Annotated in this window: 56 protein-coding genes, 1 tRNA gene and 1 pseudogene (2 of these 58 running past the window's edge); 38 read left to right on the forward strand and 20 right to left on the reverse strand. The window is 66.3% G+C overall.

What is annotated here, in order from left to right; genetic code table 11:
* The 3 genes from ACV095_RS20325 to ACV095_RS20335 all read left to right on the forward strand — a co-directional run.
* On the forward strand, positions 1–118 hold the end of the coding sequence (locus ACV095_RS20325; RefSeq protein ID WP_018770356.1) for a VOC family protein. 302 nt of this gene lie to the left of the window's left edge; only the last 118 of its 420 coding nucleotides appear in the window; its start codon lies off the left edge, out of view; its stop codon occupies positions 116–118.
* Positions 119–210: 92 nt separating this feature from the next.
* Positions 211–2,610 carry an ATP-binding cassette domain-containing protein gene (locus ACV095_RS20330; RefSeq protein ID WP_478222604.1) on the forward strand — a complete coding sequence of 800 codons (2,400 nt, stop codon included), beginning with the start codon at positions 211–213 and terminating at the stop codon, positions 2,608–2,610.
* A gap of 21 nt (positions 2,611–2,631) precedes the next feature.
* Positions 2,632–3,204, forward strand: coding sequence for an MOSC domain-containing protein (locus ACV095_RS20335; protein ID WP_478222605.1), 573 nt, complete (start codon positions 2,632–2,634; stop codon positions 3,202–3,204).
* A gap of 136 nt (positions 3,205–3,340) precedes the next feature.
* On the opposite strand, the gene ACV095_RS20340 is transcribed toward ACV095_RS20335, so the two are convergent.
* Together ACV095_RS20340 and ACV095_RS20345 are read right to left on the reverse strand one after the other, a co-directional pair.
* Positions 3,341–4,717, reverse strand: a complete 1,377-nt coding sequence (locus ACV095_RS20340; protein ID WP_056389566.1) for an MFS transporter — start codon at positions 4,715–4,717, stop codon at positions 3,341–3,343.
* Positions 4,718–4,924: 207 nt separating this feature from the next.
* Positions 4,925–5,797, reverse strand: a complete 873-nt coding sequence (locus ACV095_RS20345; protein WP_018770372.1) for an NAD(P)-dependent oxidoreductase — start codon at positions 5,795–5,797, stop codon at positions 4,925–4,927.
* Positions 5,798–6,001: 204 nt separating this feature from the next.
* On the opposite strand from ACV095_RS20345, the gene ACV095_RS20350 reads away from it, so the two are divergent.
* Positions 6,002–7,060: a TerC family protein gene (locus tag ACV095_RS20350; RefSeq protein WP_478222606.1), complete on the forward strand. Its 1,059-nt coding sequence runs from the start codon at positions 6,002–6,004 to the stop codon at positions 7,058–7,060.
* 87 nt (positions 7,061–7,147) lie between these two features.
* On the opposite strand, the gene ACV095_RS20355 is transcribed toward ACV095_RS20350, so the two are convergent.
* The gene (locus ACV095_RS20355) at positions 7,148–7,351 is read right to left on the reverse strand and encodes a hypothetical protein (protein ID WP_018770374.1); all 204 of its coding nucleotides are present in this window, start codon (positions 7,349–7,351) and stop codon (positions 7,148–7,150) included.
* Positions 7,352–7,735: 384 nt separating this feature from the next.
* On the opposite strand from ACV095_RS20355, the gene ACV095_RS20360 reads away from it, so the two are divergent.
* Together ACV095_RS20360 and ACV095_RS20365 are read left to right on the forward strand one after the other, a co-directional pair.
* Entirely contained in the window at positions 7,736–9,004 is a 1,269-nt protein-coding gene (locus tag ACV095_RS20360) for a glycosyltransferase 87 family protein (RefSeq protein WP_478223487.1), read from the forward strand.
* 28 nt (positions 9,005–9,032) lie between these two features.
* Entirely contained in the window at positions 9,033–10,289 is a 1,257-nt protein-coding gene (locus tag ACV095_RS20365) for a glycosyltransferase 87 family protein (RefSeq protein WP_478222607.1), read from the forward strand.
* Here ACV095_RS20365 and mptB read toward each other — a convergent pair.
* Positions 10,286–11,905, reverse strand: a complete 1,620-nt coding sequence (mptB, locus tag ACV095_RS20370) for a polyprenol phosphomannose-dependent alpha 1,6 mannosyltransferase MptB (RefSeq protein WP_478222608.1) — start codon at positions 11,903–11,905, stop codon at positions 10,286–10,288. The genes ACV095_RS20365 and mptB overlap by 4 nt on opposite strands.
* A 337-nt stretch (positions 11,906–12,242) precedes the next feature.
* Between mptB and ACV095_RS20375 the strand changes: the two genes are divergently transcribed.
* Positions 12,243–13,742: a SulP family inorganic anion transporter gene (locus tag ACV095_RS20375; protein ID WP_026265943.1), complete on the forward strand. Its 1,500-nt coding sequence runs from the start codon at positions 12,243–12,245 to the stop codon at positions 13,740–13,742.
* Between the two features lie 82 nt (positions 13,743–13,824).
* On the opposite strand, the gene ACV095_RS20380 is transcribed toward ACV095_RS20375, so the two are convergent.
* The 5 genes from ACV095_RS20380 to ACV095_RS20400 form a co-directional block, all read right to left on the reverse strand.
* Positions 13,825–14,946 (reverse strand): NAD(P)/FAD-dependent oxidoreductase, encoded by a 1,122-nt coding sequence (locus ACV095_RS20380; protein WP_018770379.1) that lies wholly within the window; start codon positions 14,944–14,946, stop codon positions 13,825–13,827.
* A gap of 80 nt (positions 14,947–15,026) precedes the next feature.
* A complete protein-coding gene (locus ACV095_RS20385) occupies positions 15,027–16,070 on the reverse strand; it encodes a Gfo/Idh/MocA family protein (RefSeq protein WP_018770380.1) in 1,044 nt (347 codons plus the stop codon).
* Positions 16,070–16,852 carry an amino acid ABC transporter ATP-binding protein gene (locus ACV095_RS20390; protein ID WP_018770381.1) on the reverse strand — a complete coding sequence of 261 codons (783 nt, stop codon included), beginning with the start codon at positions 16,850–16,852 and terminating at the stop codon, positions 16,070–16,072. Before ACV095_RS20390 ends, ACV095_RS20385 begins: the two co-directional genes overlap by 1 nt.
* Positions 16,849–17,637 (reverse strand): amino acid ABC transporter permease, encoded by a 789-nt coding sequence (locus ACV095_RS20395; RefSeq protein ID WP_478222609.1) that lies wholly within the window; start codon positions 17,635–17,637, stop codon positions 16,849–16,851. The genes ACV095_RS20390 and ACV095_RS20395 overlap by 4 nt, the downstream gene beginning before the upstream one ends.
* A 109-nt stretch (positions 17,638–17,746) precedes the next feature.
* Complete coding sequence (locus ACV095_RS20400) at positions 17,747–18,604, reverse strand: ABC transporter substrate-binding protein (protein WP_018770383.1); 858 nt, start codon at positions 18,602–18,604, stop codon at positions 17,747–17,749.
* 173 nt (positions 18,605–18,777) lie between these two features.
* Here ACV095_RS20400 and ACV095_RS20405 point away from each other — a divergent pair, with 173 nt between their 5' ends.
* Positions 18,778–19,884: a LacI family DNA-binding transcriptional regulator gene (locus tag ACV095_RS20405; protein WP_056389590.1), complete on the forward strand. Its 1,107-nt coding sequence runs from the start codon at positions 18,778–18,780 to the stop codon at positions 19,882–19,884.
* Positions 19,885–20,020: 136 nt separating this feature from the next.
* A pseudogene (locus ACV095_RS20410) lies at positions 20,021–20,234 on the forward strand (phosphogluconate dehydrogenase C-terminal domain-containing protein); the annotation flags it as partial.
* A gap of 76 nt (positions 20,235–20,310) precedes the next feature.
* Here the strand turns inward: ACV095_RS20410 and ACV095_RS20415 are convergent.
* Positions 20,311–21,498, reverse strand: a complete 1,188-nt coding sequence (locus ACV095_RS20415) for a mandelate racemase/muconate lactonizing enzyme family protein (RefSeq protein WP_268002257.1) — start codon at positions 21,496–21,498, stop codon at positions 20,311–20,313.
* A gap of 9 nt (positions 21,499–21,507) precedes the next feature.
* Positions 21,508–22,551: a LacI family DNA-binding transcriptional regulator gene (locus ACV095_RS20420; RefSeq protein WP_018770388.1), complete on the reverse strand. Its 1,044-nt coding sequence runs from the start codon at positions 22,549–22,551 to the stop codon at positions 21,508–21,510.
* 235 nt (positions 22,552–22,786) lie between these two features.
* Here ACV095_RS20420 and ACV095_RS20425 point away from each other — a divergent pair, with 235 nt between their 5' ends.
* From ACV095_RS20425 to ACV095_RS20455, 7 genes are read left to right on the forward strand one after another with little or no spacing between them, the layout of a single operon-like run.
* On the forward strand, positions 22,787–24,115 hold the full coding sequence (locus ACV095_RS20425; protein WP_478222610.1) for an extracellular solute-binding protein: 1,329 nt from the start codon (positions 22,787–22,789) through the stop codon (positions 24,113–24,115).
* Entirely contained in the window at positions 24,112–25,047 is a 936-nt protein-coding gene (locus ACV095_RS20430) for a carbohydrate ABC transporter permease (RefSeq protein ID WP_018770390.1), read from the forward strand. The genes ACV095_RS20425 and ACV095_RS20430 overlap by 4 nt, the downstream gene beginning before the upstream one ends.
* Before the next feature lies 1 nt (position 25,048).
* Positions 25,049–25,954, forward strand: a complete 906-nt coding sequence (locus ACV095_RS20435) for a carbohydrate ABC transporter permease (RefSeq protein WP_056389602.1) — start codon at positions 25,049–25,051, stop codon at positions 25,952–25,954.
* Positions 25,955–25,967: 13 nt separating this feature from the next.
* Entirely contained in the window at positions 25,968–27,158 is a 1,191-nt protein-coding gene (locus ACV095_RS20440; RefSeq protein WP_134164833.1) for a Gfo/Idh/MocA family protein, read from the forward strand.
* Positions 27,159–27,193: 35 nt separating this feature from the next.
* Positions 27,194–28,198 (forward strand): sugar phosphate isomerase/epimerase family protein, encoded by a 1,005-nt coding sequence (locus ACV095_RS20445; protein WP_478222611.1) that lies wholly within the window; start codon positions 27,194–27,196, stop codon positions 28,196–28,198.
* A gap of 51 nt (positions 28,199–28,249) precedes the next feature.
* Complete coding sequence (locus ACV095_RS20450; RefSeq protein ID WP_018770394.1) at positions 28,250–28,948, forward strand: ThuA domain-containing protein; 699 nt, start codon at positions 28,250–28,252, stop codon at positions 28,946–28,948.
* Positions 28,933–30,048 carry a Gfo/Idh/MocA family protein gene (locus ACV095_RS20455; protein WP_018770395.1) on the forward strand — a complete coding sequence of 372 codons (1,116 nt, stop codon included), beginning with the start codon at positions 28,933–28,935 and terminating at the stop codon, positions 30,046–30,048. Before ACV095_RS20450 ends, ACV095_RS20455 begins: the two co-directional genes overlap by 16 nt.
* A 37-nt stretch (positions 30,049–30,085) precedes the next feature.
* On the opposite strand, the gene ACV095_RS20460 is transcribed toward ACV095_RS20455, so the two are convergent.
* Positions 30,086–31,237 carry a GGDEF domain-containing protein gene (locus ACV095_RS20460; protein ID WP_478222612.1) on the reverse strand — a complete coding sequence of 384 codons (1,152 nt, stop codon included), beginning with the start codon at positions 31,235–31,237 and terminating at the stop codon, positions 30,086–30,088.
* 147 nt (positions 31,238–31,384) lie between these two features.
* Between ACV095_RS20460 and ACV095_RS20465 the strand changes: the two genes are divergently transcribed.
* The 10 genes from ACV095_RS20465 to ACV095_RS20510 all read left to right on the forward strand — a co-directional run bounded on the left by ACV095_RS20465 (position 31,385) and on the right by ACV095_RS20510 (position 40,670).
* The gene (locus ACV095_RS20465; protein ID WP_134164837.1) at positions 31,385–31,621 is read left to right on the forward strand and encodes a zinc-ribbon domain-containing protein; all 237 of its coding nucleotides are present in this window, start codon (positions 31,385–31,387) and stop codon (positions 31,619–31,621) included.
* Positions 31,622–31,884: 263 nt separating this feature from the next.
* Entirely contained in the window at positions 31,885–33,066 is a 1,182-nt protein-coding gene (gene rsgA, locus ACV095_RS20470) for a ribosome small subunit-dependent GTPase A (RefSeq protein ID WP_056389614.1), read from the forward strand.
* Positions 33,067–33,110: 44 nt separating this feature from the next.
* The gene (locus ACV095_RS20475; protein WP_134164838.1) at positions 33,111–33,821 is read left to right on the forward strand and encodes an alpha/beta fold hydrolase; all 711 of its coding nucleotides are present in this window, start codon (positions 33,111–33,113) and stop codon (positions 33,819–33,821) included.
* A gap of 47 nt (positions 33,822–33,868) precedes the next feature.
* Positions 33,869–34,972 (forward strand): agmatine deiminase family protein, encoded by a 1,104-nt coding sequence (locus ACV095_RS20480; protein ID WP_056389620.1) that lies wholly within the window; start codon positions 33,869–33,871, stop codon positions 34,970–34,972.
* On the forward strand, positions 34,969–36,765 hold the full coding sequence (locus ACV095_RS20485; protein ID WP_208324265.1) for an amidase: 1,797 nt from the start codon (positions 34,969–34,971) through the stop codon (positions 36,763–36,765). The genes ACV095_RS20480 and ACV095_RS20485 overlap by 4 nt, the downstream gene beginning before the upstream one ends.
* Before the next feature lie 183 nt (positions 36,766–36,948).
* Entirely contained in the window at positions 36,949–37,857 is a 909-nt protein-coding gene (locus ACV095_RS20490; protein ID WP_478222613.1) for a pentapeptide repeat-containing protein, read from the forward strand.
* Positions 37,858–37,916: 59 nt separating this feature from the next.
* Positions 37,917–39,167, forward strand: a complete 1,251-nt coding sequence (locus ACV095_RS20495; RefSeq protein ID WP_478223488.1) for a D-arabinono-1,4-lactone oxidase — start codon at positions 37,917–37,919, stop codon at positions 39,165–39,167.
* 22 nt (positions 39,168–39,189) lie between these two features.
* Positions 39,190–39,534 carry a hypothetical protein gene (locus ACV095_RS20500; protein ID WP_018770404.1) on the forward strand — a complete coding sequence of 115 codons (345 nt, stop codon included), beginning with the start codon at positions 39,190–39,192 and terminating at the stop codon, positions 39,532–39,534.
* 117 nt (positions 39,535–39,651) lie between these two features.
* On the forward strand, positions 39,652–40,101 hold the full coding sequence (locus ACV095_RS20505; RefSeq protein WP_478222614.1) for a hypothetical protein: 450 nt from the start codon (positions 39,652–39,654) through the stop codon (positions 40,099–40,101).
* Positions 40,002–40,670, forward strand: coding sequence for a baeRF2 domain-containing protein (locus ACV095_RS20510; protein ID WP_478223489.1), 669 nt, complete (start codon positions 40,002–40,004; stop codon positions 40,668–40,670). Before ACV095_RS20505 ends, ACV095_RS20510 begins: the two co-directional genes overlap by 100 nt.
* A 118-nt stretch (positions 40,671–40,788) precedes the next feature.
* On the opposite strand, the gene ACV095_RS20515 is transcribed toward ACV095_RS20510, so the two are convergent.
* The gene (locus ACV095_RS20515; protein ID WP_018770406.1) at positions 40,789–41,328 is read right to left on the reverse strand and encodes a MarR family winged helix-turn-helix transcriptional regulator; all 540 of its coding nucleotides are present in this window, start codon (positions 41,326–41,328) and stop codon (positions 40,789–40,791) included.
* 274 nt (positions 41,329–41,602) lie between these two features.
* Between ACV095_RS20515 and ACV095_RS20520 the strand changes: the two genes are divergently transcribed.
* The 3 genes from ACV095_RS20520 to ACV095_RS20530 are packed head-to-tail and all read left to right on the forward strand — an operon-like array spanning position 41,603 to position 43,589.
* Complete coding sequence (locus ACV095_RS20520; RefSeq protein ID WP_478223490.1) at positions 41,603–42,499, forward strand: hypothetical protein; 897 nt, start codon at positions 41,603–41,605, stop codon at positions 42,497–42,499.
* Positions 42,499–42,930, forward strand: coding sequence for a phage holin family protein (locus tag ACV095_RS20525; protein ID WP_478222615.1), 432 nt, complete (start codon positions 42,499–42,501; stop codon positions 42,928–42,930). Before ACV095_RS20520 ends, ACV095_RS20525 begins: the two co-directional genes overlap by 1 nt.
* Positions 42,927–43,589 (forward strand): DUF3618 domain-containing protein, encoded by a 663-nt coding sequence (locus tag ACV095_RS20530; protein ID WP_134164841.1) that lies wholly within the window; start codon positions 42,927–42,929, stop codon positions 43,587–43,589. Before ACV095_RS20525 ends, ACV095_RS20530 begins: the two co-directional genes overlap by 4 nt.
* Before the next feature lie 84 nt (positions 43,590–43,673).
* On the opposite strand, the gene ACV095_RS20535 is transcribed toward ACV095_RS20530, so the two are convergent.
* Entirely contained in the window at positions 43,674–44,507 is an 834-nt protein-coding gene (locus ACV095_RS20535) for a LysR family substrate-binding domain-containing protein (RefSeq protein ID WP_018769914.1), read from the reverse strand.
* Between ACV095_RS20535 and ACV095_RS20540 the strand changes: the two genes are divergently transcribed.
* Entirely contained in the window at positions 44,470–44,874 is a 405-nt protein-coding gene (locus ACV095_RS20540; protein WP_268002251.1) for a DUF5997 family protein, read from the forward strand. The two genes, ACV095_RS20535 and ACV095_RS20540, sit on opposite strands and share 38 nt — an antisense overlap.
* Before the next feature lie 3 nt (positions 44,875–44,877).
* On the opposite strand, the gene ACV095_RS20545 is transcribed toward ACV095_RS20540, so the two are convergent.
* A complete protein-coding gene (locus tag ACV095_RS20545; protein WP_478222616.1) occupies positions 44,878–45,258 on the reverse strand; it encodes a VOC family protein in 381 nt (126 codons plus the stop codon).
* A 16-nt stretch (positions 45,259–45,274) separates the two neighbouring features.
* The gene (locus tag ACV095_RS20550; RefSeq protein WP_478222617.1) at positions 45,275–45,709 is read right to left on the reverse strand and encodes an NADPH-dependent FMN reductase; all 435 of its coding nucleotides are present in this window, start codon (positions 45,707–45,709) and stop codon (positions 45,275–45,277) included.
* 209 nt (positions 45,710–45,918) lie between these two features.
* On the opposite strand from ACV095_RS20550, the gene ACV095_RS20555 reads away from it, so the two are divergent.
* Together ACV095_RS20555 and ACV095_RS20560 are read left to right on the forward strand one after the other, a co-directional pair.
* Entirely contained in the window at positions 45,919–46,575 is a 657-nt protein-coding gene (locus tag ACV095_RS20555) for a hypothetical protein (RefSeq protein ID WP_478222618.1), read from the forward strand.
* Between the two features lie 59 nt (positions 46,576–46,634).
* The gene (locus tag ACV095_RS20560) at positions 46,635–47,243 is read left to right on the forward strand and encodes a DUF6919 domain-containing protein (RefSeq protein WP_018769909.1); all 609 of its coding nucleotides are present in this window, start codon (positions 46,635–46,637) and stop codon (positions 47,241–47,243) included.
* Between the two features lie 38 nt (positions 47,244–47,281).
* On the opposite strand, the gene ACV095_RS20565 is transcribed toward ACV095_RS20560, so the two are convergent.
* Both ACV095_RS20565 and ACV095_RS20570 read right to left on the reverse strand, forming a co-directional pair.
* Positions 47,282–47,764: a pyridoxamine 5'-phosphate oxidase family protein gene (locus ACV095_RS20565; protein WP_018769908.1), complete on the reverse strand. Its 483-nt coding sequence runs from the start codon at positions 47,762–47,764 to the stop codon at positions 47,282–47,284.
* A gap of 66 nt (positions 47,765–47,830) precedes the next feature.
* The gene (locus ACV095_RS20570; RefSeq protein ID WP_478222619.1) at positions 47,831–49,222 is read right to left on the reverse strand and encodes a flavin monoamine oxidase family protein; all 1,392 of its coding nucleotides are present in this window, start codon (positions 49,220–49,222) and stop codon (positions 47,831–47,833) included.
* A gap of 135 nt (positions 49,223–49,357) precedes the next feature.
* Between ACV095_RS20570 and ACV095_RS20575 the strand changes: the two genes are divergently transcribed.
* Positions 49,358–50,071 carry a TetR/AcrR family transcriptional regulator gene (locus ACV095_RS20575; protein WP_026265867.1) on the forward strand — a complete coding sequence of 238 codons (714 nt, stop codon included), beginning with the start codon at positions 49,358–49,360 and terminating at the stop codon, positions 50,069–50,071.
* Between the two features lie 30 nt (positions 50,072–50,101).
* Here ACV095_RS20575 and ACV095_RS20580 read toward each other — a convergent pair whose 3' ends face one another.
* On the reverse strand, positions 50,102–51,031 hold the full coding sequence (locus tag ACV095_RS20580; protein ID WP_478222620.1) for an NADP-dependent oxidoreductase: 930 nt from the start codon (positions 51,029–51,031) through the stop codon (positions 50,102–50,104).
* A 154-nt stretch (positions 51,032–51,185) separates the two neighbouring features.
* Between ACV095_RS20580 and ACV095_RS20585 the strand changes: the two genes are divergently transcribed.
* Positions 51,186–52,313 carry an L-talarate/galactarate dehydratase gene (locus tag ACV095_RS20585; RefSeq protein ID WP_478222621.1) on the forward strand — a complete coding sequence of 376 codons (1,128 nt, stop codon included), beginning with the start codon at positions 51,186–51,188 and terminating at the stop codon, positions 52,311–52,313.
* Positions 52,314–52,322: 9 nt separating this feature from the next.
* On the forward strand, positions 52,323–53,057 hold the full coding sequence (locus ACV095_RS20590) for a FadR/GntR family transcriptional regulator (protein WP_018769903.1): 735 nt from the start codon (positions 52,323–52,325) through the stop codon (positions 53,055–53,057).
* A 125-nt stretch (positions 53,058–53,182) separates the two neighbouring features.
* Here ACV095_RS20590 and ACV095_RS20595 read toward each other — a convergent pair.
* Positions 53,183–53,265, reverse strand: a tRNA-Leu gene (locus ACV095_RS20595).
* 394 nt (positions 53,266–53,659) lie between these two features.
* Here ACV095_RS20595 and ACV095_RS20600 point away from each other — a divergent pair.
* The 3 genes in view from ACV095_RS20600 to ACV095_RS20610 are tightly spaced (at most 2 nt apart) and all read left to right on the forward strand, a layout consistent with a single transcriptional unit that may run on beyond the window.
* Complete coding sequence (locus ACV095_RS20600; protein ID WP_018769902.1) at positions 53,660–54,403, forward strand: FhaA domain-containing protein; 744 nt, start codon at positions 53,660–53,662, stop codon at positions 54,401–54,403.
* The gene (locus tag ACV095_RS20605) at positions 54,400–54,879 is read left to right on the forward strand and encodes an FHA domain-containing protein FhaB/FipA (protein WP_018769901.1); all 480 of its coding nucleotides are present in this window, start codon (positions 54,400–54,402) and stop codon (positions 54,877–54,879) included. The genes ACV095_RS20600 and ACV095_RS20605 overlap by 4 nt, the downstream gene beginning before the upstream one ends.
* A 2-nt stretch (positions 54,880–54,881) precedes the next feature.
* Positions 54,882–55,765: the 5' portion of a PP2C family protein-serine/threonine phosphatase gene (locus ACV095_RS20610; RefSeq protein WP_478223491.1), read on the forward strand. The gene runs 847 nt beyond the window's last position; only the first 884 of its 1,731 coding nucleotides appear in the window; the start codon lies at positions 54,882–54,884; the stop codon falls past the right edge of the window.

Below are 55,765 nucleotides of genomic sequence, written 5' to 3' on the forward strand. Positions count from 1 at the left end.
AGTGGAGGCGACCGGGGCGGACGTCGTCCAGGAGCCCATCGACCAGCCGTACGGCATCCGCGACTGCGCATTCCGCGACCCCGCCGGAAACACGGTCCGGATCAACCAGCAGGCCTAGGCATATAACCAGTCACGTATATAACGGACGACGCCGACGGGAGGCTGCCAGCGCAGCCTCCCTCCGCGCCGCTCCAGGAGAAGGGGGACATTTTGAGCACGGACATCACCACCGATGAGGGCATGGCCACGAAAGCCGGGACCCATATCGCCGACACCCACGACCTGATCCGCGTCCAGGGGGCGCGGGAGAACAACCTCAAGGACATCAGCCTTGAGCTGCCCAAGCGGCGGCTCACGGCATTCACCGGTGTGTCCGGCTCAGGCAAAAGCTCCCTGGTTTTCGCCACCATCGCCGCCGAATCGCAGCGGATGATCAACGAGACCTATAGCGCGTTCGTACAGGGCTTCATGCCCAACCTGGCCCGCCCCGACGTGGACCGGCTGGAGGGACTGACCACCGCCATCATCGTGGACCAGGAACGGATGGGCGCCAACCCGCGCTCCACCGTGGGCACCGCCACCGACGCCAACGCCATGCTGCGCATCCTGTTCAGCCGTTTGGGCAAACCCTACGTCGGCCCGCCCACCGCGTTCTCCTTCAACGTTCCCACCCGCAAGGCCAGCGGCATCATGAGCACCGAAAAGGGCGGCCGGGTGGAAAAGAACGTGGTCCGCCAGGTCACCTACCTGGGCGGCATGTGCCCCCGCTGTGAGGGCATGGGCAACATCAGCGACATTGACCGGACCGCCCTCTACGACGAGTCGAAGTCCCTCGCCGAAGGCGCGCTCACCGTCCCCGGCTACTCCATGGACGGCTGGTACGGGCGCCTGTTCGAAGGCATGGGCCTGCCCATGGACAAGCCCATCGCCACGTTCACCAAGAAGCAGCTGGAGACGATGCTTTACGCCGAGCCCACCAAGATCAAGGTGGAGGGCGTCAACCTCACGTTCGAGGGCATCATCCCCAAAATCCAAAAGTCCATGCTCTCCAAGGACGTGGAGGCCATGCAGCCGCACGTGAAGAGGTTCGTGGAACGCGCCGTCACGTTCGCCACCTGCCCCGACTGCGGCGGGACGCGGCTCACCCCGGAGGTGCTCAACGCACGGATCAAGGGCAAGAACATCGCGGACCTCTGCACCATGCAGATCAGCGACCTGGCGCAGTGGATCCGCGACCTGGACGAGCCCTCCGTCCGTCCCCTGCTCATCGGGCTGCGGGACCTCCTCGATTCCTTTGCCGAAATCGGCCTGGGCTACCTCTCCTTGGACCGCCCGGCCGGCACCCTCTCCGGCGGCGAGGCGCAGCGGACCAAGATGATCCGCCACCTGGGTTCCTCCCTCACCGATGTCACCTACGTCTTCGACGAGCCCAGCATCGGCCTGCACCCGCACGACATCGAGCGGATGAACACCCTCCTGCTGCAGCTTCGGGACAAAGGCAACACCGTCCTGGTGGTGGAGCACAAGCCGGAGATGATCGCCATCGCCGACCACGTCGTCGACCTCGGCCCCAAGGCCGGCACCGGCGGCGGCGAGATTGTCTACGAGGGCGACGTCGACGGGCTGCGTTCCAGCGGCACCATCACCGGGCGCCACCTGGACGACCGGGCCCGGCTGAAGGATTCGTTCCGCGAACGCAGCGGGGCACTCGAAGTCCGCGGGGCCTCGACTAACAACCTGCGCAGCGTGGACGTGGATGTCCCGCTGGGAGTGCTGTGCGTGGTGACGGGCGTGGCCGGGTCCGGGAAGAGCTCGCTGATCCACGGCTCACTGGCCAGGCGCGAGGGCGTGATCGTGATCGACCAGGGCGCCATCAAGGGGTCGCGGCGCAGCAACCCGGCCACCTACACCGGGCTGCTGGAGCCCATCCGCAAGGCGTTCGCCAAGGCCAACGGCGTGAAGCCGGCGCTGTTCAGCTCCAACTCCGAGGGCGCCTGCCCCACCTGCAACGGTGCGGGCGTGATCTTCACCGAGCTGGGCGTCATGGCCACGGTCGAGTCCACCTGCGAGGACTGCGAGGGGCGCCGCTTCCAGCCCGCCGTCCTCGAATACACGCTGGGCGGCCAGAACATTGCCGACGTGCTGGACATGTCCGTGGACGCGGCCCTTGCCTATTTTGCCGGGGGCGAGGCCAAGACCCCGGCCGCCCACAAAGTCCTCGAACGCCTGGCGGACGTCGGCCTGGGCTACATCACCCTCGGCCAGCCGCTGACCACCCTGTCCGGCGGCGAGCGCCAGCGGCTCAAGCTGGCCACGCAGATGGCGGAGACGGGTGACACCTACATCCTGGACGAGCCAACGGTGGGCCTGCACCTGGCCGACGTCGAACAGCTCCTGGGCCTGCTGGACCGGCTGGTGGATTCCGGCAAGTCGGTTCTCGTCATCGAGCACCACCAGGCCGTGATGGCGCATGCTGACTGGATCATCGACATCGGTCCGGGCGCAGGGCACGACGGCGGCAGGATCGTCTTCGAGGGCACGCCGGCCGAGCTGGTGGCCGGGCGGGCGACGCTCACCGGGCAGCACCTGGCCACGTACGTGGGTGGCTGAACGCTGGCCTACGCTGGGCCTATGCCCGAAACCTACTGCTATGACGTCGAGATCCTGCACCTGCTGGTCTCGCCCGCGCACGCCTATTTCGGACGCGCCCGGGACGGCGCGGCGGACGTTCCCACCACTGATGCGCAGACGGCAGAGGTGGTGGCCGGCAAGGGCATCGTGGGCGACAGGTTCTTCGGGAAGGCCGCCCACATGGACGCCGCGGTGACCCTGTTCGCCGTCGAATCCCTTGAGGCCATCGCCGCGGAGCTTGGCGCCGGGCCGTTCAATCCCCTTCTGACCCGGCGGAACGTGGTGCTCCGCGGCGCTCAGCTGGCCCCCCTGCTGGGGCAGGACTTTGCGCTGGAGTCCGGCGGCTCGGCTGTTTCGTTCCATGGCGGCCGGCACGCCCAACCGTGCGCGTGGATGAACGGGATGCTGGCACCGGGGGCGCACCCGGCCATGCGGGGCCGCGGCGGCATCCGCTGCCGTGCCCTGTCCAGCGGATTGCTGCACCGGGGCCCGGCCGTGCTGGTCAGCCCGGTGCCGCTGGACCCGGCCCAGGCGGGCCGGGCGAGCCTGCTGCGGCCGTCACGGCTTCCCTAGGAGGGCGTCCGACGCGGCACGCGGGGCACGTTTTCGGCCAACCTGTGGTGGCCGTGCCCCGGGAACCCGGGGTTCCGCCGTCGTCCGTTCCTCCAAAGCATGCCCCGCGTGTTGCGGGACATGGGCTGCGGCTGGACTACTTGCCGGCGGTACCGGCAGGTGCCACCTTCTGCACCTCGAGGTCCTCGAGTGACTTGCCCTTGGTGTCCGGGGACATCAGGGTGGCCACTGCGGAGATGAGGCAGATGCCCAGCGTGGCCAGTCCGATGGTGAACGGAACGTTGGTGGAGCCCGGAGGGGCAATCGCCGTGAAGATGCTGGGGAAGAACGATGCAATCATGAGCCCGATGTTCTGCGAAACGGCGAACCCGGTCACGCGGATCCGCATGGGGAACTGCTCCTGGAAGAACGTGGCGAAGGTGGCATTCCACATCTGGAAGAAGATGCCCTGCACGATCACAACGCAGACGAAGACCAGCGGCAGGCTCCCCTGTTCAATGGCCCACAGGTATCCGCCCACCAGGAGGCCGCCCGCCACCCCGCCGGCAGCCATGAGCGTCCGCCGGCCAATCCTGTCGGACAGCGCGCCGAACAGCGGGATGGTCATGACGGCGGCAATGTTGGCCACGAGTGTCACCCACAGGAACTCACTGCTGGAGAAGCCGTTGCCGTAGCCCTTTTGGGTGGCAAAGGATACGCCGAAGATCAGGGTGGCCATGCCGATCACGTTGGTGAAGGTCATCGCGATGCAGCGGACCAGGACGCCCGGCCGCGTTCGCAGGAGTTCGACGAGCGGGAAGCGCTTGGTTTCGGGCTTGCCGGACTGTGCTGCGTAGGCGGGCGGTTCCTGGACCCGGCGGCGGATGAAGTAGCCGGCCAGGATCACGACGGCGCTGAGCAGGAAGGGGATGCGCCAGCCCCAGGTGCCGAACTGGTCGGCGGGGAGGACTGCCGCGAGCGGGAGCAGGACGGCGGTGGCCAGGATCGAGCCCACCTGGGTGCCCTGGAGGCTGAAGCTGGCAAAGAATCCGCGCCGGGCATCGGGAGAGTGTTCAACGATCATCGCGCTGGCGCCGCCGAGCTCGCCGGCCACCGCAAAGCCCTGGATCAGGCGAAGGAGCACCAGGAGGGCGGGCGCCAGGAGGCCCACCTGCCCATAGGTGGGCAGGAGCCCGACGGCGAAGGTGGCAAAGCCCATGAGCAGCATCGCGAAGACGAGTACCTTCTTGCGGCCGTGCCGGTCACCGTACGCCCCCAGGACAACCGCGCCTACCGGACGGGAGACATAGCCCACGGCATACGTTGCCAGGGAGGCGATAATGCCGACTGTGGGGTTCTCCGAGGGAAAGAAGATGGTGGGGAAGATCAGGGTCGCGGCCAGCGAGTACAGCGCGAAGTCGTAGTACTCCAGGGCGCTTCCGATCCAGCCGCTCATCGCCGCTTTCCTGGGGTCCCGCGAACCGGTGCCGGCACCCTGGCTGGGGAGGGCCACGCGGGTTGGGGTGGTGCTCATGTGCTTATGTCCTTCGTCTTCATTGGCAAGGAACCGGAACCGCTGGAATTCAGCCGATGTTCGTGGTGGTGTCTGCGCCGCCGCAGTCCGTCATGGACTGGAGCGGCAGCTCTTTGAATCGATTCATCCAATATAGGAGGTGATGCCGGTTACGTCAATGGGCAAGCGCTATCCCGGACGGTCCGCGCCAGGATGAGCGGGGTCCTGCTACCGGCTGGCGTAGTAGGCCGCGGCCATATCCTGCCTGCCGCGGCCCTGGCCGGCCACCCGGTCCAGCCGGGCTGTGGAGGCAACGGCGCCGTCAAGCGTCAGGCCATGCTCGACGGCGGCATCCACAATGAGGTGGGCATCCTTGCGCGCGGTGTCCACGGCGAAGGAGGCAGGCTCCAGCTGGTCGTTGAGGATGAGGTCCATCTTCAGGCGGAGATAGGGCAGGTCAAGCGGGCCGCCGTCGAGCACGTCGAGGAACTGCTGCGGATCGACGCCCAGCGCCTGGGCAAGGGCAACCACTTCGCCGGCGGCGTTGGACGCCGCGATGACCCAGCTGTTGACCACCAGCTTGAGGCGGGCCGCGGAACCCTTGGACGGGTCGTCGCCTGTCCAGATGGTGCGGGCGCCAATGGCATCGAGGACCGGCCCCACGCGTTGGCGCACTGCTTCGGGAGCGGCGGCGAGGACCAGAAGCTGGCCGGCTTCTGCGGGGGCGCGCGTTCCGGAAACGGGCGCCTCCACCAGGTCCAGGCCAAGTTCGCCGGCCAGTGCGGCCAAAGCGGCCGCGTCCTGCACCCCAACCGTTGTGGACTGGACCCACGTTGTGCCCGGCCGGACGCCGGGTGCGGCACTCCGGATGACCTGCTCCACCGCGGCAACGTCGTGGAGCATGGTCAGGACCACGTCGGCTGCCTCGACAGCTTCGGCGGGGGCAGCGGCATGCCGGGCACCGTCCGCGGCCAGCCGTTCCGCTTTGGCCGCGTCCCGGTTCCACACCGAGACCTCATGACCGGCGCGCAGGAGGTTGCGCGCCATGGCCGCTCCCATGATTCCCGTCCCCAGCACAGCCACCTTGGGTTTCGTATCCATCGAATCCGCCTTCCGGTCCAGGTTTGGTGTTCTCCATACCTACCCAACGTCTCCAGGATTCTGTAAATTATTCATACGGAGGGGAGTATCCCCACTTCACAGTCCATCGTCAGTACGGAGGCCCCTGAGCCTTCCGGTGGGCGGGCCGCATGACGGCCGGGAGAGACCTCCAGTTGGTTGTCACTGACTGGAAGCAGGTGCCCCATGAACGTTCCCCTCTGGATGTGGTTCGCCGTCATCGGATTCATCCTCCTCATGCTTGTCGTCGACCTCGTGGCCCACCGCCACGCCCATGTCATCAGCGTCCGCGAGGCCGCAGCCTGGTCCGGGATCTGGGTGCTGTTCGGCGTTGCATTCGGCGCACTGGTGTGGTTCCTGTACGGCGCGGAGTTCGGCCAGCAGTACTTCGCCGGATACCTCATCGAGAAGTCGCTCGCCGTGGACAACGTCTTTGTCTGGGCAATCATCTTTACGTTCTTCGCCGTTCCCCGCGAGTACCAGCACCGCGTGCTCTTCTTCGGTGTCCTGGGGGCGCTGGTGTTTCGCGGCCTGTTCATCGCCGCGGGCTCGGCGATCATCGCCAGCGCCGGGTGGGTCCTCTACCTGTTCGCGGCATTCCTGCTCTTCACCGGCTACCGGATGCTCAGGCAGCGTGACGAGCACATCGACCCCGGGAAGTCGCAGGCATTGAAGCTGTTCCGCCGGCACGTGCCCATGACGGACGCCTTCCATGGCCAGCGCTTCCTCATCCGGAAGGGCGGTGCACTGCTTGCCACTCCCCTGCTGGCGGTCCTGGTGCTGGTTGAAGTCACGGACATCATCTTCGCCGTCGACTCCATCCCGGCCATCTTCGCGGTCACGGACGAGGTCTTCCTGGTGTTCACGGCCAACGCGTTCGCGATCCTCGGCCTGCGCGCCATGTACTTCCTGCTGGCGGACCTCATCCACCGCTTCGTATACCTGAAGACGGGCCTGGCCCTGGTGCTGATCTGGGTGGGCATCAAGATGGCGCTCAAGATCGACGTCTACTACATTCCGACGCCGGTCTCCCTCGCCGTCATCACCGCCATTTTGGGCATTTCCGTCGGCGCGAGCCTCATCGCCACCCGGCGCACGGGCCGGCAGGAACCGCACCTTCCCGCGGACCCGCCCTTCCGGAACGCCACCCCGGAGGAGCTCGACGCCCTGGAGCCGCTGTGGCGCAGCCGGCGGGCACGCTCCCGCGGGAAGGTGCCGCCGGCGGCCGAAGAGTCCGTCAGGTAAAAAATCCGAGCGTCAGCAGAAAAGGACAGCCCGGCCGGCACCAGGCGTTGGCGTCAAGATCCTGTGGCGCCAACGCCAGGCCAGGACCTACCAGGCCTGGTGTTCGCGGGTAAGGCCGAAGGGAACCGCGTCGCTGAGGGCAACGGTGAACTTGTTCGCGCCGTGCCGGGTAACGAGGATGCCGTGGCTCTTGCCGTCCAGGGCGTGGGCCTTGGCGGCAGCGACGGCGGCGTCGAGCTCGCGGTCCATGCTCTGGCGGTCGGACACGGTGAGGGTCAGCGGGAAGTTCATGGGTCTAGCCTTTGTGTGTTGGGGGTAGGGGGTGATATCCAACACCTGCGCTCCCCAAGGCTGCAGGCGAAGTTTGGGAACCTTTGTGCCCAGCTCATAATGCCCGAGGGATGGATCACCAGCAACTTGAAAAATCAAGTAATAAGTCGCCGCAGGTCAAGGCGTGACGGCTCGAGCCTGCCTCAGCAATTACGGGCGCTAAAGCACCGTGAATTAGAGTTGGACAGGAGTGGAAGCTGTTTCCGAACGGCTCCGCTGCCCCTGACCCAGCCCTGCGGCAGAACCAAGCCACCAGCACGACACCACACGTGTGCCACGACCTGACAAGGATCCGCCATTTCCACCGACGCTCTCTTCGGCAATCTCACCAGGATCCGCAACGTCATCCTCCCCACCCCGGTGCGGAGCCGGTTGAACACCGGGGGCGGCCTGCTGGCGGGATTCATCGTGGTGCACCTTGTCTTCCTGGTCTTCGCCGCTTCCCTCTCCCTTCGCGGCGAGGCGTTCAGCGACACCTTCATCTACCGTGACTGGGCCATGGCGGGATTCAACGACGCGAACCTCCGGGGCGGCCCCAGCCCGTGGGTGTACCCCCTCCTGGCGCTCATCCCCATGGCCATCGCAGGCCTGGCCGGACCGGGACCGTTCTTCTTCATCTGGGTCCTCATGACCACGCTCCTGAACGCCTGGGCCCTGCTCAAGCTCACCGGGCGGGGCCGCAACACCAGCGCCATCCCCGCCGGCTGGTGGTGGCTGGCCTTCACCTTCCTGATGGGCTGGCTGGGCTTCGCCCGGGTGGACGGCCTCACCGCCCCGCTGGTCCTTGTGGCCCTGGCCTACGGCGTCCAGCGCCCGTTCGTCGCCTCGGTCCTGCTGGCCGTCGGCACCTGGGTGAAGGTCTGGCCGGCGGCCATCATGCTGGCCCTTTTCGCCGTCGTAAAGAACCGCCTGCTGGTGGTGCTGGCAGGAATCGCGACGACGGCGGGCGTCGTGGCGCTGGCAGCAGCCCTGGGCAGCGTCCCCAAGCTCCTGAACTTCCTCACCCAGCAGGGCGACCGCGGCATGCAGCTCGAGGCCACCTTCACCACCCCCTGGCTTTGGCTCTCCGTCCTGAACATCGGCGGCTCGCGCATGTACATGAACACGGACATCAACTCCATGCAGGTGGACGGCCCGGGCACCGCCACCATGTCCGTGCTGATGCAGCCCCTCCTGGTGCTGGCGGCACTCCTGGTGGCCGGGCTGACCTTCTGGGCGCTCCACAACGGAAAGCAGCACAAGGTGGCCGGCGGCGTGGACCGCACCGAGCTGCTCCTGGCCGGGGCCCTGACCCTGGCCACCGCGTTCGTGGTTTTCAACAAGGTGGGTTCGCCGCAGTTCATGGTGTGGCTCGGCCCCGCCGTCGCGGTGGGCCTGGCGCACAGCTGGCGTGAATGGCGGGTTCCGGCGGCAATGCTGATCGCCATCGCCGTGGCAACCTACTTCATCTACCCGCTCTTCTACGACGCCCTGAGCCACAACAACCCCTGGATGGCCCTGGTACTGACAATCCGCAACGTCCTGCTGGTGGTCCTGTTCCTGTGGAGCGTCCGGCGCCTCTACACGCTGGGCAAGAAGACCGCAGCCCCCGCCCCCGCGCTCAAGGAGACCTGACATTTCCACGAGGTTCTTTGACCGCCTGGTGACCGTCCGCACCAGACTGCTCCCGGCAAAAGTGGTGGACTGGTTCGCCCGCCCATCCAGCGTCTGGTGGGGCTTCGCCGTCGTCCATCTGTACTTCCTGGGCTGGATGGCATCCTTTTTCCTGAACGGCGATACATTCAGCGACACCGAGCAGTACCGGCAGTGGGCCCTGGACGGCTACAACCCGGCGGACCTGACCGGGAAGATCAGCCCCTGGGTCTACCCGGTGCTGGCGCAGATCCCCATCTTCCTGGCCAACACCGCCGGGCCAGGCCTCTACCTGCTGGTGTGGTTCCTGATCATCACGGCGCTCAACGCCGTCGGCCTGGTCTACCTCACCCGTGGCCCGCGGAAGGTCACGGGCATTGCCCCCGCCTGGTGGTGGTTGTTCTTCACGGTGTTCATGGGCTACCTGAGCTTCGCCAGGGTGGAGGGCATCACAGCGCCGATCGTGCTGATCGCCCTGCTCTATGCCGCTGAACGGCCCGTCGTGGCCGGCGTCCTGCTCAGCATCGCCACCTGGATCAAGGTCTGGCCCGCAGCCGTCCTGGTCCCGATCGTCATCGCCAGCCACAAGCGGATCCAGGTGGTCCTCGCCGGCGCCGCCGTCACCGCGGTGGTGGGCCTGGGCACGTGGCTGACCGGCGGGCTGCCGCACATCATGGACTTCCTCCTGAACCAGGGCGAGCGCGGAATGCAGCTTGAGGCCACCTTCTCCACGCCCTGGGTGTGGCTGAGCGTTTTCCACATCGCCGGTTCACGGATGGCCGACAACACCGCCATCAATTCCACCGAGGTCTACGGCCCCGGTGCCGGCACCGCCGCATTCCTGATGCAGCCGCTGCTGGTCCTTGCGGCCGTCACCGCGGCCATCCTTCTGGTCCGCGCCCTGCGGCGCGGCGCCGAACGCGAGGAACTGTTCCTCGAAGGCGCGCTCATGATGGTTACCGCCTTCATCGTGTTCAACAAGGTGGGCTCGCCGCAGTTCATCATCTGGCTGGCACCGGTGATCATCGCCGGCCTGGCGCATGACTGGGAGCGCTGGAAGGTCCCGGCCGCCCTGCTGATGGGCATTGCCATGACAACGTTCGTGATCTACCCGCTGTTCTACACCCCGCTCATCCATGCGCACCCCGTCATGGCAGCCATCCTGACCACCCGCAACGTGCTCCTGGTGGTCCTGCTGTGGTGGTCGGTGAAGCGCACCGCGGAGTTGGGCCGGAAAACGTCAGCCCAGGTGCCGGCCGGAGCCTAGCTGCCCCCGGACGACCGGTCGACGGCGTCACGGGCCTCAGCCTGGCGCGCGGCCCGGCGCTCCGCCACCCACCGCCAGGCCCGCCGGGCAACGTCCAGCGGCTTGCCCTCGATGAGCAGCTTGCGGGTATGGACGTCCAGGACCAGCAGGTAGAAGGTGAAGGCCAGGGCCGTAAAGAAGGCCAGGGACGAGGCGTCGATGGGCAGTTCCACGAAGGACCAGACCGAAAGCTGGTCCTGGGCGCCGAATACCACAAAGAACGTCACGCCCACGTACAGCGAGCGGATCTGCCAGTCGTCCCGGATTCCCGTGACCGCCAGGAACGGCAGGAACCACAGGATGTACCAGGGCTGGATGATGGGTGAGAGCATCACGACGGCGGTGAACGCCAGGGCCATCCGCCGCACCGCCCGCGAGTAGTCGCCGCGGAACATCAGCAGCAGGACCAGGGCGATCGCCGCCCACTTCATGGCGGTCCGCAGCCAGGTGGCCAGCGTTCCGCCGGGCAGTCCCAGGGCGTTGGCCAGCATCTCCACCTGCTGGCCCAGGAAGCCCGACGGCGAGTAGCCCGTGTAGCCGGGGGTGGGGTCCATGATGGCCCACGTCCAGCCGATGCCGAGGTTGTAGGGGATGCCGCTCAGGGCCAGCACGCCGAAGCTGATGCCCGCCGTGGCACCCCACATCAGGAATTTTCGCGGCCAGGAGGCAGCGGGCCCCGCCCACATCACACCGATGAACGGCAGCAGCAGGACGGTGATGGGCTTGATGCCGATGGAGGCGGTGACCAGGAGGACGCCCAGGAGGTAGCGGCGGGTGGCGGCCAGGTAGACGCCGGCGACGGCGAGCCCCACCATCAGGGCGTCATTGTGGGCACTGGCGATGAAGCTGATGAGGAACAACGGGTTGGCCACGGAGATCCAGAGCGCGCGGGCACCGTTGATCCCGTGCAGTTCGGCGAGCCTGGGCACGTAGATTACGCAGAGCAGCACGCCGACGCCGGCCAGGAGGCGGAACAGCAGGACGGACGCGTCAGGCTGGGCTCCTGTCAGTCCCACCACCGCGCGCGCCAGCCACAGGAAGTACGGTCCGTACGGGGTCCGGTTTTCCGCCCAGGCGGGGTCGGCCCCCAGGGAGAACCAGTTGTTGAGGGTGGAAATGCCCACCTCATACGGGTTCTGGCCTTCCTGGACCAGGCGGCCCTGCCCCGTGTAGGCGTAAACGTCCCTGGAGAAGACCGGAACGCAGAACAAGAGCGGCAGGGACCAGGCGGATATGGCCACCACCACGGACCGCAGGGATGATTGTCCCCAGCCCCCCAGCCGCTGGCCCAGGCGAAGCCAGGAGCGCATCAGGAGCATGGCACCGGCCGTCAGCAGCACGGTGGACACCGCCACGCCCCAGCCTTCGGTGCGGAGTGCGATCACCACCGGTTGCCGGATCATGGGCGACCCGTTGGCGATCCAGCCCGTTCCGATGGAACCGACGAACATCATGAGGGCACCGACAAAGCCTTCGAGGGTTGCCAGGTAGGCACGGCCTTTGGCGGGCACGGAAACCCCGGCCGGTGTGCCCGGCCGGCTCTCCGACATCCTGAGGTGTGACCCGCCTGCCGTCATGTTTGTGTGGTCCCCTGACTTGTTACGGCACTGCTCGCCCCAGCTTCAAATGGCCGCCCTGCAACCCGGCCATTTTATCAGCCGAGCTTACTGCCGCCCGGGGCCGGGCCCGGCGGAAGCGCCACAGTTTGGCAACGGCTGCGGAACTGCGTATCGCGGTTGGCTGCCCCTCCACGAACCCTGGCGGGTAGTGTTGCCTATGCAGCCGAAAGCTACCGGCGCATTCCCTTCCCACCCCATTGTCTTCCATGGCCGGGCTGGACCCGTGCGCACCGTGGCGCGCAGAAACGTTGCACACCCGCTCTCCCAGGAGAGCCATGTCCCCTGGAGCCGCTCCTTGGCCGTCACCGCCCGCCCCCGCCCCGTCCGGCAACCGACCACTGTCCTGACCGCCGTGCGCTCCCCGCGGCAGCTCTCCCGCGAGGTCCTGGCCGGCATAGTCACCACCCTGGCCCTGGTCCCCGAGGTCATATCCTTCTCGATCGTGGCCGGGGTGGATCCCATGGTGAGCCTGGTCGCCTCCATCGTGCTGGCCCTGGCGATGTCGGTCCTTGGCGGCCGGCCCGGCGTCGTTACCGCCGCAGCCGGTTCCGTCGCCCTGGTGATCGCCCCGCTGGTGCACCAGCACGGTGTCCAGTACGTCCTGCCCGCCGTGCTGCTCGCCGGCGTGATCCAGGTGGTCTTTGGCCTGGCCGGCCTTGCCCGGCTGATGCGCTTCATCCCCAGATCGGTGATGATCGGATTCGTCAACGCCCTGGGCGTGCTGATCTTCATGGCGCAGGTGCCCCATGTCCTCAATGTCCCCTGGCCCGCCTACGTCCTGTTCGCCCTGACGTTCGCGATCATTTTCGTCCTTCCGCGCTTCACCAAGGTGGTTCCGTCGCCGCTGGTTGCCATCGTGGCCGTCACGGCAATCGTCATCATCGCCGGCGTGGCCGTTCCAAGCGTCGCGGACGAAGGTCCCCTTACGGGCAAGCTGCCGGGGATCACCCCGTTCCTTTTCCCGCTTGACCTTGCCACCTTCCAGCTGGTCCTGCCCACGGCACTGAGCGTGGCGTTCGTCGGCCTCATGGAAACCCTCCTCACAGCGAAACTCGTCGATGACATCACCGGCACCCCGTCCCATAAGGGACGCGAGTCCTGGGGGCTGGGCGTATCGAACATCCTCGCCGGTTTCTACGGCGGCATTGCCGGCTGCGCCATGATCGGGCAGACCGTCCTCAATGTGAAGACCGGCCAGGCCCGCACCCGCATTTCGACGTTCGTGGCCGGACTGTTCCTGCTGGCCCTGGTGACCGGGCTCAGCTCGATCATGGGGCAGATTCCCATGGTGGCCCTCGCCGCGGTCATGATGGTGGTTGCCGTCACCACGGTGGACTGGCACAGCGTCAAACCGTCCACCCTGAAGCGGATGCCCATACCGGAGACACTGGTCATGGCTGTTACTGTCGCCGTCGTGGTCCTGACGGGGAACCTGGCCTACGGCGTCCTAGTCGGCGTCATCCTGGCCATGGTCCTGTTCGCCCGCCGGGTGGCGCATGTGATCACTGTTGAGAGGACCCTGGCCGGCGACGGGGAGAGTGTCCGCTACCAGGTGGTGGGCCCGCTGTTTTTCGGGAGCAGCAACGACCTGGTGGAACACTTCGCCTACGCGGACGATCCGGGCCTGGTGTCCATCGACCTCAGCCGTGCACAGATCTGGGACGCCTCGACGGTGGCCGCCCTCGACTCCATTGAAACGAAATACGCGGACCACGGGGCCACGGTGAGGATCGAAGGCCTCGATGAGCGCAGCACCGGATTCCACCGCCGGCTCACCGGTCATTTGGGCGCCTGACACGCCGGACGGCATCCAGTCCGGACGGCACAGGCAAGGGCGGAGCCGCAATCCGCACGGCCCCGCCCCTTTGCAGCCCGGCTTAGGAGAAGCGTCCCGGCCGGAAGGTGGCCAGCATGGGGTGCTTCCTGCCGGTCAGGATTTCCCCGGCCAGGAGCTCACCGGCAATGAGTCCCAGCGTGGCGCCGGAGTGCGTGAAGGCAACGAAGCATCCGGGCACCTGGCCCAGTTCGCCCAGGACGGGTTCGCCGTCCCCGGGAATGGGCTTATAGCCCATCTTCCAGGAGGCGGGCTTGAGTTCCGGATTGCCGGCAACAAGCTTCGATGCCTCATCGGCCAGTTCCTGGACCACCTCATCGGGGATGCTGAAGGAGCCGTCCGCGTGCTCGGTAATGTGTTCCTCGTACCAGTCGTGGTCCAGGGCAAACGTCCCGCCCGGGTTGGGCCGCAAGGCTGCGCGCGGGGTGTTCATCACCGCGGCCACGTCGTGCTGCACCTGCTTGGTCACCACCAGCATGGACACGGGAGAGCCGTTGGGGATGTGCACTCCCAAGGGTTGGACGACGGCGGGCGTCGCCGCGCCGCAGGCCACCAGCACGGCGTCGGCCGGGTATGTCCCGCCCGACGCTGTCTCCACGCCGGAGGTGCGGCCGCCTTCCACCATGACGGAGGCTTTTCCCGCGTTCAGGACCAGTTCGCCGCCGCGGGCGTGGAACTCCTCCATGAGGAAGTCGATCAGGTCCGGCAGGCTCACCCAGCCCTCGCCGGGATTGAAGATGGCATTCTCCGGCACGGCGTCCGCATCGATGCCGGGGGTGGTGGCTGCGATACCGCTGGGGGCGAGAAGCCGGGAGTCGTAGCCGATGGACTTTTCGTAGGCGTGCCGGGCCGCGGTGGCCTCGCCCTGCCCCGCGGCGTTCCACATCAGGCCGCCGCCAAACTGCAGCCAGTCGCGGCTGGGGTCCGAGGCGAAGAGGGTGCGGTAGCGGTCCACGCCGGCCACCCGCAGCTGGTGGTACGGGGTGGACCGTTCGCCGGCGGAGTTGAGCCAGGACAGCGAGCGGCCGCTGGCTTCGCTGGCGAGGCCGCGCTCGGTCAGCAGGATCACCGACGCTCCTTCGCGGAGCAGGTGGACCGCGGTGGAGACCCCGAGGATGCCGCCGCCGATGACGGCAACGCGCTTGGTGGCTGGAAGAGAGGACATCGTGTCCCTTTCTGTGAAATTCGTGGTTGCGGAAGACGCTGACGACGCGTCAGGGAAAGCAGGGGAAATTGGGTGTGGCGTCAGGTCAGGGCGTGGATGCCCTCGATCACCTTCAGCACCTCAAGCGGTTCGGCGGGATCCACCGGCAGCGGCCCGTTCCCGTGCAGGGCGGCGGCCAGCTGGACGTAGAACTGCGGGTAGGCGCCGCGTTCGGCGGGGACGGCCGCCGTTGCCCCGTCCACGCCCAGGAGCCCCCAACGCTCCTGGGGTTCCACACCATAGGCGGGGTCCGACGGCGGCGTCCCGGCAGCGAGGGCAGGTTCCTGTCCGTCCAGGCCCCACTTGGTGTAGCCGGCGCGGGAACCCAGGACGTGGAACCGCGGCCCGGCCTGGGCGGCCATGCCGTTCATCCAGAGCCGCGTGCGGACGCCGGAGGCGTGCAGCAACGACACGAACGCTTCCGTATCCGCCGCGTCCGGATGCGGACCGCGGTTGGCCGTCTCGCCGTAGCTCCGTTCCACCGGGCCGAATAGGTGGATGGCCTGGTCGATCAGGTGCGCGCCGAGGTCGTGCAGGATGCCGCCGCCCTCGGACAGGGACACGGTGTCCCGCCAGTTTCCGAAGCCTTCGGGCCGCCACCATTCGAACCGCGATTCGAAGCTGGTGACCCCGCCAAGGTCTCCGGACGCCAGCACCTTCTGCAGGGTGAGGAAGTCTGCATCCCACCGGCGGTTCTGGAACACCGTTAGCTGCACCCCGCCGTCGGCCGCCCTGCTGATCAGCTCCCCGCCCAAGTCGGACGTGGGGACGAAAGGCTTGTCCACCACCACATGCAGGCCGTGGGCGATGGCTGTCGCGGCCAGCCCGTAGTGCGTGTGCGGCGGGGTGCCCAGGATGACCAGGTCCAGGTCCGCGGCCAGGGCGAACAGCTCCTCCGGGGTGCCGGCAATCCGTGCCTGCGGATACAGCCGTGCCGCCTCCGCCGCACGTTCCGGCTGGGCAGTGACGATGACGTCCAGCGAGAAGTCCGGGTTGGCCGCCACCAGGGGCGCGTGGAAGACCTTGCCGGAGATTCCAAAACCGACGACGGCGGTCCGGATGGGTGCCGCTGCAACCGCACCCATCAGAGCACCTCGGAAAGGAAGCGCTGGAGGCGTTCGCTGCGGGGATTGTCGAAGAGTTGGGCGGGTGTCCCGGCCTCCACTACTTCGCCTTCATCCATGAAGACCACCTGGTCTGCCACTTTCCGGGCGAAGCCCATTTCGTGGGTGACGACGAGCATGGTCATGCCCCGGCGGCCCAGGCCGGCCATTAGGTTCAGGACGCCCTTGACCAGTTCGGGGTCCAGGGCGCTGGTGGCCTCGTCGAAGAGCATCACTTCGGGTTCCATGGCCAGGGCCCGCGCGATGGCGACGCGTTGCTGCTGGCCGCCGGAGAGGTCACGGGGGCGGTGGTCGGCGCGTTCGGCGAGGCCAACCTCGGCGAGCCGTTGGCGGGCGCGTTCCATGGCCTGGGCCTTGGGCATGCCTTTGACGCTCCAGAGGGCCAGGGCCACGTTTTCCTCGGCGGTGTGGTCCGGGAAGAGGTTGAAATGCTGGAACACCATGCCGATGCGGGTGCGGAGTGTGTCCGGGTTGACGGTCAGGGTGCTGTCGCCAGCGAGCAGGACGTTCCCGCTCTTGGGTTCGTGCAGCCGGTTGACGCCGCGCAGCAGGGTGGATTTTCCGGATCCTGAGGGGCCAATGATGCAGGTGGTGGTGCCCGGCGCCACGGTGAGGCTGACGTTGCGCAGTACCTCGATGTCGCCGTAGGCCATGGTGAGGTTGCGCAGTTCCAGGCTTGAGCCGCGGAACGACTGTTCCTCCGAGGTGGCCGCATTCATGGTGGTGGGGGTGGGGGTGTTCATGTGTTGCTCCCGGCTGTGAGCGGCGATGCCGCGTCGAGTTCCTTGACTTCCTTCAGGCCGCTGGTGGGTGGTGCGGCGCGGCGGCGGCCGGTGCGGAACTTGTTGTCGAAGTGGTTCACCAGGTGCGTCAGCGGGACGGTAATCACCAGGTAGAGGAGTCCGGCGGCCACCAGGGGTGAAAGGTTCCCGGACAGCACGGCGGCGTCCTGGCCCACGCGGAAGAGTTCGCGTTCGGTGACCAGCAGGCCCAGGAAGTACACCAGGGAGGAGTCCTTGACGATGGCGATGAACTGGTTCACCAGGGCCGGGAGGACCCGGCGGACGCCCTGGGGTACCACCACCAGGGCCATGGATTTGGCGTAGCTCATGCCCAGGGCACGGCAGGCCTCGCCCTGGCCCTTGTCCACGCTGAGGATCCCGGCGCGGAAGATCTCCCCGATGTAGGCGCTGGCGATCAGGCTCAGCGCGATGATGCCCAGCGGGTAGGGTGACGGGCCGAAGATCGACTGGCTCAGGCGGGCAAAGCCCTGGCCCATCAGCAGGATGGTGAGGATGGCGGGCAGGCCACGGAAAAGGTCCGTGTAGATCCTGGCCGGGACCCGCAGCCACTTGGATGGTGAGATGCCCATGACGGCCACCACCATTCCCAGCACCGTGCCAAGGACGGTGGCGGCAATGGAAATGATCAGCGTGTTCAGCAGGCCGACCGCCAGGAGTTGGGGCAGGACCTCGGCCATAGCGCCGAAGTCGAAGAAGGTACGGATGATGGTGTTGAGCCAGTCCATGATTGCTCTCAGACGTAGATGAAGGGGAGGTGCCGGGCAGGCCGCTTACGGCGGCCCGCCCGGCCAGGTGGCCATAAGGCCTGACAGCCCGGCAAATAATGCTTGGGGGCTACTTGCTTGGCGAGGGTGATGCGGTCTGCTCGGCCTTGGGCAGGTACTGCTCGGGCATCGGTGAGCCCGGGAACCACTTCTGGTAGAGCTTCTTCCAGGTGCCGTCCTCCATGGCTGCGGCCAGGCCCTTGTTCAGGGCTTCCTTGAAGGCCGTCTTGCCCTTGGCCACTGCGAACCCGGCCGGGGCGTCGAAGGACGGGATGTCCGCGGCGCTGACCAGGCCGTGCTGCTCCTCGTAAGCCTTGGCGGCCTCGTAATCCAGGAAATGCGCGTCCACCGTTCCACTGTTCACGGCGGCGATCGCGGTGTTGTTGTCAGGGAAGCGGACCAGGCTGGCCGAGGTGAAGTTCTTCACCGCATAGGCTTCCTGCAGGGTTCCCTGGACCACGCCCAGGCGTTTGCCGGCCAGCCCGTCCGCGCTGGTGATGCCGGAGGTCTTGGTGGTGATGACCGTGAGGTAGCCGGCCAGGTAACCGTCCGAGAAGTCCACGGTTTCCTTGCGCTTGTCGGTGATGCCGATGGCTGCGACGCCGGCGTCGAACTGTCCGTTTGCCACTGCGGCAAGGAGCCCCGAGAAGTCCTGCCCGGTGAAGACCACGTTGTCCACACCGGCCCGGTGGGCCACGTCCTTGAAGAGTTCCACGTCGAAGCCGGTGAAGTTTCCGGAGGCATCGGCGAAGGTGTACGGCTTTGAGTCACCCAGGCTTGCCACCCGGATGGTGCCTGGCTGGATCAGCCCGTAGGGATTGTTCTCTGTGGTGGAGGCGGCGGAGGTGGAGCTGCAGCCGGAGAGCGCCAGGACCGCGGCCAGGGCTGCCGCGGCAAATCCGGCAGGTCGGAGATTCTTTTTCTTCACAGCGTTGTCCAATCGTTGGTGGGAAGGCGGTGCTGTCAGGGCCGCCGAAGAAAGTCGTCGATGCTCTTGTTGAGTCCGGTCTCACAGTTTAGGATTGAGACCGGACTCACATCGATTGATAGAAATGTAGCCGATGTCACATGGGGCGTCAACAACCCCGTCGAAAGGTGAAGATGAACGGTGATGGAGCACGACGGCGGGACGTAACCGTTGCCGACGTCGCAAAAGCTGCGCAGGTCTCCAAGGCACAGGCCGCCCGTGCACTGGGCAATTACGGCGCGGTCAGCGACGAAGTCCGCGAGCGCGTCCTCGCCGCTGCCGAGGCGCTTTCCTACCGTCCCAACGAGCTGGCCCGCAGCATGAACACCGGAAAATCGCACACCATCGGCGTGGTGGTGGGTGACATCGAAAACCCGCATTTCGGCCTTGCTACCCGGGGCATCACGGACACTGCCAAGAAGGCCGGGTACAACGTCATCCTGGTCAACACCGACGAGGACCGGGCGGCGGAAGTGGACGCGGTGCGGGTGTTGCTGGACAAGCGGGTGGACGGCCTCATCGTCGCCCCGGCATCATCAGTGGACACCGAACACCTGCAGGAGGTGCACCGGTCCGGACGCCCCCTGGTGTTCATCGACCGCACCGCCGGCGACCTCAAGGTGGAGACCATGGCCGTGGACATGGCGCGGATTTCCAGGGAAGCTACGCAGTATTTGCTCGAGGCAGGGCACCGGCGTATCGCCTTCATCTCCACACTGCGGACGGACACCCCCTACACGCCGGGCATGACCCTGGAGTCCTCCCAGATTGCGGACCGCATCGAGGGGATGCGGGACGCTTTCCTTGCGGCGGGGCTGCCCTTCCCGGAAGACCTGGTCAGGTTGAATGCCGGCGATGCCGACTCGATCCGCAGCATCACCCGCGAAGTGCTCCGGGGCCCGGACCAAGCCACGGCAGTGGTCGCTTCGGACGGCCTGATTGCCCTCAGCGTGGTGGAAGCGATCCAGGAATTGGGCCTGTCCATTCCGGCCGATGTGTCATTCCTGATGTACGACGACTTCGCATGGACCAGGCTCACCACGCCGCCCCTGACGGTCATCGCCCAGCCGGTCTACAACATGGGCGTGGCGGCAGCCAAGGCACTGATCCGCCAGATGGAGGGGCTGCCGCCCGCCGCTCCGGCGCAGTTCACGGCCACCCTGGTGCGCCGCGGTTCAGTGGGCCCGCGCCGGACGGGCGACGATCCACAGCGGGAAAAGCTGGCGGCCTCGCTCAACTGATACGCGGGAACCTACTGCGAGGCGTCGAAACCGGCCAGCAGGCGCCGGGACGCGGTCTGCATATGCGATCGCATGGTGGCCGTGACGGCGGCAGATTCTACGGACACCTCCCAAGCGAAACAATCTGAAGTCCGGCGCCTCCCGTGACTCTGCCGAGGCCGTCATCCGCACCACCTACGCTCCCGTCATCGACGTGCACTGGGTCACCGTCAAGCAGCTCGCCATCCTGGAGCCAACCCTGGTACGGCAAGGACAGCATCATCAAGGACGACTGGAAGAAGATCTTCGACGACTCCGAACTCGACGGCGTTATCGCCAAGCTGCTCAAGCTCGAGGCGGTCAAGCGCTAGGCACCCACCCGCAGCGGCGGCCTCCGTCCGGTTATTAGGCCGGGCGGACGCCGCCGCTTTTTCGTTGTCCGACGCGTCAGCGGACGCCGGCGCCTTCGAGGTTGAAGTAGGACCGGGCGTCCGGCGGCCGGATATCGGCCACCACGTCGCTGAAGATCCGCATGGGATGCGGCGTGAAAGGATGCTCCGCGATCGCGTCATAGTCGAGGTCGATGCCCAGCCCAGCGCCTTCGGGGATCATGACATCGCCGTCTGCCGTCAGCTGAAGGCGCTCACTGGAGATGTCGCTGCGCCACGGCACGTCCGTGGCCATGATCTCCAGGTACCGGAAATTCGGCAGTGTGGCCCCGAGCTGCAGGGTTGCCGCAGTGCTGAGCGGTCCACTGGGGTTGTGCGGTGCGAACGGCACATAATGGGCTGCCGCCAGAGTGGAAATGAACGACAGTTCCAGCAGCCCGCCGGCGTGCGTGACGTCCGGCTGGATGTAATCCACGGCGTTGCGGGCCAGGGCGGGAATGAAGGTGTTCCGGCCCATCCACCTCTCCCCCGCGGCAATGGGAACAGGGGACTTGCTGCGCACCTCCACGAGGGCGTCGATCCCGTCCGGCGGGCACGGTTCCTCGAAAAACACCGGCTGGAACCGTTCAAGTTCGCGGGCCACCCGGATGGCTGTGGGGACATCAAAGCGGCCATGGCCTTCTATGAACAGTTCAACGTCGTCGCCCACTGCCGCCCGCACTGCCTCAACAGGTTCAAGCATGCGCCCCAGGTCCCGCGGTTCCAGGAAAAGGTCCGCGGCCTCGAAAGGGTCCCACTTTAGGCCGCGGAAGCCTTGGCCGACCGTCCGTACAGCGGCCTCGGCGAAATCCTCCGGAGTGATGGCCCCGGAAAACCAGCCGTTGGCGTAGGCGCGGACCCGGTCGCGGACCTGTCCCCCCAGCATCCGGTGGACCGGGACGCCCAATGCCCGCGCCGAAACATCCCACATCGCCATCTCAAGGGCGCTCAGGGCTGTCATGGATACCGGACCGCCGCGCCAGTAGGCGTCGCGGTTGAGCTCATAAATGGTCTGGGTGATCCGCGTGGGGTCCTTGCCCCTGACGGCTTCGGCAAGGACAGCCACCGCCCCGAGGACAGCATGTTCCTGCCCTTCGAGGGTCGCCTCGGCGATGCCGGTGAGCCCCTCGTCAGTTGTAAGCCGGACGAAGATGAGGTTCGTCCGGTAGAAGTCCACGACCACGGTGTCGAGATGGGTGATTTTCATGGTTGTCTTTCAGTCCGCGGGAGGGGCGGTGGATTCCCGCACGATTACCTGGGTTGCCAGTTCCACTCGGTGGGAATCGAGGACTTCGCCTTGCACCTGCCGCAGCAGCGACCTTAGGGCCGCCCGCCCCATCTCCTCCAGGGGCTGGGCCACGGAACTCAACGATGGAACGGACTGCTCACCCTGGTTGGTGCCGTCGAAGCCGATGAGGCTGATGTCCTCGGGAACCCTGATTCCGTGGCGCCGCGCTTCGCTGAGGACGCCCAGGGCAATGGTGTCGCTTCCGGCGAAGATCGCCGTGGGGCGTGGGTCAAGCTTCAGCAGCTCTTTGAATCCATTGACCCCACTCTCCGTCCGGAACCGGCCGCCGGAAACAACGTACTGGGGGTCCACCTTGATCCCTTGTGCCATCAGGGCTGCCATGTATCCGTGCAGCCGCGCCTGGTTGCATTCAGCGCCCTCTATGCCGCCGATGTAGGCAATGCGGCGGTGTCCCAGTCCCAGCAGGTGCTCGGTGGCAGCTTTGCCGCCGGCCCAGTTGGTGGCCCCAACGCTGACGACGTCGGCGGAGGGCGGGTTAAGCGGGTCGATGACGACGACGGGGATGTGGCGGCGCCTGAACGCGTGCAGTTGCGCCTCGCTGAAGGCCGAGGTCACCACGATCATCCCGGCCCTGCCCTCTTCGAGCATCCGCTGCGCCCGGCGCTCGGGGGTGTGGCGGGCGGGGGTGGACTGGCCGGTCACGCTGACCAGGATTTCGACGTCGGCGGCGGCAGCGAACTGCAGGATGCCGTTGAGGACCTGGATGGTGTATGCGGAGTCGAGCACGTCGATCACTACTTCCACCACGGTCCCGCTTTCGGCGGCCGCCCGGCGCTGGACAGGCGACTGGTAGCCCGCCTGCTCCAGTGCGGCAAGGATCCGGGCCCTGGTTTCGGGGGCCACGTCCTCACGCCCGTTCACCACTTTGGACACCGTAGGCGCCGAAACCCCTGCCTGCCTGGCCACGGTAGCGAGCGTAGGTTTGGTCCGCTCCTGCAATTTGCTCGTCATCGGTTCGCAATCTTTCGAAAGTGGGGAAACGCTTTCATTGTGCAGAGTGGGGCCTTCTCCGGTCAAGAGCACCGGGACATAGGAAGTAGACAGAAAAGATCCTCTACGATCCCTTGACGCCGCCGATAATTAGGGCTTTAGTTTACAGCGTGACTTATATCACCGTTCGAAATGTTTCGAACGAACGGCGGAGCTGACGCCCCGTACCTCGACGCAAATTCACAATGGAGAAGCAATGAAGCAACCCCAGTCCTCCCGGCGGTCTTTCCTCGCCCTCGCTGCCCTCACTCCCTTTGCCGTTGCCGCAACCACAGCCTGCGGGACGTCCGGCCCCGGCGCCTCCAGCGGCGGCGGGGGCGCCAGCATGTGGTATCTGTCCGGCGAGCCGAACCAGACCACCATGCAGAAAGCCGTGGATGCTTTTAACTCGGCAAACTCCGCCGACAAGATCACTGTTACGTATTTCCAGAACGACGCGTACAAGACCAAGATCAAGACCGCCATCGGCGCCAACCAGGCACCCACGATCATCTACGGCTGGGGCGGCGGTGGCCTGAAGACGTACGCCGAGGCCAACCAGGTTGAGGACCTCACCGGCTGGTTCGACCAGAATCCGGACCTGAAGAAGAAGTTCTTCCCGTCCGTGTTCGGTGCAGCCACCGTCAACGGCAAGATCTACGCCCTGCCCAACCAGTACGTCGCCCCGATCGTGCTGTTCTACAACAAGGAACTGTTCCAGAAGGCAGGCGTCCAGCCGCCCAAGACCTGGGACGACATCATGTCCTTGGTCAAGACCTTCAACGGCATGGGCATAGCCCCGTTCTCCCTGGGCGGCCAGTCGCGCTGGACCTCCATGATGTGGCTTGAATACCTCCTGGACCGCATCGGCGGGCCGGACGTCTTCAAGGCGATCTTCGAGGGCAAGCCCAATTCCTGGATGGACCCGGCCGTGATCGAGACCGGCACCAAGATCCAGGAGCTGGTCTCTGCTGACGGCTTCATCAAGGGCTTCTCCTCCATCACTGCCGACTCGCAGGCAGACCAGGCCCTCCTGTTCTCCGGCAAGGCAGCCATGATGCTGCACGGTTCCTGGACCTATGGCGCCATGAAGAAGGCCGGCCAGAACTTTGTGCAGGACGGAAAACTGGGCTTCGTCCCGTTCCCCACGGTTGCCGGCGGCAAGGGCGACCCGAAGAACGGCGTCGGAAACCCCGCGGCGTACATGTCAATCTCTTCCAAGGCCAGCGACAAGGAAAAGGAATCCGCCAAGAAGTTCTTCAAGGACGGGATCCTGACCGATACCGTGGTCGACGCCTACATCAACTCCGGCTCCGTGCCGATTGTTAACGGCATCGAAGACAAGCTGAACACCTCCCCGGACAAGGAGTTCCTGAACTTCGTCTACGACATGGCCAAGAACGCACCCAGCTTCCAGCAGTCCTGGGACCAGGCGCTGAGCCCCACCGCAGCTGAGGCCCTGCTGAACAACATCGACCAGCTGTTCCTGAAGTCGATCACGCCGCAGCAGTTCGCCGAGAACATGAACGGCACCCTAGGGAAATGAGCAACGCCGTCTCCACTGCCCCGCGGGCCGCCACGAGGGCGAAAGATTCCAAGCAGACCGAACAGCGCAGGGCCGCCCTGGCGTGGTTGACCCTGCCGGCACTGTTCTTCTTCCTGGTGTTCGCAGTCATCCCGCTGGCCGGGGTGCTCATCCTCAGCTTCAGCAGCTGGGACGGAATCGGTGCCATCGGGGCAGCTGGACTGGACAACTGGTTCTCTGTGCTGGCGGATCCGGGACTGTACAACGCCCTGGGCCTGACCTTCCTGATCATGATCGTTTCGTGGCTGGTCCAGACTCCCATCAGCCTGCTCCTGGGGGTCTTCACGGCGGGAAGCCAGCGCTACCGGGCTGCCCTTGCCGTCCTGTACTTCCTGCCCCTCCTGCTGTCCTCAGCCGCCGTCGCCATCGCCTTCAAGGCCCTTTTGGACCCGAATTTCGGCCTGGCAACCGGCCTGGGGCTGCCCTTCCTGGCGCAGGACTGGCTGGGGGTACCCCAACTGGCCGTAGGCCTGGTCATCTTCGTCATCGCCTGGCAGTTCGTCCCGTTCCACACCCTCATCTACCAGGGCGGGGTGCGGCAGATCCCGAAGTCCCTTTACGAGGCAGCGCAGATCGACGGTGCCGGAACCATCAAGCAGTTCTTCCACATCACCCTGCCACAGCTGAAATACACCATCATCACGTCCTCCACGCTGATGGTGGTGGGTTCGCTGACCTACTTCGACCTGATCTTCGTCCTCACGGGCGGCGGACCGGGAAACTCCACGCGGATCCTGGCCCTGGACATGTACCTGCGGGGCTTCCGGGCCAACCTCATGGGCCCGGCCAGCGTCATCGCCGTCATTCTCGTCATCATCGGCCTTGCACTGGCCTTGTTCCTCCAGCGTCTTGGCGGCAAGGACAAACAAGGCAGCCAATTGGAAGGTTTGTAGGGTGAGTACCGTCCTGAAAAGCAATGCGCAGGAGGCCCGGACCGGAACCACGGCCGGTTCCGCCGCACCCAAGCAGGGACTCGGCCAACGGCTGAGGCGGCTCAACATCCCCGGCGGCCTCGGTGGGTGGATCTGGCTGGCCATTATCATCCTGCCGATCTACTACGTGGTGATCACCAGCCTGAAGACGCAGGCGGGATACTTCGGCCAGAATCCCCTGGCCGTCCCCACCTCGCCCACGCTGGAGAACTACCAACTGGTCCTTGAGAAAGACTTCGCCACATATTTCATGAACAGCGTCATCGTCACGCTCGGTTCCGTAATTCCCACGGTGCTGATCTCGTTCATGGCCTCGTTCGCGATCGTCCGGGGCAGCGGGAGGTTCCTCAAGCTGGTCAACGGCATGTTCCTCATGGGGCTGGCCATCCCGCTCCAGGCGACGATCATCCCGATCTACCTGATGATCATCCGGCTCAACCTGTACGACAGCCTGCTGGCACTGATGCTGCCGTCCATTGCCTTTGCCATCCCCCTCACAGTGCTGATCCTGTCCAACTTCATCCGCGACGTCCCGAACGAATTGTTCGAGTCCATGCGGCTGGACGGCTGCAGCGAGTGGCAGACCATGTGGCGGCTCGCCCTGCCCCTGACCCGCCCGGCTATTGTGACCGTTGCCATCTACAACGGCCTGCATGTCTGGAACGGGTTCCTGCTCCCGCTGGTCCTCACCCAGAGCCCCAGCCTGCGGGTCCTGCCCCTGGGCCTGTGGAGCTTCCAGGGTGAATTCAGCGTCAATATCCCGGCCGTGCTCGCCTCAGTGATGCTCAGCACGCTGCCCATCCTGGTGCTCTACGTCATCGGCCGCCGCCAACTGCTGGCAGGCCTGACGGCCGGCTTCAGCAAGTAGAAAGGACACGTCCATGACCACCGCCAAACCCCTGCGGGTCGGCATGGTGGGCTACGCCTTCATGGGTGCCGCCCACTCCCACGCCTGGCGCACCGCGCCACGGTTCTTCGACCTGCCGCTGCAGCCACAGCTCACCGCGGTCGCCGGCAGGAATGCCGACGGCGTCCGAGCGGCCGCTGACAAGCTGGGCTGGGAGTCGGTGGAGACCGACTGGCGGCGCCTGATCGAGCGCGACGACATCGACCTCATCGACATCTGCACGCCCGGCAACACCCACGCAGAGATTGCCATCGCAGCCCTCGAGGCCGGAAAGCACGTGCTGTGCGAAAAGCCGCTGGCCAACTCCGTGGAGGAAGCCGAGCGGATGACACTGGCAGCGGAGACCGCCGCAAAGCATGGCGTCTTCTCCATGTGCGGCTTCAGCTACCGCCGCACCCCGGCACTGGCACTGGCCAAGCGGTTCGTGGAGCAAGGACGGATTGGCGACATCCGGCACGTCCGGGCCCAGTACCTGCAGGACTGGCTCTCCGACGCCAACGCCCCCATGACCTGGCGGCTGGACAAGGACAAGTCCGGTTCCGGCTCCCTGGGCGACATCGGCGCACACAGCATCGACGCCGCCCAGTGGGTCACGGGGCAGAACATCAGCGGGGTGTCGGCAATGCTGGAAACGTTTGTCCGGGAACGTCCGCTGGCAGGCGACCTGGTGGGCCTTGGGGGCCACGGCGACCTCAGCAGTGACACCCCCCGCGGGACCGTCACCGTTGATGATGCGGCCATCTTCAGCGCAAAGTTCGACGGCGGCGCCTCCGCGGGCGCGATCGGCGTCTTTGAGGCAACGCGCTACGCCCTGGGCCGGAAAAATGCCATGCGGCTGGAGGTCAACGGCACCAAGGGTTCCCTCGCCTTTGATTTCGAGGACATGAACGTCCTGTCCTTCTACGATTCGGCCGAATCGCCGGACGCCGGCTTCCGCCGGATTTTCGTCACCGAGCCCGAGCACCCGTACGTGGGGCATTGGTGGCCCACGGGCCACGGCCTGGGGTACGAGCACGGTTTCACCCACCAGGTGGTGGACCTTGTCACGGCCATCGGCGAGGGCCGCCAACCGGAACCGTCGTTCGCCGACGCCTTGCAGGTACAGCGGGTCCTCGCCGCAGTGGAGTCCAGCGCCGCGAATTCCAGCCAGTGGCAAAAAGTCTGAGCGACCTACAGCTTCAAGAAACCAAGGAACACCCAATGACACGACCAATCACGCTGTTCACCGGCCAGTGGGCCGACCTGCCCTTCGAGGAAGTGGCCCGGCTTGCCGGCGAGTGGGGCTTTGACGGGCTGGAAATCGCCTGCTGGGGCGACCACCTGGACCCCCGCCGGGCTGCGGAGGACGACAACTACCTCCAGGGCCGGCTGGACATCCTCGAGAAGAACAACCTCAAGGTCTTCGCCATCGCCAACCACCTCACGGGCCAGGCCGTCTGCGATGACCCTATCGATGAGCGCCACCAGGGCATCCTGTCCGCGGAAGTCTGGGGCAATGGCGAGCCTGAAGGGGTGCGCCGGCGGGCGGCGGAGGCCATGAAGGACACCGCGCGGGCGGCCGCACGGCTTGGCGTCAAGACCGTGACGGGGTTCACCGGTTCGTCCATCTGGAAGGCCGTCGCCATGTTCCCGCCGGCCTCGCAGGCAATGATCGACGCCGGTTACCAGGACTTCGCGGACCGGTGGAACCCCATCCTGGACGTCTTCGACGAGACAGGTGTCCGGTTCGCACTCGAGGTCCACCCGTCTGAAATCGCCTACGACTACTGGACGGCGAAACGGACCCTTGAGGCTATTGGCCACAGGGCGAACTTTGGCCTGAACTTCGACCCCTCCCACTTCATCTGGCAGGACCTGGATCCCGTGATGTTCCTGCGGGACTTCGCGGACAAGATCTTCCATGTGCATGTAAAGGAATCCGTCCGGCAGCTGGATGGCCGCAACGGCCGCCTGGGTTCGCACCTCGCCTGGGCGGATCCCCGGCGGGGCTGGGACTTCGTCACGGCAGGACACGGTGACGTGCAGTGGAACCGGATCTTCCGGACCCTGAATGCCATTGGCTACGACGGCCCCACCAGCATCGAATGGGAGGATGCCGGAATGGACCGCCTCATCGGCGCCCCGCAGGCCCTTGCCATGGTCCAGGAACTGGCCCGCATCGCCCCGCCCGCAGCGGCGTTCGACGCCGCCTTCGCCAGCCGCTGACCCCCTGCTCTTTCCGGCCCGCAAGGCCGGTAGCCAAACAAAGGAAATTCAATGACAGAACGAAAGAATGCACTGGTGGTCCGCGGCGGCTGGGACGGCCACCAGCCCTACGAGGCCACCGAGCTCTTCATTCCCTATCTCAAAGACAACGGCTATGACGTCCGGGTGGAGGAATCCCCCAAGGTCTACGCCGACGCCGCCTACATGGCCGGTGTGGACCTGATCATGCAGTGCATGACCATGTCCACCATCGAAAAGGACGAGTTCGCCGGACTGCGGGCCGCCGTGGAGAACGGCACCGGCCTGGCCGGCTGGCACGGTGGAATCGCCGATTCCTACCGGAACACCTCCGACTACCTGCACCTGATCGGCGGCCAGTTCGCCTGCCACCCTGGCAAGCACCCGGATGAGTGCATCGGCGAGCAGTCGGACAACTACGTGCCCTATACCGTCAACATGCTGCCCGCGGCCGCCGAACACCCCATCACCCGGGGCATCCAGGACTTCGACCTGGTCACCGAGCAGTACTGGGTCCTCTCCGACGACTACATCGATGTCCTGGCCACCACCACCCAGAAGGTCCGTGAATGGGACCCGTGGAACCGTGAAGTGACCTCCCCCGCCATCTGGACCCGCCAGTGGGGCAAGGGCCGCATCTTCGTCGCCACCCCCGGCCATCGGGTCGAAATCCTCCAGGACACCAATGTCCGCACCATCATCGAAAGGGGCCTGCTGTGGGCAAGCCGTTGAAAGTCGGAATCATTGGCTGCGGAGCCATCATCGCGCAGTACCTGGCGAACTTCCGCAAACTCAGCCAGATCGACCTGGTGGCCGTGGCGGACCTGGACCCCGCACGTGCCCAGGCCGTGGCGGATGGCTACGAAGGTGTCCGCGCCATCTCCGTGGAGGAACTCCTCGCCGCGGACGACGTCGAACTTGTCCTGAACCTGACCATCCCCGCCGCCCACGCCGAGGTGGCACTGAAGGCCATCGCCGCCGGAAAGAGCGTCTACGGCGAGAAGCCCCTTGCTGCCACGACTGAGGAGGCGCGCCAGGTGCTGGACGCGGCACGCGAGGCCGGCGTCGCCGTCGGCTGCGCTCCTGACACCGTACTGGGCACCGGCATCCAGACCGCCCGCAAGGCGATCGACGACGGGCTGGTCGGCGCCCCCATCTCGGCGTCGGCAACCATGGTGACCCCAGGCCACGAGCGCTGGCACCCGAACCCGGACTTCTACTACCAGCCCGGCGGCGGCCCGCTGCTGGACATGGGCCCCTACTACGTCACCGCCCTGGTGACCCTGCTGGGTCCGGTCGTCTCCGTGATGGGCGCGGCCAGCCACACCCGGAATGAGCGCACCATCGGCTCGGGGCCGCGCCAGGGCGAGAAAGTGCCGGTCACCATCGACTCCCACGTGACCGGCGTCCTGGTCCACGCCTCCGGTGCGCTGTCCACCCTCTTCATGAGCTTCGATGCCGTGAAGTCGAAGTCGCCCAACATCGAGATCCATGGCGAGCGCGGTTCCCTGGTGGTGCCGGATCCGAACCACTTTGACGGCGACGTCCAACTGTTCTCCCTCGGCGCCGAGGACTGGGAGACCCTTCCCGCCTCCGCAGGGTACGTCGACGCCGGACGCGGGTTCGGCATCGCGGACCTTGCCGCCACCCCGCAAGGCAAGGAGCCCAGGGCGGGTGGCGCACTTGCCTTCCACGTCCTGGAAGTCATGGAATCCGTCCTCAAAGCCGCACGCAGCGGCATGACGGTCGGCATCCGGAGCACGGTGGAGCGGCCGGAAAGCGTGGCCCTCACCGTCCTGGCCGAACAGGCGGATGCGCTCCAGTCCCAGTAGCCGGCTGTCCGGAACCGTGCCGCTTTGGGCAGTAAAGCTACCGCAGCCCGTCGCTGCGGGCGGCGCGGTTCCGGCCCAGCGATTTGGCCCGGTACAGGGCGGCATCCGCTGCGGCGATAAGTTGATCAACATCGGAGGTCACGCCGTCGTAGGTGGAAATGCCGTAACTCGCGGTGGGCATCTCCATGCCGCCCGGCGTGTCCGCGCCGGCCATGCGCCTGCTGATCTCCTCGGCAATCGTCTCGGCCCGTTCGGCGCTTGCTCCGGGAACCAGGATGACGAACTCTTCCCCGCCGTACCTCCCCGTCAGATCTGTGGAGCGCACGGTGGCTGCGCAGGCGTCGGCGAAGGCCTGCAGCGCCAGGTCGCCGGCGGCATGCCCATAGGTGTCGTTGACAGTCTTGAAGTGGTCAAGGTCGGCAAGGATCAGGGCTCCCGAGCCGCCGGTGATGGTGCGGTCGGCCAACTGCTCGGTGGCCAGGTCCAGGAAGGCCTTGCGGTTCAGGAGCCCGGTGAGGTCGTCGCGGCTGGCCACCACGCGCAGGGCACGCGTCTGCTGTTCGGTGCTCAAGGCCGCCATGCTGAAGGACACCACCACCAGCAGGACCATGGTCACCAGGGTGGTGATGGCGGACCCAAAAACGGTGACGAAGACAGGCCCGTTCTGGCCCTCCACCAGGAACGCCAGCCACCGGAAGAAGTAGAAGACACTGAGCCCTCCGGCCGCCACAGCCATGGGGATCCGGACCCGCGAATACCCGGGCTCAAGGCGCCAGAGCTCACGGGACGCCAATCCGACGGTCAGGCTCATGGCGGCGAGGAACACCGTGCCGCCGGACCAGGTGTTGGTGGCGGGTTGGTCCAGCAGGGAGGCCACCAGGGTGACCAAGGGAATGCCGGTAAAGGCCCACCTGGGAGGCCGTACGGTCCGCAGGGAGCGCGCCCCGGCCCACACTGCAACGCCGCCGTGCACCAGCAGGGTGTTTCCCAGGGGGTTGGCCCACACCTGATGCACTGTGCCGTCAAACAGGAAGCAGCCTGATCCGGCCAGGAAGAACAGCAGGGCACCGCACCACCAGGCGCTGTATGGCGAACGCGTCAGCCGGTAGGCGGAAAAGTAGAAGAGAACCACCAGGACCAGGGCCATGAGGCCGAAAGCGATGCGCAGGGTCGCCGTGTCCAGAACCATGTGCCAGAAGTCCCCCCAGAAGGCCCGATGTTGCCCAGCACAGTATGGCATCCACGCACACCGTACAGAAGCATCCGTACCCCTGAAGGACAGCCGTCAAACTCGCCTAGGGTGGCAGGTACCACCCAGGCAATGAAAGGCCCGCCCATGCTCCTCCTTTTCGGCTTCAAGACCGTCCACAAGGCCCTGCCGGGCCGGACGGCAACCTGCCAGCACTGCGGCGCCTTCGTCCACCATGCCCTGGACGAACAGGCCACCAAGTTCACACTGTTCTTCATCCCTGTCCTCACGGTGTCCCGGAAATACCTGATCACCTGCACCAACTGCGGTTACGCTTCGTCCATCAGCGGACGGCAGAAGCGGGCGCAGGAACTTCGGCGGTAGCACGCGGCAATCCCCTGCGGAAGATGCCAACCTCTAGCCTCCGGCGTTGGCGGCCGCTAAAGTGGGAGACGGTCCCGCCCTGCCGCTTCCGGCAGGAGGACGGGAAACCGCACAAGGGAATGGAGGTGGTTTTGATGACTGCAGCTGCCGCGCGCCCTGGGCGCCCCGCATCCATCACACCCACCATCCCTCCCGGCTGCCTTCGCGGTTCCTGACGCTGCGCGTCCACCCGCACTGCACCGGGGACAGCCCAAGGAACCACAGTGCATACTTCTTCAGGCAACCCCCTGGACACCACCAACACCACAGAAACAGACAGCGCTGCTGGCACTCGTCCGCTGCCCGGCCCCTCCGCATACGGCTACACGCCCGCCGTTGCCGGCTATTTCGATCAGCATCCCTGTCCGCCGGCAACTGAACGGGGCCGGGTGGTCCGCGTGGACCGCACCCTGCTGCTCGTCGCGGTCCATGACGGTCTCCTCCACCTGCCCTACCCGCTCTCGGGCGAGCCGGCCGTCACCGGAGACTGGGTCTGGATCGGCCCCAACCGGGGCGGCGACCGGCAAATCCTGGCCGTCCTCCCCCGCCGCTCGGAACTCAGCCGCAAACGTGCCTTCGAGGATTCGTCCGCCGCACAGGTCCTGGCCGCGAACATGGACACCGTGGGCGTGGTGGTGCCCGTGGACCGGCCCCTCACACACAACCGGTTGGAACGCACCCTCGTCGCCGCATGGGATTCCGGCGCCACCCCCCTGGTGATCATCACCAAGGCGGACCTGGCCGAGGTGGCGGACGACGTCGTCGGAAAAGTTATCCTTCAGGCGGCGGGCGTGGAGGTGGTCACCACATCCGCCGAAAACGGCGACGGCATCGACGAACTGATGGCACGGATTCCGCCGGGCGGAACCATCGTGCTGCTGGGACCGTCCGGTGCCGGCAAATCCACCTTGATCAATGCCCTGGTGGGCCGCGACGTCCAGCAGACCGCCGAAGTGCGGTCCGGAGACTTCAAGGGCAAGCACACCACCACCGTCCGCGAGCTGGTCCCGCTGTCCAACGGGACGGTGCTGATGGACACTCCCGGCGTGCGCGGATTTGGCCTGTTCGATGCCGGGGACGGCCTGGACGGGATGTTCGGCGACGTCGAGGAACTGGCTGCCGGCTGCCGGTTCGCTGACTGCTCACACGGGAGCGAGCCTGGCTGCGCCGTCCGCGAAGCAATCGACACCGGCGTCCTGGCCGCGCGCCGCTGGAACTCGTATCTGAAGATGCAGCGGGAACTGGCGGCGCTGGCGCGCCGCTCCGATGTCGCCGCCCAGCGCGCCTACCACCGGGAGTGGCACCAGAAGGTGGTTTCGGCGGGGAAGTCGCAACGCTGGGCTGAGCGCGAGGCCTCCGAACGCGGAAGCCGGAACGGAGACAAGGACCGGAAGCGCAAGCGGTAGGAGAACGCCTATTCCGTGTCATGGGTGGGGAGTAGGGTTCGGTCATGGACATCATCCTGGTACCCGGTTTCTGGTTGGACGCCTCGTCATGGGAGGGGGTAACACCTGCCCTGGAAGCAGCCGGGCACCGCCCCCATCCCCTCACGCTTCCCGGCAAGGACTCGGTGGATGCCAGCCGCGCAGGCATCAGCCTGCAGGACCATATCAATGCGGTGGTGGAGGTCCTGGACGGGCTGCCGGGCAGGGTGGTCCTGGTGGGCCACTCCGGCGGCGGGGCAATCATTCACGGGGTAGTGGATGCGCGGCCGGACAGGGTGGAACGCGCCATCTACGTGGACAGCGGGCCGCTGGCTGACGGCAGCGTCATCAACGACCAGTTGCCTGCCCACGGGGACGATGTCCCGCTGCCGCCCTGGCAGAGTTTTGACGACGCCGAACTGGTGGACCTCAACGACCGGCTGCGCCGGTCATTCCGCGCCCGCGCCGTTCCCGAACCCCGCGGCGTGGCGTACGGCAGGCAGCGCCTGCATGACGGGCGCCGCTACGACGTTCCCGCCACCGTCATCTCGTGCGGGTTCCCCTCGGCCATGCTCCGGGAGTGGATCGCGGCAAACCATCCCTTCGTGGCGGAGCTGGCCAAGGTGCGGGACGTGGAATTCATCGACCTGCCCACCGGGCACTGGCCGCAGTTCACCAAACCGGACCAACTGGCCCAGGCCATCCTGTCGGCGGTGGACCGGACAGGCAGGGACTGAAACGAAATACTCTTGCGCGCTGCCAGTACGGTCCCCATAATAAATGAATGGCATTCATTTATTCGACCGCAGTCCGGGACAGCGCCGCCCCTGACCACGTATCCACCGGCGCCGCAGGCCACATGCCCGCAGAGTGGGAGGCCCACCAGCGCACATGGATGGCGTTTCCACCACCCAACGACACCTTCGGCCCCATCGGCAGCCCCACCCTTGACCGGGCCCGGGCCGCCTGGACCACGGTGGCCCAGACAATCGCCCGGCACGAGCCCGTGACGGTGGTGGCTGACCCCAGGGACGCCACGGCCGCACGGGAATGGCTCGGCAGCGGCATCGACGTCGTGGAGGTCCCGCTCGATGACGCCTGGCTGCGGGACAGCGGCCCCACGTTCGTGCACCAGCCCAACGGCGCACTGGCAGCCGTCGACTGGATCTTCAATGGATGGGGGGCCCAGGAGTGGGCGGCGTGGGCCAAGGACCAGGACGTTGCCCGGACTGTTGCAATAGGCACCGGAGTTCCCGTCTGGCCGAGCCCCTTGGTGAATGAGGGCGGCGGGTTCCATGTGGACGGCGAAGGGACCGTCCTGCTCACCGAAACGGTCCAATTGGATCCCCGCCGCAATCCCGGCGCCACCAAGGAATCGGTTGAAGCAGAAGTCCACGCCGCCCTGGGCACCACCAAAGCAATCTGGCTTCCACGCGGACTGACCCGGGATTACGACGAATTCGGCACCCGGGGACACGTGGACATCGTGGCAGCCTTCGCCGGCGCCGGCACCATCCTGCTGCACCGCCAGGACGATCCCGCCCACCCCGACCATGCCGTCTACCTGCAGCTGAAGGCCGTCCTCGCGGGCCAGCTGGATGCCAAGGGCCGGCCGCTGCGCATTATCGACGTCCCGGCACCCACGGTGTTGCGCGATGCTGATGGCTGGGTGGATTGGTCCTACATCAACCACTACGTCGGCAACGACGTGGTGGTGCTGTGCAGCTTTGACGATCCCAACGACACCATCGCCGCGGGGATCCTGGAACGCGCGTATCCGGGCAGGACCGTGGAACTGGTGGATGCCAGGGACATCTTCGCTTTCGGCGGCGGCATCCACTGCATCACGCAGCAGCAGCCGGCTGCCAAGGATGGAGGCACACTGTGAAGCTCGCCGAAACGCAGGTTCCGCTGCCGGTGGGGCAGACGTTCGACGTCGTGGAGGCCGGCATCGCACAGCTGCGCGCCGCCCTCGACTCCGGCCAGGTCACCAGCGAGGAACTGGTCCGTCTCTACCTTGACCGCATCGAGAAGTATGATTCGCACGGCATACGCCTCAACGCGCTCGTCGTGATGAACCCGGATGCAGTTGCCGAAGCACAGGCGTCAGACCGGCGCCGCGCTGCCGGCTTCACCCTGGGACCCCTCGACGGTATCCCCTACACGGCTAAGGACAGCTACCAGGTAAAGGGGCTTACCGTAGCCGCGGGCTCACCGGCCTTCAAGGACCTGGTGGCACAGCGGGATGCCTTCACCATCGAACGGCTGCGGGCAGGCGGGGCGGTCCTGATCGGGCTCACCAACATGCCGCCCATGGCCAACGGAGGTATGCAGCGCGGCGTATATGGCCGGGCAGAGAGCCCCTACAACGCGGAATACCTCACCGCCGCCTTCGCCTCCGGATCATCCAACGGCTCCGGTACCGCCACGGCCGCCAGCTTCGCGGCATTCGGCCTCGCCGAGGAAACCTGGTCCTCGGGGCGGGCACCGGCGTCGAACAATGCCCTGTGCGCCTACACACCCTCGCGCGGCATCATCTCCGTACGTGGCAACTGGCCCCTGGTACCCACCATGGACGTGGTGGTGCCGCACACCCGCACCATGGCGGACCTGCTGGAGGTCCTGGATGTGGTGGTGGCGGATGACGCCGAGGCCCGCGGGGATTTCTGGCGCGTCCAGCCGTGGATCCCGCTGCCCAAGGCATCCGCCGTCCGCCCGCCGTCGTACGTTGGCCTCGCGGTCCGGGACGCTTCGGCGGCCGCGGGCGTGCTTGCGGGACAAAGGCTTGGCATCCCCCGGATGTACATCAATGCCGATCCCGCCGCCGGTACGGCCGAAGCACCTGGCATCGGCGGTCCCACGGGGCAACGGATCGAGACGCGCGGGTCCATCCTGGACCTCTGGAACGCGGCGCGGCGTGCTCTGGAAGCCGCGGGCGCGGAACTGGTGGAAGTGGACTTCCCCGTGGTGTCCAACTATGAGGGCGACCGGCCCGGTTCGCCCACCATCGCCACCCGCGGACTGGTGTCGCCGGAGTATCTGCGGCGGGAGATCGTGGACCTGTCGGCCTGGGCGTGGCATGACTTCCTCGACGCCAACGGCGACCCGCGGCTGAACCGCCTTGCCGACGTCGACGGTTCCGCGATCTTCCCCGCCCCCCAGGGCGCGCTGCCGGACCGCTACGACGGGTTCGACGACGACATCGCCGACTATCCTTCCTGGATCCGCGACAACGGGGTTCCCGTCCTGGCCGACATTCCGCACCTGCCCGAAGGCCTGGCGGGACTTGAGGAAACCCGCCGGGTGGACCTGGAGGAATGGATGGACCGGCTGGGACTGGATGCCGTGGTGTTCCCGGCGGCGGCCGACGTGGCACCTGCCGACGCGGATACCAATGAACGCTCGGCGGACATCGCCTGGCGCAATGGCGTCTGGGTGGCCAATGGAAACCTGGTACCCCGCCACCTCGGCATCCCCACTGTCACGGTTCCGATGGGCATCGCTGCGGATATCGCGATGCCCGTTGGCCTCACCATCGCCGGCCGCGCCTACAGTGACACCCACGTGCTGCGGCTGGCCGCGGCCTTCGAAGCCACCGGGAGCCGCCGCGTTCCACCGCCGCGCACCACGCCCACAGGAAAAGCCTCAGGAAAGGGCACGGTAAACACGAACAGCGACTGACCATTCCCGCCCGATGCGGATATTCTGGACGCAGTGATTCTCCTTCATTGCCTATGATGTCCAGCCGTCCGCAGTTCCCGTCATTCCCGGCAGGAACGGTGATTCCGCGTGCCACGGAGGGGAACCCCACCATGGGTTCCCCTCCGTCCCGCGCCCCTATCGGAACCACCCTCGGGAGCAATCATGAAACCCACCAACCCTCCTTCCGCCGCCACCCCCACCGGCCCGGCCACCCTCCGGCCTGACTGTTCGCAGTGCTTTGCCCTGTGCTGCACGGCTTTCGGGTTTACCCGCTCGGCCGACTTCGCCATCGACAAACCGCCCGCCACGCCATGCCCCAACCTGGCGCCGGACTTCTCCTGCACCATCCATGACCGGCTCCGGCCCCGCGGGTTTGCGGGCTGCACGGTTTTCGACTGCTTCGGCGCAGGCCAGGCAGTCAGCCAGCGGCTGTTCAGGGGCATCAGCTGGCGGGAAGACCCGGAATCGGCGCCGGACATGTTCGCCGCCTTTAAAGTCCTGCGCCAATTGCACGAAATGCTGTGGCTCCTGGCCCAGGCTGGGGCGAAAGCCTATGGCCCGGATACCGCGGAGGATGTCCGCCGCTTGCAGGCGAAGGTCAGGGCAGTTGCATCGGGCGCCCTTGAGGAGGTCCTCGCAGCCGACATCGCATCCCTGCACCTCCAGGTGGGCAGCGCACTCCGTGAGGTCAGTGAGGAGGTCCGCGCGGGCTACTTCGGCGCCGGCCCCTCCGGCGACGATCCGCGCCTGGTCCGCCTGGCGCCGGGCGCCGACCTCGCGGGAGCAAACCTGCGCGGCCTGCCGCTGTGCGCTGCGGACCTTCGCGGTGCCTGCCTGATCGCCGCGGACCTCCGGGGCGCCGACCTGACGGCAGCGGACCTCCTTGGTGCCGACCTGCGGGATGCAAAGCTCGACGACGCCGACCTCACCGGGGCGCTCTTCCTCACCCAGGCGCAAATCACCGCGGCCCACGGCAGCGCTTCCACCCTCCTCCCCGCCGGGCTTGAGCAGCCCGGGCACTGGCATGCTGCCACTCCTGCGGCCCCCGCCCGTCCCGTGGAAGCGCCTTGACAGCGAAGATTGTTAGCGCTGACAGTTGGAGGAAACCGATGTCAAACGAAAGCCACCCGATGAAGAACTGGGCAGGAAACCTCGAATACTCCTCCGCGGACGTGCGGCGGCCGGAATCCGTAGCGGAGCTGGCGGACATCGTGGCGGACTCGCCGCGGGTCAAGGCCCTGGGCTCCCGGCACTCCTTTAACCGGGTGGGCGACACTGTCGGCGTCCACATCCTCCTCGATGCCCTGCCGCAGCAGGTGGAACTGGATGCCGGGCGGGGAACCGTGCGGGTCAGCGGCGGGGTGAGCTACGGGGCACTGTGCCGGACCTTGGAGGAGTCCGGGGTTGCCATCCACAACCTGGCCTCGCTGCCGCACATTTCGGTAGCCGGTGCGGTCCAGACCGGCACGCACGGATCCGGGGTGGACAACCCGTCCCTCGCCGGCGCCGTGGAATCCATCGACCTGGTGCGGGCCTCGGGCGAGCAGGTGACACTTACCCGGGCGGACGGCGATGAGTTCCTTGCCAGCGTGGTGGGCATCGGCGCCCTGGGCATCGTCACCGGACTGGAACTGGCGGTACGTCCCAGCTTCACAGTGCGCCAGCGTGTCCTGGAGGACCTTCCCTGGGACAACGCCCTGTCGGATTTCACCGCCATCGTCTCCAGCGCCTACAGCGTGAGCCTGTTTACGGACTACGCCGGCGACCGGATCAACCAGGTCTGGCTCAAAGCACTCGACGGGGAGCAACCACCCGCCAACCTGTTTGGTGCCACCGCCGCCCTCCGTCCCCGGCACCCGCTGCCGGACATGTCCGCCGAGAATTGCACTGCACAGCTGGACGAACCCGGGCCTTGGCTGGACCGGCTGCCGCACTTCCGGCACGAGTTCACTCCCAGCAACGGGGACGAACTGCAAAGCGAATTCATCCTTCCCCTGGAGCACGCCCCCGCCGCCCTCCAGGCAGTCCGCGGGCTGGCCGGCCAACTTGCACCCCTGCTCTTCGTCTCGGAGATCCGCACCGGAGCCGCCGACGAGTTCTGGCTCAGCCCTTTCTACCGTCAGCAGAGCGTTGCCCTGCACTTCACCTGGAAACCGCTGCAGCCGGAGGTGGAAGCCTTCCTCCCACTCCTGGAAGACGCCCTCCGGCCCTTCGGGGCGCGCCCGCACTGGGGCAAACTGTTCACCGCGGACGCCCATGACTGGGAAAAGCTGTACCCGCGCTTCGCCGACTTCCGTTCCTTTGCCGCCGGGCACGACCCGGAGGGCAAGTTCCGGAACGGACTCCTGGACAGCATCCTCGGCGTCCCGGCCCGCCGGTAGGCACCGCCGGTACGCTTGAGGCATGACCTTCCGCGCCGCCGTCGTTACTGCCGCCTCCCTGTCCACCGCCCTGTTGCTGCTGACCGGATGTGGCGGGGTGGAGGAGGCTGCGGGCAATGCCGCCAGCGATGCCGCATCCAAAGTTGCCTCCGCCGCCGCACAGGAAGTCAACCGGCAAATCTGCGCGGTGGTGCAGGACGGCCTGGTCAGCGTGGAGGACCGACAGGCGCTGGCCGGGCTCGTCTCGGCGGCACGCACGGCAGGGGTACCGGCGGAAATTACGACGCCGTTGGGCCAGATCGCCGAAGCCGGAGACCAGGTGCCGGCAGACTCAGTCCGGGCCTTGAAGGACGCCTGCCAGGCCTGACGGACGGGCTGACTGTCGGGGGGCCGGAAGACCCTTCAGCCGCCTCTTCCCCGGTGCTAGCGTGAAGTGACGAACCAATAAGCCTGTGACACCACGTCACGCGCGAAGGAGATCGTCATGGCAGAACGCGGCAATACCACCCACGGTTCCAGCCTGAAGGCATACGCGGACCTGTACCGCCTGCCCGGCCCCTGGTGCACAGCCTACGTGGATGCCGGAACCGGAACAGTGGACGGCCTGGAAGCCGGCGACGTCCGGGCCGGAAACACCCGCGCCCAGCTCGAGGCCCAGGGAGCAACGTCCGCTGACATCGACGCCATGGAACAGGCCCTCACGCCCGCAACGGGGATGCCCTCCCCCGTGTCCAGGTTCGTGCTGGTCCACGGCGGGAAAGCCGAACTCAACGAGGTGCTCCCGGGGCGGGTGCCCCTGCCAGCGTCCGGGAGGTGGAGGGCGAGTCCGAACACATTCACAAATTCCATGGCGGCGGCTGGTCGGAGCTGCGGTTCCAGCACCACACCGAGGACGTGTGGCGCCGGAACGCCGACGAAGTGGCGGGCGAAATAGACAGGGTGGCCAGTGCGGGCGGCGCCCGGCTGATTGTTCTCGCCGGCGATATCCGCGCCCGCGGGCTGGTCAGGGAAAACCTCTCCGAGGCCGGCAGGGCACTGTTGTCGGAGGTCGGTTCCCACACGCACACTGCCGGGGCGGACAGCGCCAACCTGGAGGACCAGGTCAGCCAGCGGGTGGCGGAGGTCTGGGCTGAAGAACAGCAGGCGGTCATGGACAGGCTGGCAGTCCAGGAGGGCCAGGCAAATCCGGAAGCGGCCCACGGGGCGGGAGCTGTGGTCCACGCGCTCCAGCAGGGACAGGTTGAGGTCCTGATCCTTGATGACGCCGCCCTGTCCCGGCGGACCATGCTGGCCTTGGATGCCGAACCGTGGATCGCCACGGCCAAAGAGGAAGCCCTGGCGGCAGGAATACTTGGCGAAGTTCCGGCCCATGCCGCCCTGTTGCGGGCAGCTGCCCTGACTGACGCCCGCGTTCTCCTGGTCCCTGGACCTGTCCTGCCGGAGGGCGTGGACGTGGCGGCACTGCTCCGCTGGTCCCCGGGCCCGGGCGTCCCGTCGTCGTAATCAGCCTATGCAGCCCACCTGGTGCAAGGGGGACTGCTGGAGGAGGAACGGGAAGCCGAAGGTTGGACAAAACAGTGGCCGGTCCGAAAGGTCCGGCCACTGCTTTTTAGACTTCCCGTCAATTCTGGCGGGGCTGGTCCCATCCCCGCAGGCCGCCCGCACGCCCGGCCTGCGGCCGGTGACCGTGCGCGGCCCGGTGTTCGGGAGGGGCAAACGGAACCACGCCGGTGTCGTGGCTGAGCGGTGCGGCGCGGACAAACTTTGTCAGCTCCTCGCGGAGTGCCTTCCATGCGATGTCCGGATCGTCAGGATAGGCCTTGACCTCTGCCTCCCGCGCCGCTTCAACGGCGGCAACACCGGCATCGGTGAGTTCCACTTTCAGCTGCCTTCGGTCTGTGGCATGGCGCATCCTGGTGATGAGTCCTGTGGATTCAAGCCGGGTCAGGACCCGGCCCAACGTCTGGCTTTGGACCCTGATCGCGTCGGCAAGCTGTTCCTGGTTCAGTGGGCCCCCCATCAGGCCTTCCAATGCAATAACAGCGGCACGGGTGAGGCCAAGGGGGGCCAGTGCATCGTCCTGCCGCCGCTGGATCAGCCGTGCCGCCAGAGTGATCAGGCGGTAGCTGCTCCGGGCGTCCGGATCGAGATTGCTGGTCATCGGCCGCAGCCTTCCTGTAGGTGGCGAAAGTGCTGGTCACCATGCGTCGCTACACCCCTACAATAAGCATGCTTAGCAACACATTCGCAAGTAGGCTTACTAACCGCCCACCTTCACGCCCTTGCATAGGCGCAGCCATTGGAAGCTGAACACCACTACCCCTTGCAATCGAAATGGGAAGTGTGCTTAGTATCTAATTAGTAACCTTGCTTACTAAGTTGCCAGCACTGCTGGTTCTTGTTCGCCAGCTAACCCTTTCTGAAAGAGAGCGATGATGACAGAGAACCAATGGCCCCAGACACCACATACCCCCGCCGCCCCCGGTGTTGCCAATCCGTACGGCGCAACGGAAACAGCGCCCCAGCATGACTCCTACACGGGGGTTTCAACCGATTCCTCCAAGTCGCAGGCAGCCAAGGAAGAGGCTTCCAACGTTGCTGGTGAAGCCGCATCAGCCGCCCAGAATGTAGCGGAGACCGCCAAGGGCGAGGCCGCGAATGTGGCCCATGAGGCCAAGCTCAATGCCCAGGACCTGCTCCACCAGGCCAAGTCGGGCCTGACCACCCAGGCCGGCACGCAGCAGCAGAAGGCCGCCGAGGGCATCCGCAACATTTCCAGCCAGCTGCACAGCATGGCCAGCGCCCCGGACCAGCAGGGCATGGCCAGCGACCTTGTCCGGCAGGCAGCCGAGCGGACCTCCTCCATCGCGTCCTGGCTGGAGAACCGGGAACCCGGCGACCTCCTGAACGAGGTCCAGCGGTACGCCCGCAACAATCCCGGCACGTTCCTGCTCCTCGCCGCCGGCGCCGGTGTCCTTGCCGGACGCCTCACCCGCGGCCTCACCGCAGGCGCCCCCGACTCGCAGGGGCAGGTCCAGGCTTCGGGCCAGCACCGCGCGGCGCAGACACCCCCGGCAGTGCAGTCACCGGTAGCGCCGCTGCGGCAGGAGACCGTGTACGCCGCGGGTAACGATGACCTCTTCAATGAGCCCACCGTCACAGGCGCAACCCCGGTATCCACCAGCACGCTTCCCTCGGGTACCGCGGAGGAAACCCCGCTCCGGTTCGACGACGACCCCTACCGGGCCGAAAACGGCGTGTACACCGGTGACGAGGCGTTCGGCACCGAGGGAACCTCCGGGACTGGCCGCCGCGGCACGGGTGGCCTGTAATGAGTAGCCAGATTCCGGAAATGCCGCCGAGTGCGGCGCATGTGAAAGCGGACAACGCGTCCCCGGGCGAGCTGCTGGGCGACGTAACCCGGGACCTGTCCACCCTGATGCGCCAGGAAGTGGAACTGGCCAAGGCCGAACTCAAACAATCCACCTCCCGCGCAGGGAAAGGCGCCGGCATGCTCGCCGGCGCCGGCGTCGGCGGACACTTCGTCCTGCTCTTCCTCTCCCTGGCCCTGATGTGGGCCCTGGGCGCCATCATGCCCCTGGGCTGGTCCGCACTGATCGTCGCCGTCATCTGGGCCATCATCGCCGCCGTCCTGGCCTCCATCGGCCGCAAGGAACTCAAGCAGATCAAAGGCCTGCCCCAAACCGGGGAAACCCTCTCAGAAATTCCCCCAACCCTAAAACCAGGTGAGGTAAACCGATGAGCGAAAACCCTGACGTCATCCGCGCAGACATAGAAGCCACCCGGGCACGCCTGGGCACCAACGTGGACGCCGTGGCAGACAAGGTCACCCCGTCCAACATCGTCCACCGCCAAACCGACAAGGTCAAAGACGCCGTCACCGGCGTCAAGGAGAAAATCATGGGCGCCGCAGACAACGCCACCACCAGGGTCCACGACACCACCGCCACCGGCGCCGGGCACACCACCAACGCCATGCACACCGCCGGCGACAGCCTCCACCAGGCAGGCGACACCGTCTCGACCAAACTCAGCGACGCCGGCCACGCCGTCTCCGCCGCCCCGGACCAGGTCAAAGCCAAAACCGCCGGCAACCCCCTCGCCGCCGGCCTGATCGCCTTCGGCGCCGGACTCCTGGTCTCCTCCCTGATCCCGGCAAGCCAGAAGGAACGCGAAGCCGCGGACCAGCTCAAAACCGCAGCCCAGCCCCTGGCAACCCAGGTCACCGACGCCGCCAAAACCATGGCCCAGGACCTCAAGGAACCAGCCCAGGAAGCCATGGAAAACGTCAAGGCCACCGCCACCGACGCCGCCCAAAACGTCAAACTCGAAGGCCAACAAGCCGCCACCGACGTCAAAGACCGCGCCACCGACGCCAAAGACCACGTCCAAAACACGTAACCCGCGTGGGCATCCACGTACCAAAGCAAAGCCGGCTCCGCATCCCGCGGGCCGGCTTTGCCGTTGCCGGGCCTGGACTCCTGCCTAGCGCTTGCCCTTCTTTCGGGACCCTTTCCCCCGGCCCTTGTCCGGGTTGGGGGCGTATCTCTGGGCTACCTTGGGCGCCTTTTTGGCGCCGGTGCCGCGGCGGTCCGGCTTCGGATCCTTCTTGACCTTGACCGGCTGGGCCGAGGGCTGGCGTGAGCTTTGGGCAGTGCGTCCGCGCACGATGCCGATGAACTCCTCCAGCACCTCATCCGTGGCCTCCGTCGGCCAGGCCAGCGCGATCTCAGTTCCGTCCGCGCCGGTGAGCCTGCGCGCCACCGTGTCCTTGACGTTGAAGTGGCGGGCCACCGACATGGGGAGGACCACCAGGCCGGCGCCGGCGGCAACCACCTGGAGCGCGGCCTCCGGTCCGCCCAGGGCAGCAACATCGAGGAATGACTCCTGCGCCAGGTCGGCCAGGGCCACTTCCTCGAACACTGAAATCTCGTGCCCCTTCGGCGCCACTACCACCGGCTGTTCCTCGTAGAGCGGTATGACGCTGAGCCCTTCCCGCTCGATGGGAAGGCGGACAAAACCCATGTCCGCCGCGCCGTCCCGCAGCTTCCCAAGCTGCGCGCCGTCGTCGACCATGAATGCCTCAAGGGGAATATGCGGCATCCGCTCTTCCCAGCGGCGGATCCATTTGCCCGGCGTCACGCCGGCCACGTATGCGATGCGCAGCACCCGGGGTGCCGCCTGGTCGGCCGGCCCGTCAGGGGCGGATTGGGCATCAGGCGAGGGGGTATTGTCGGAGGGCACGTCTTCACAGTACCCGCCGCCCGGATACCCTTGAAGCATGACCTCTGCAAACTCCCAGTCCATGAAGCCGGCCACCGTTGCCAAGAAACTTGGCATCTACCTCCCGGCCACGCCGCAGGAGTTCCAGGATTCAACCATCACCCGCGAGGAGTTCGCCGAACTGCAGGCCAACCCGCCGGAATGGCTCGCCGAGCTCCGCCGCAACGGCCCGCACCCCCGCCCCGTGGTGGCACAGAAGCTGAACGTGTCCATCAGCGGCCTAAGCCGCGGCGGCGTGGAGGAAGCACTGACGACGGCGGAAATCACCGCGCTGCTGCAGGCTCCGCCGCAGTGGCTGGTCACCGAACGTGCCACCCACGCGGCTGTCCGCACCGAGGCCCAGCGGGTCAAGGAAGAGGCCGCGAAGAAGCAGGCGAAGAAGGACCGCACCCAGGCCCGTTAGCCCTCAGTCCTGGTGGATCTGGATGTAGTTTCCGCAGCCGTCGTCGAACACTGCACTGGTCCCGAACGGATCCGTGGTGGGCGGGGTCTTGAAGCTGACTCCGACGGCCACCAGCCTGTCGTATTCCGCCTGCACATCGGGAACCCCGAAGACTATTGCGGGTAGGCCCGCCTCGCGCACGGCGTTCATGTAGTTCGCGCCGATTGGGTTGTCGCTGGGCTCGAGGAGGAGTCCTACTGAACTGTCGTCCGCTCCCGGGTCTTTGATGATGTAGAGGTTGTACTCCGGCATGGCCATGAGCGTGTCAAAGCCGAGCGTTCCCGTATAGAAGGCATGGGCGGCGGCGGGGTCCTGGACGTGGATGCTGCACATTTTGAGTCGCATGCCTTCACCGTACCGCTCAGCTCCTGACGGTTTGCAGTGCCTTGGACCAGGAAATGACCTGATCAAGCAGCGGCTGCAGCGCCTCTTCCGCCCCTTCTGACGGTGTGAAGGTGGTGTATTCCTGGAAATCCGCGGCGAACGGCCACTCCGCGTAGCCGTAATCCAGCGCGTTCTTGAGGGCGCCCGGAACGGAATGGTTGTATTCGGCGGTGACAAAAGTGAACCCGTCGAACCCCTTTACCGCCGCGGCCCACCGTTTCGTGTGGTCCTGCTGGTACTTGCCCAAAGAGGGCGGCAACGGCTCATCAAGCAAGGGCAGGGCGAAATCGGCAACGTCCAGCATCCCGAACTCGCCGCCGTGCTCCTGTGCGTGCTTGAGGACCCGCTCGGCTACCTGCCTACTGCGCCGCCCCGGCCGCGTGCTGCCGACAACCACGGCGATCCTGACCATTGCCTTCCTCCTTGGCCTGCGGATGGCACCTTTGTAACTCAGGTGAAGGCATCCCCATGTCCTTTTATTCTGGCCGCTCCGGTTATTCCGGCTGCTCCGGGAGGTTGTGGCACGCCTTCTCCGCCATTGACGCTGCGCCCGGGAGACGGTGCAATGGAGGGACCAGCCCGGCCTCATCCGGCCCGGGGGCTGGGCGCTGGAGGTGCAGGATGTCAGTTGTGGCGGAGTCTCTGATGCAGGGACTGCTTCATGGTGCGTGGGCGGCCCTGCTGTGCGGTCCCGTGCTGGTGGCCAGCGTGGCCGCCACGGTCTTTGTTGTCCGACGCCGGGCTTTGGCTTCCGGAGGCAGCGCACCAGCCGGCAACGCACTGGCCGGACGCGCAGCGGAGGCTCCGGACCAACTGTTTTGGGACCTGTTCCTGGGTGCCTGTGTCGCCCTTCCCGCGTTGATTATCCCCGCCCTGGTCTCGCCGTGGGCTGGACTGCTGTTGACAGGGGCAGCTGCCGCTGCCGGCATCGCCGCCTACCGTGGCAGCCCCCGGTTCCTGGCCTGGCGCACCGCCCGCCGGGAAGGGCGGCGGCAGCGTTCGGCCCACCAGGCCGCCAGCGCGCATCACGACGAGCTCATGGTCCGGTGGCGGCGCTACGAACTTGATCCGGCGTACAGCATCGACTACCCGGCACTGACTGACGTGCGGCTGCCCGAAACGTCGGCACTGATCAAGGCGATGCGGACGGCGGACCAGTTGCGGACGGCCGCGCACAAGGGTTACCCGGACGCCGTCGGAAGGCTGGCTGCGTCGTTGGCAGCGGCGGAACGGGCGGCGGGAATCCCGGCGGCGCTGCCTGCGGAGCAGGCCACCTGAGGTTAACTGCTGTGTCGCCGGCGGTGGATCAGCGGAGAGCCCGGCGGTAGCATCCCAGGATGAAGCCTGAGGAACTGCCTGTCCACGATCAGTATGGCCGCCTGCTGGAGGACCGCGGAGTCTGGCGGCAGGCCACCACACTGGAAGCGGCCGGCGAACTGACTGCCCGGTGGCTGGAGGGCGGGAGTTCTTACCAGCCTGGACACTTTGCGCCGGGCTCCGACGACGAGACCAAACCCATCGCCACAGACTTGGCAGAGCTGAACCGTCACGGGTTGTTCACCAAGGAATCCCAGCCCGGCATCCGTAACGGGGCCGCGGCCCAACGGGAGTACGTCACCGGATTCTGCAGCGCCGCCACCGCCGGTGAACTGCTGGCGCTGTCCACCCGCACCGAACTGGTGACCGTGGCACATGCACCGGGCGAGGCAAGCAGTGCAGCCATCCCGGTAACCCTTGCCGGATCGGAAGTCACCACCGTGCTCGGCTCCAGCGAGAACCCCGTTGAGGAGGAACAGATCCGGGACTGGGCAGAGGAAACCAATGATGCCCTGGCCCTGCTCCTGGCCGACTCCTGGTACGTGGAAATCCTGGATCCGGTCTGGGGAAGGAACGGCGTACTGTTTCCGGCGGTCTTGCAGGCACTGAAAGGGGCGGAGCAGCCCTAGCCGCTCCGCCCCGTTCGCTTACCCGGCGCTCCCGGGAACTACAGCTCCACGGTGCCGCTTTCACCGACACTCATCCGGCTGTTGGTGACCTTTGCCTTCACCCACTGCAGCACCGTGGCGGCCGTGCCGCCGGGGCTGGTCCAGTACTCGGCAGAATCCGAATCGACGCGCAGCAGGCACACCTCGGGGGTATCCGGGCCATCAGGGAACCAGGCTTCAACCGCCTGGTTCCACAGTTCACGGATTTTTGCCCGGTCTGTGACCACTTCGGCGGTCCCGGCCACGGAAACCCATTCGGTCTTCCTGCCAAAGGCGACGTTCACGCGCGGATCAGCCCGGACATGCGCAACCTGGGAAGTGCCAAGGCCGGTGAAGAACCACATGTCGCCGTCGTCCTTTACCTCCTGGACGGCCAGCGGCCGGCTGACGAGGGCGCCTTCTTCGTTGATGGTGGTGACCATCCCGATCCTGGAATCGTTGATGATCTCAGTAACCTTGCTGATGCTCTGGGCGTCAGTCATGCCTCACCTCGTTCGTCGAAAGTCGGGGACGCTCCCCGCCGCCAGCCTATTAGTAAGCATGCTTATTTACCAGCCGGCGGCCACCGGCACCTTTGCCACATCGGCGATGCGTGCAGCGGTAATCCGGCCCATGCGGACCGCGCCGTCCACGTGCTGGTAGCCCTCGGCAGCAAGGTCGGACGATGACCAGTAGATGGGGCCCACGGGTGCATGCTGGTCCTTGCCGTAACGGTGCAGTCCGCCCAGGTCGTAGCTGGCGGCGTAGGCGCCGCGGGTCCACTCCTCCGAGCCCCAGTCGGACTCGTAGTAGACCTCCGGCGCCAGGGCCTCGTCGCCAAGGTAGCCGGCGATCGATTTCAGGATGGCCTTCCGGCGCTCTTCGGCGCTGAGTTCGAAGACGGCGTCCGCCTTCTCATCCGACACGAAGCCCACCAGGGTGCCGCGCGGATCGCCGTGGTTGGTGTTGTCGTAGACCTCCTGGACCAGGGCGTCCGCCCCGAAGCAGGTGCCGGAGAGTCCCTTGTCCCGCCAGAAGGGCGTGCTGTAGACGGCGTGCACCTTGATCACCAGGCCCAGGGACTGGTGCTGGTGCATCTGGTGCTGGCGGCGCGGCAGCGGCGGGTTGAAGGAGACGCGGGAGTAGAGGTTCGGCGGTACGGCCATGATCACAAACCGGGCGTTGACCGTGGCCCGGTCGGATTCAACGGTGACCCGGTGGCCGCCGTCGGAATCCGGCTCCCAGTTGACGGTGCGCACCGGGGAGTTAAGGATTACGTCGTCACCCAGCTGCTGCGCCTGCAGCAGCGAGACCTGCTGCATTCCGCCCACCACGCGGCGGTCCAGGATGAAATCCTCGTCCGTCAGGTGGGTGAACGAACCTGCGGAGGCTGCCATCAGGACGGCCTGCAGGGCAGAGAAGGCGTGGGCCGGCTTGGTCAGCATGCCGCCGGCGATAAAGAGGCCAATGTTCTTGCACGCTTCCTCGTTGCCCGAGTTCTGCCGGAGCCAGTGATGGAAGGAAATGGTGTCCAGTTCACGCGCCTTGGGATGCGCCCAGGGCTCTGTGGGGCCGATTTCCGCCGCAAGGCCGTCCAGCAGGGCAACCAGGCGGTCCATTTCGACGGCGGTGTCCGGATCCACCGGGAACGTGTCACCCGTATAGCGCACGGGTGCGCCGTCCGCGCCGATGTAGATGGACTCCCCTTCGCGGTAGCGCGGGTACGTTTCCAGATTCAGCTCCTGGAGCAGGTCCAGGAGTACGGTCTGGTCCGGGGAAACCCACTGGCCGCCGATTTCGAGCATGGCACCGTCCACCGTGTCGGTCCAGGTGCGGCCGCCCACGCGGTCACGGGCCTCGAGCACGGCGACCGTGAGGCCGGCCTTTTTCAGTTCGCGGGCGGCGGTGAGTCCGGACGGCCCGGCTCCGACGACCACGACGTCGCGGTTCAGGTTCAGCATGATGTCCTCTCTGGGCCCCTTAGTGACGGGGACCACTAAATGAATGCCATTCATTTATGAGAACTATAGCGGGTGCCTGCCGGGAGGGGAAGTGCCGGGTGGAATAATGCAGGGGACATCGACGAAAGGGCAGCAATGCCGGCAGTATCAGCCGCACAGGGACGCTCCACCAGCAACGGCGGAGCACAAAGGAGGCGGGCAGGCAGGCCGTCTGCGGCCGTGCTGGCCAAGTCCGGAATTACCGAAGCCGCGCTGGAACTGATCAGCCGCAAGGGATATGACGGGCTGACCATGGCCGCCCTGGCAAAGGTGCTGGACGTCGCTCCCTCCGCCCTCTACAACCATGTGGCATCAAAGCAGGACGTCCTGCTGCTGGTGGAGGACCACCTGATGTCCCTGGTGGACGTTACGGGTTTCGGCGGCGGGAGCTGGGAGGACGCCGTCCGGACCTGGGCGTGGAGTTACCGGGATGTCTTCGCCGAGCACACACCGCTGATTCCCGTGATCGCCGTCCTGCCCGTGACGGACGCGCCGCAGACCCTTGCCATGTACGAAACCGTGAGCAAGGGGTTCCTCGACGCCGGCTTCCCCCAGGAGCGCATCATCCCCGCCATCGTGGCGCTGGAGTCCTTCATCTTCGGCTCCGCTTACGACGTCACCGCTCCGGAGGACATTTTCGATTCCGGCTCCATGGCCGGCTCCACCCCCAACTTCTCTGCCGCGGTGCGCAGTTCGGCAGCTGGCCGGGAGCGTGGCCGGCCTGCCGACACCGCCTTCAGCCTGGGGCTTGATGCGCTGATCTCCGGGCTGGGGGCTCTGCGGACACAGGACGCCACATCCGGTTCATAGCGCTGGCCGCTGTGCCGCAAAAGCCCTGAATCAGGCTTCTCCGTCCACGGCCACCACGATCTTGCCCCGGGTATGGCCCTCCATGTTCAGGCGGAAAGCCTCCGCGGACTGAGCCAACGGAAGAACCTTGGCAACCTCTACCCTGATGTTGTTCCGGTCCACCAACCCGGCGAGCTCCTGCAGGTCTGCTCCCACCGGACTGACCCACATCCAGGTGCCGCCGTGCTCCTCCACTTCGCTGTCGGCGATGGATGCATGCCTGCCCCCTTCAGCCAGTACGGCCAGCGTCGCCTCAAGATTGCCTCCAGCGAAGTCGGCAACGACCTCCACGCCGGCGGGACGCAATGCACGAACACGCTCCACGAGTCCTTCCCCATAGGCAACCGGCTCGGCCCCCAAGGAGCGAAGGAATTCATGGTTCTTTTCGGAGGCCGTTGCAATGACCTTCGCACCCAGTGCCACCGCAATCTGGATGCCCAGCGACCCCACTCCACCGGCGCCACCGTGGATAAGGACAGTCTCACCGGACGCGAGGCCCAGGCGGTTCAGGACCTGGTAAGCAGTCAGTCCGGCCAGCGGAAGCCCCGCCGATTCGTTCCATCCCAGAGACTCGGGCTTGCGGGCCAGCAGCCGTTCCGGCAATGCGATGTACTCGGCAAAACTTCCGCCATGGACATAGTCTTTCCGGCCGTAGGCAATGACCTCGTCACCGGGCTGGAACGCCCGGGCGTCGATCCCCACCGACTCGACGACCCCCGCCACGTCCCATCCCGGGATCGCGGGAAACTGCAGGTCCATTGCCGCATCCGGGTAACCGGCCATGATCTTCCAGTCCACGGGGTTCACCGAGGCTGCCTTCACTTTGACCAGGACCATCCCCGGCCCCACCTTCGGCATCGGCCTCTCGGTCAATTCAAGGACGTCCGGGCTTCCGTATTCGCTGTAGGTAATTGCCTTCATGCCTGCGACAACGGCGCAGCGGTCCGCCACTATTCCTGCTCCGGCCCGGGAGTGTCGCACCACACCTCCGGCGGATGTACTTGTAATACAAGTCTGATACTTATATCCTAAGCAGGTGGGGCGAAGGAGCCCTATCCCGCCTCCAGGAGAACTTATGAGCACCGTTGATCTGATCCGGCACGTCAAACTGTCCACCGCCCGCCTTCCCCTCGCCGTTCCCATCAGCGACGCCAAGGTCTTCACCGGGCGGCAGAAGCCCATGACCGAGGTGGTCTTCCTGTTCGCGGAGATCACCACGGAGCTGGGCCACTCCGGCATCGGCTTCAGCTACTCCAAGCGCGCGGGCGGCCCGGCGCAGTACGCCCACGCCAAGGAAGTCGCCGAAGGCCTCATCGGCGAGGACCCCAACGACATCGCGAAGATCTACACCAAGCTCCTGTGGGCAGGTGCCTCGGTGGGCCGGTCCGGCGTCGCCACCCAGGCTCTCGCCGCCGTCGACATTGCTTTGTACGACCTCAAGGCCAAGCGCGCAGGCCTGCCGCTGGCGAAGTTCCTGGGCTCATACCGCGACTCCGTCCGGACGTACAACACCTCCGGCGGCTTCCTGAATGCCACCCTGGACGAAGTTAAGGCCCGGGCCACGCAGTCCGTCGAGGAAGGCATCGGTGGCATCAAAATCAAGGTTGGCCTTCCCGACAGCAAGGAAGACCTCCGCCGCGTGGCAGGGATCCGCGAACACATCGGCTGGGACGTGCCGCTCATGGTGGACGCAAACCAGCAATGGGACCGTGCCACCGCCTTGCGGATGGGCCGCCGCCTCGAGGAATTCGACCTGGTCTGGATCGAGGAGCCCTTGGACGCCTACGACTTCGAAGGCCATGCCCATCTGGCACAGGTCCTGGACACGCCCATTGCCACCGGCGAGATGCTGGCGTCCGTGGCCGAGCACAAGGGCTTGATCACCGCCAATGGCTGCGACATCATCCAGCCCGACGCCCCGCGCGTGGGCGGCATCACCCAGTTCCTGCGCCTCGCCGCCCTCGCAGACGAACGCGGGCTGGGCCTGGCACCGCACTTCGCCATGGAAATCCACCTCCACCTCGCGGCGGCCTACCCCCGTGGACCCTGGGTGGAGCACTTCGACTGGCTGGACCCGCTGTTCAATGAACGGCTGGAAACCAAAGACGGCCGCATGATCGTTCCGGACCGCCCGGGCCTTGGCATCACGCTCAGCGATCAGGCCCGTGCCTGGACCACCGAGCGCGTAGAGTTCGGCGCGTAATCTTGAGCCATGAGCCGGAACCTCACCGCGGACCTTGCCGCTGACCTTCGCAACCGCATCGTCGACGGCGTGATCCAGCCGGGCGAGAAGCTGCCCAGCGAGAACACGCTCATCAACGACTTTGGCGTCAGCCGCACGGTCGTCCGTGCCGCCCTCACCCGGCTCCAGGCCGAAGGGCTTGTCGAAACCGAGCGGGGGCGGGGAAGCTTCGCCCTCACTCCCCCCACCGACGTACCCCCGGCAGTGCCGGGTGGCCGCCCGGTGGCCACCACGGAGGACCGGCTGCACCTGCTGGCATTCCGGATGGGAGTGGAGGCCGAAGCCGCCGCACTGGCGGCGCGGAACCGCACGGACCGCCAGTTGCGGGCCGTCAGCGCCGCACTGGAATCCTTCACCGAAAGCGCAGGCCACCCTGCCCACGCCATGAAGTCGGATTTCGAGTTCCACCGCGCTGTGGCGGCGGCATCCGGCAACCCCTATTACTCAGATTGCCTGGCGGCGCTGGGGCAAACCATGATCGCCATGCCGCGAACCCGCCTGATGACCGGCGTCGAACACTACGCCCGGGACCATTTCGACCAGGTGGTGCTGGAGCACCGGTCCATCCGGGACGCCATCGCAGATGGTGACGAGGCTGCGGCCGCGGCAGCCATGCGCTGCCACCTGGCAAACTCACGACGCCGGTTCAAGGCGTCGGCGCGCCCGTCCAGTCAGGAGGACGCAGCCAGGACCGCCGGGTCCTAAGCCTGTTCGCGGATCCAGGCCCTCGAGGGCCGGATCTGCGAACAAGCCCCTGACGTTTCCAGACCCAGCCCGGTGTTAAATAGGTAAGGGCCCCAATCGTGTGATTGGGGCCCTTACCATTTGCGTGCGCGAGGGGGGATTTGAACCCCCACGCCCTTTCGGACACTGGCACCTGAAGCCAGCGCGTCTGCCGTTCCGCCACTCGCGCGCAACTTCTTCCACCCAGCCGGTCCGGTTTCCCGTTTCCGCGCCTCGTAAAAGCAGCGAGATCAAGCATAACGGACAGATGCCGCAAATTACCAATTGGCCGCCGGCACCCTTTCCACATGCCCTTAAAGGCGGCATAACAGAGGGCCTTACCGGCCGGAGACGGAGGGCCGGAGCCGCCGCCGGTTTGCGCGGGTTGGGACCGGACCAGTCACGGATCTGAACTTTTGCCGGCGCCCGGCCGTTGTGGATTAAGGTCATTCGCAGGGGTGCCCAGTAGTATCGGATGCAGGAGTGGCCGCTGCCGGCGGGCATGCCGCGCAGTGCCGGACCGCCCTGCAGGTGCTGGTCAGCAACAACTACTGCCCCGGAACCGGGGGGAAAGGAGAAGAACCATGGGTCTGCTGGACAAGGTTGAACGTGGCATTGAAAAGGCCGTCCGCGGTGTCTTCTCCACCGGTTCCAAGGCCCAGGTCGAACCTGTGGAGATCGCCAGCAGGCTCCGCCGCGAGGTGGACCATAAAGCGATCACCATTGCGGCCGGACGTACGCTGGTGCCCAACGTCTTCGACGTCCAGCTCAGCGATGAGGACTTCGGACGCGCACAGGAGTGGGGCACGCCGCTGGCCGAAGAACTCTGCGACGTGGTCATCAACCACGTCCGGAGCCAGGGCTACACCCTCCAGGGGCCCGTCCGGATCTCCTTCCGCCGCGAAACGGCACTCCGCCCCGGTGATTTCGAAATTGCCTCCTCCACCGAAAAGTCCCAAGGCTCCGGCGGCGCCACGCCGCCCCGGCCGAACGTGCCGGCAGCTCCCAGCCGGCCGCCCGTGAGGCTGCAGCCTGTGCTGGACATCGAGGGCCAGCGTTATTCGCTGAACGCCCCGTCCATCGTCCTGGGCAGGTCGTCCGAGGCGGACATCCACATTGATGACACAGGCGTATCGCGGCGCCACCTGGAAATCCGAACGGCCAACGGCGCCACCAGCGCCGTGGACCTGGGATCCACCAACGGCAGCTACGTCAACGGGCAGAAGGTCTCCGGAAGCATCGAACTCACAGACGGCTCCACCATCACGATGGGACGGACAAAGATCATCTTCCGCCTGCTTCCTGCCAACCCGGGTGGCCACGCATGAGCGACCTGACCATCACCGCGCTGCGGTTCGGCTTCCTGCTGCTCCTCTGGGTACTCATCTTCAGCATCGTCTCCGCCATGCGCCGGGACCTCATGTTGGGCCGGAAGGCCGCATCCGGCGTGCCCACCGCCCGCCAGGTCCGCCGGAACCCGGAACTTGCCGAGACCCCGCAGCCCGTAAAGCAGCAGGCCCGGCAACTGGTGGTGGTCGAAGGCCCGCTCAAGGGCAGGACCCTGCCCCTGGCGGCCAGCCCCATCCTGCTGGGCCGCGCCCAGGAAGCCACCCTGGTGCTGGAAGACGACTACGCTTCCGGCCGCCACGCCCGGCTCTTCCCGCAGGGCAGCCGTTGGTTCATCGAAGACCTTGGCTCCACCAACGGAACCTACCTGGGAGACCAGCAACTGACCCGTGCCCTGCCCGTGGAGCCAGGGGTCCCCGTGAGAATCGGCAAGACGGTCATTGAATTGAGGCCGTGACCGTGGCCGAGGCTGAAAACCCCGCAACCGGCTCCAGCCCGGCGCAGCGGCCCCTCATCATGCGCTTCGCGGCGCGGTCCGACGTCGGCCGGATCCGTTCGAAGAATGACGATTCCGCCTACGCGGGCCGTCACCTCGCCGTCGTCGCCGACGGCATGGGCGGCCACGCGGGCGGTGACGTTGCCTCAGCCGCGACCGTCCTGGACATGATCCACCTGGACAGCCCCGACCACGGAGATGAGGCCGGGACGATCCTGGCCGACGAAATCCAGACCGCCAACTCACTGCTCTCCGAACTGGTGCACATCAACCCCAAGCTGGCCGGCATGGGCACCACCGTGACGGCCCTCCTGCTGGCAGACGGCAAGCTGCACTTCGCGCACATCGGCGACTCCCGGGCCTACCGGCTCCGCGACGGCGAATTCAAACAGGTCAGCGTGGACCACACCTTCGTCCAGCGGCTCATCGACGAAGGCCGGCTCAGGCCTGAGGAAGCGGAAACGCACCCGCACAAGAATGTCCTCATGCGGGTCCTGGGCGACGTCGATGCCAGCCCCGAACTCGATCTGGACACCCTGGACGCCCGTCCCGGCGACCGGTGGCTGCTGTGCTCCGACGGGCTGAACTACGTCGCCGCGCACGCCGTGGAGCGGACGGTCCGGGAAACCCACAACCTGCACGAATGCGCTGACACCCTCGTTGAACTGACTCTTGAGGCCGGTTCGCCGGATAACGTCACCGTGGTCATGGTGGACATCGTGGAGGAAACGCCCGACGACGTCAGCACGGCCGCCGTCGAAATCGTTCCGCCGGTGCAGGGCGGCAGGTCCGCTGCCGCGGCAGCTGGCGGGCAAGGCGCCACCGCCGCGTCCCCTGTTCCGGCCGG

The sequence above is a fragment of the Arthrobacter sp. JDC6 genome (assembly GCF_056484025.1).

Bases quoted from the DNA above. Each gene is read 5' to 3' on its own strand.
- ACV095_RS20335 (WP_478222605.1), top strand. From the start codon at position 2,632: ATGCCCGAAACCTACTGCTATGACGTCGAGATCCTGCACCTGCTGGTC.
- ACV095_RS20340 (WP_056389566.1), bottom strand. From the start codon at position 4,717: ATGAGCACCACCCCAACCCGCGTGGCCCTCCCCAGCCAGGGTGCCGGC.
- ACV095_RS20345 (WP_018770372.1), bottom strand. From the start codon at position 5,797: ATGGATACGAAACCCAAGGTGGCTGTGCTGGGGACGGGAATCATGGGA.
- ACV095_RS20350 (WP_478222606.1), top strand. From the start codon at position 6,002: ATGAACGTTCCCCTCTGGATGTGGTTCGCCGTCATCGGATTCATCCTC.
- ACV095_RS20355 (WP_018770374.1), bottom strand. From the start codon at position 7,351: ATGAACTTCCCGCTGACCCTCACCGTGTCCGACCGCCAGAGCATGGAC.
- mptB (WP_478222608.1), bottom strand. From the start codon at position 11,905: ATGACGGCAGGCGGGTCACACCTCAGGATGTCGGAGAGCCGGCCGGGC.
- ACV095_RS20380 (WP_018770379.1), bottom strand. From the start codon at position 14,946: ATGTCCTCTCTTCCAGCCACCAAGCGCGTTGCCGTCATCGGCGGCGGC.
- ACV095_RS20385 (WP_018770380.1), bottom strand. From the start codon at position 16,070: ATGGGTGCGGTTGCAGCGGCACCCATCCGGACCGCCGTCGTCGGTTTT.
- ACV095_RS20390 (WP_018770381.1), bottom strand. From the start codon at position 16,852: ATGAACACCCCCACCCCCACCACCATGAATGCGGCCACCTCGGAGGAA.
- ACV095_RS20395 (WP_478222609.1), bottom strand. From the start codon at position 17,637: ATGGACTGGCTCAACACCATCATCCGTACCTTCTTCGACTTCGGCGCT.
- ACV095_RS20405 (WP_056389590.1), top strand. From the start codon at position 18,778: ATGAACGGTGATGGAGCACGACGGCGGGACGTAACCGTTGCCGACGTC.
- ACV095_RS20415 (WP_268002257.1), bottom strand. From the start codon at position 21,498: ATGAAAATCACCCATCTCGACACCGTGGTCGTGGACTTCTACCGGACG.
- ACV095_RS20420 (WP_018770388.1), bottom strand. From the start codon at position 22,551: ATGACGAGCAAATTGCAGGAGCGGACCAAACCTACGCTCGCTACCGTG.
- ACV095_RS20425 (WP_478222610.1), top strand. From the start codon at position 22,787: ATGAAGCAACCCCAGTCCTCCCGGCGGTCTTTCCTCGCCCTCGCTGCC.
- ACV095_RS20430 (WP_018770390.1), top strand. From the start codon at position 24,112: ATGAGCAACGCCGTCTCCACTGCCCCGCGGGCCGCCACGAGGGCGAAA.
- ACV095_RS20440 (WP_134164833.1), top strand. From the start codon at position 25,968: ATGACCACCGCCAAACCCCTGCGGGTCGGCATGGTGGGCTACGCCTTC.
- ACV095_RS20445 (WP_478222611.1), top strand. From the start codon at position 27,194: ATGACACGACCAATCACGCTGTTCACCGGCCAGTGGGCCGACCTGCCC.
- ACV095_RS20450 (WP_018770394.1), top strand. From the start codon at position 28,250: ATGACAGAACGAAAGAATGCACTGGTGGTCCGCGGCGGCTGGGACGGC.
- ACV095_RS20460 (WP_478222612.1), bottom strand. From the start codon at position 31,237: ATGGTTCTGGACACGGCGACCCTGCGCATCGCTTTCGGCCTCATGGCC.
- ACV095_RS20465 (WP_134164837.1), top strand. From the start codon at position 31,385: ATGCTCCTCCTTTTCGGCTTCAAGACCGTCCACAAGGCCCTGCCGGGC.
- ACV095_RS20475 (WP_134164838.1), top strand. From the start codon at position 33,111: ATGGACATCATCCTGGTACCCGGTTTCTGGTTGGACGCCTCGTCATGG.
- ACV095_RS20480 (WP_056389620.1), top strand. From the start codon at position 33,869: ATGGCATTCATTTATTCGACCGCAGTCCGGGACAGCGCCGCCCCTGAC.
- ACV095_RS20490 (WP_478222613.1), top strand. From the start codon at position 36,949: ATGAAACCCACCAACCCTCCTTCCGCCGCCACCCCCACCGGCCCGGCC.
- ACV095_RS20495 (WP_478223488.1), top strand. From the start codon at position 37,917: ATGAAGAACTGGGCAGGAAACCTCGAATACTCCTCCGCGGACGTGCGG.
- ACV095_RS20500 (WP_018770404.1), top strand. From the start codon at position 39,190: ATGACCTTCCGCGCCGCCGTCGTTACTGCCGCCTCCCTGTCCACCGCC.
- ACV095_RS20505 (WP_478222614.1), top strand. From the start codon at position 39,652: ATGGCAGAACGCGGCAATACCACCCACGGTTCCAGCCTGAAGGCATAC.
- ACV095_RS20515 (WP_018770406.1), bottom strand. From the start codon at position 41,328: ATGACCAGCAATCTCGATCCGGACGCCCGGAGCAGCTACCGCCTGATC.
- ACV095_RS20520 (WP_478223490.1), top strand. From the start codon at position 41,603: ATGACAGAGAACCAATGGCCCCAGACACCACATACCCCCGCCGCCCCC.
- ACV095_RS20525 (WP_478222615.1), top strand. From the start codon at position 42,499: ATGAGTAGCCAGATTCCGGAAATGCCGCCGAGTGCGGCGCATGTGAAA.
- ACV095_RS20530 (WP_134164841.1), top strand. From the start codon at position 42,927: ATGAGCGAAAACCCTGACGTCATCCGCGCAGACATAGAAGCCACCCGG.
- ACV095_RS20540 (WP_268002251.1), top strand. From the start codon at position 44,470: ATGACCTCTGCAAACTCCCAGTCCATGAAGCCGGCCACCGTTGCCAAG.
- ACV095_RS20545 (WP_478222616.1), bottom strand. From the start codon at position 45,258: ATGCGACTCAAAATGTGCAGCATCCACGTCCAGGACCCCGCCGCCGCC.
- ACV095_RS20550 (WP_478222617.1), bottom strand. From the start codon at position 45,709: ATGGTCAGGATCGCCGTGGTTGTCGGCAGCACGCGGCCGGGGCGGCGC.
- ACV095_RS20555 (WP_478222618.1), top strand. From the start codon at position 45,919: ATGTCAGTTGTGGCGGAGTCTCTGATGCAGGGACTGCTTCATGGTGCG.
- ACV095_RS20560 (WP_018769909.1), top strand. From the start codon at position 46,635: ATGAAGCCTGAGGAACTGCCTGTCCACGATCAGTATGGCCGCCTGCTG.
- ACV095_RS20565 (WP_018769908.1), bottom strand. From the start codon at position 47,764: ATGACTGACGCCCAGAGCATCAGCAAGGTTACTGAGATCATCAACGAT.
- ACV095_RS20570 (WP_478222619.1), bottom strand. From the start codon at position 49,222: ATGCTGAACCTGAACCGCGACGTCGTGGTCGTCGGAGCCGGGCCGTCC.
- ACV095_RS20575 (WP_026265867.1), top strand. From the start codon at position 49,358: ATGCCGGCAGTATCAGCCGCACAGGGACGCTCCACCAGCAACGGCGGA.
- ACV095_RS20580 (WP_478222620.1), bottom strand. From the start codon at position 51,031: ATGAAGGCAATTACCTACAGCGAATACGGAAGCCCGGACGTCCTTGAA.
- ACV095_RS20585 (WP_478222621.1), top strand. From the start codon at position 51,186: ATGAGCACCGTTGATCTGATCCGGCACGTCAAACTGTCCACCGCCCGC.
- ACV095_RS20590 (WP_018769903.1), top strand. From the start codon at position 52,323: ATGAGCCGGAACCTCACCGCGGACCTTGCCGCTGACCTTCGCAACCGC.
- ACV095_RS20600 (WP_018769902.1), top strand. From the start codon at position 53,660: ATGGGTCTGCTGGACAAGGTTGAACGTGGCATTGAAAAGGCCGTCCGC.
- ACV095_RS20605 (WP_018769901.1), top strand. From the start codon at position 54,400: ATGAGCGACCTGACCATCACCGCGCTGCGGTTCGGCTTCCTGCTGCTC.